Genomic DNA, 57671 nt, shown 5'->3' on the forward strand with positions numbered 1-57671 from the left:
CACATTTATAATGTCGTGACCAATTGTTTGGAAGTTGCCTGCGCCCGTAACTTAAATCATATCTCAAGTGATATTCTCGAAGAAGTCCTCGAAAGCATGCGTTAATACCTACACGTGACATCTGTTTTCAATCGCAAGGAAGCGGTAAAGCCAAGGCTTTGTAAGCGAGCGTGCGAGCGAAGCTCTAGACTACTTTCATTTGAAGAGCAAATTATAGAAGCAGGCAACCACATTGATTTAACATACGAATCATCCCTGCCTCCTTAATCGGATAAGATAAGAGACTGAAAAACAGTCAAAATTATCTCCGCATTCACCGTGGGACTATCGATGCCAAATAGTCGGGGACGCTACACTACTGCGTAAGCGTTGGCTGAGCGTAAGTCGAAGCCTTTATAATTCCCCCCTCACCCGCGCAGCTTATGCTGCACGAGGGATCCCACAAGAGGCGAGGTGGAAAAATAACACAACTTTATTTCTATCATTACTAAGTATTTTGCCCCCTAACGTGCCCTTCGACTGATGCTCAGGGTACGTGCTTTTGAGTAAATATTTAATGCAGTCAATACAGGCTACTTTTCTTCTTCTCAACTCTGTTAAGCACGTGGATGATGTTCCTTGTATAAATTCATTAATCGCACTTGTGATATATGCGTATAAATCGTTGTTGTTGATACACTGCTATGTCCCAAAAGCATTTGCACTGAACGCAAATCAGCACCATGAGTTAACAAGTGTGTTGCAAACGCATGACGCAAAGTATGCGGTGAGATCTCTTTTTTGATGCCAACAAGCTCAACATAAAACTTAATACGATGCCAGAACGTCTGGCGCGTAATCCCTTTTCGATGATGTGATACAAATAACTTATCAAGCTTCAATCCCTGCAGCCAGCCATCACGTACTTCATTAATATACTTATTTAAATACTCCAAAGCATATTCACCGGTTGGTACTAAACGTTCCTTTGAGCCTTTACCCATAACACGCACGACACCTTGGCGCAAATTAACATCATCCAAAGTTAAATTAACCAATTCACTCACGCGTAAGCCCGTGGCATAGATTAGCTCTAACAATGCCTTATCACGAATGCCAATATCCGTCGTTAAATCAGGTGCATCTAGCAACTTTTCAACATCTTCCTCGGAAAGATCTTTAGGTAAACTTTTAGGTAATTTGGGTAATATTAACTTCTGTGTTGGATTTGTTGTAATCTTTTGCTGTGCGTAACACCAACCGTAAAATTTATGCAAGGTTGAAATCATTCGTGCATTAGATCGAGCACTATAACCTTCACTTAAGCGTTTGGCTAAAAAGGCTTGTAACTCTAAAAGTTGAAGATTAACTAAATCATGCTTTTGATAGAATTTAAGCAGATGATTTAAATCCGTTTTATAAGAGGATAAAGTGTTTTGGCTTAAACCTTCACTTAGCCAGATATCATCAATAAATTGATTAATAACTTCAGAATAATTATGCATTTTTAGCCGCAATTAAATTTTCTATGCTTTCAAGCCATTCATTAAAGAGAAAACATTTTTCTCTTATGCAAGGTATGCCTATTTTCATTGCAATAGCTATCCCCGTTGTTGTCTTGGCAAACTTACCTGTTGCAGTAAATCCATCAAGTCTTTTAGAAGGCGCTGTCTCTCTAGAGTTATTAATTGCTTCAGGTGTAGAAAACGCTTCAACTATCTTAGTTATTTTATGTTCATCAATATTTAAGGATTGTGCCAGAATGCTACTGTCGCTAAATAACAACGCCTCGAATTCATGCATTACCATATAAGGGATAAATCGTGCTGTGATGTGTAACTGAGGTAAGTCTTCACATAGTGTACTAATCGTTCGCTCATTAAGGTGTTTTGAAATGTCTTGTATTGAGTAATTTTGTGATATATCTGCAATACCAGGCCATTCTTTAATCCCGTAGTAATCAATCATGGTTGTTACATAAATATCAGAACGTTGCTTTAGATATATGGCTATATCTTGCTTAACTCTTTCAAATCGAACATCACCACCTTTTTGTCCAGGTTTTGAAACTTGAGTTGCCCGTATAAATATATTCTTAGGCGCAAGATACGGCTGCACTACTTTTTCAATAAACGTCTGCTCTGTTCTACCTTCGACTATAGTCATAACCTCAATATAATTACTCATACTGAGGTCCTCCAGCAATAACATTTTTAGCCCATAACTCGCCAACTGAGTAATTTTCAAGCCATTGTGAAAAATCTTTTTCACTTAAACGCTCAAAAGTCGATGCTCCTTCTTTGCGATTAACGACAATAATATCTTCAACTGCAAATTGATCGATTAATTCCGGAGATTGTGTCGCTACAATTACTTGCGTTCTTTGAGCTGCTTGCTGAATTAGCTCTGCCAAGATAACAATAGCTGCTGGATGAAGCCCTAACTCTGGTTCATCAATAATAATTGTTGATGGTGGTTCAGATTGTAATAAGGCAGTTGCTAGACAAATAAAACGAATTGATCCGTCGGATAAATGATATGGTTGCATTGGGTAATCTGAGCCTTTTTGTAACCAATCAAGCTTTACTGTTTGCTCTTGTCCAGATACTTTAATATCTAATATAAAATCATCAAAAAATGGCATAACCAATCTAATCGCATTAAGAATTTCTATATAGGAATCATGAAAATTATTTCTTAAATTTAATAGAAATGATGCAATATTTTTTGCATCACCATAAAGCTTCTTATTATTCTCAACAATATCTGATCGACGCATCGGTGAGTTAGCACTTGTATCATGAAAGTGATATACAACCCAGTTAGATATCGAACGATGCACAAAATATCCAATGCCATTATATTTGCCATCTGCAGACCTCTCACTTTTTAACTCCGAAATTCTGCTCTCTCTACTGGGCAGTCCATAGCTACGCCATGTATCTTTTGATGGCCATGACCACCCTTCATTTTCTGTATGCAACTTTGAATCCATTTCGTCAATCTCAAATTCCAAACCCATGAAAGGGTTCTTTTGAAATGCTCTACTTTCTTCAATTAGAAAATCCTCTTCTACTGTTGGCACTAGCTCAAGAGCATAGTAATTTCTCGCTTCCATATTGTTTGTTGACTGGAACTCAAAAGAAACTTTTATTCTTTCCGTAATTTTGGGGCCATTATAAAGGAAGTTATCAGCCCTACCACGACTACTAATAAATGATGTGAAGTTACCCTCACTCATTGCCATCAGCATTCGAAAAATTTGAATAAAATTACTTTTTCCTGCACCATTGGCACCAATTAAAATATTTAAACTTCCAAGCTCTAGACTATCTAAATCAGCAATAGATTTAAACCCACTAACTTTCATTCGCGTTAAATAACCTTTCATATTATTCCTTGAGATCACTCAAAACTCTGAAGTTGTCTAAGTACATTAGGGCTATTTTAATCAATATTTCGGATAACGTTAACCAATATTTTGGATCAAAAAATCATGACAACGAACGCTTAAATGACATGAGACAAACTTACTTTAACAAAAAAATCGAATGGTTAATTTTAAGTAAGTCATAAAAACAAAAAAGGTTGGCGATGCCAACCTTGAAAATTATACTTTTTCTTTGATTCTTGCGGCCTTACCAGTCAAGCCACGCATGTAGTAAAGCTTAGCGCGACGAACTTTAGCACGTCTTTCGACAACAACGCTGTCAATAATTGGGCTATGTGTTTGAAACGTACGCTCCACACCTTCACCAGATGACATTTTACGTACAGTAAATGCTGAGTTGATACCACGATTCTTGATCGCAAGTACGAAGCCTTTAAACGCCTGAATACGCGCTTTATCACCTTCTTTTACCCATACATTAACTGTTACTGAATCACCAGGGTGAAATATTGGCAAATCAGTGCGTAGTTGTGAATTCTCAACCATTTCTAAGTATTTATTCTTCATTTCTTTCTCCTAATTGTGCATTCTCTATCACATTTATTGTTTTTCATCTTGGGCTAACTGCTCAAGATATTGCTTATCTTCATTCGATAGACATAGGCACTCAATCAATTCTTTACGTCGTAGAAAAGTACGTTTTAACTTTTGCTGATACCGCCATTGTTGAATCTTCTGATGATCTCCAGATAACAATACCGTCGGCACATCACCTGCATCAACATGTGTTGCAGGTCGCGTATAATGCGGACAATCTAACAAACCATCATAAAATGAATCTTCAACAGCTGATGCTTGATCATTTAACACACCCGGCAGTAAGCGCACGATGCTATCAATCAATGTCATCGCCGGTAGCTCGCCACCGCTTAAGACATAATCACCTATTGAAATTTCTTCATCAACATGACGCTCAATCAAACGCTCATCGATACCTTCATAACGACCACAAAGCAAGATTAAAGCATCTTCACAAGCAAATTCTTTAACTACGTTTTGAGTTAAGGGTTTTCCTTGCGGCGACAAGTATACAACTTTAGCGGGTTTGTTCAATCTTTTTTTGGCTTCAACAATGGCTTTTTGCAAAGGGTCATACATCATCACCATCCCAGGTCCACCACCAAAGGGACGATCATCAATTGTCTGATAACGATTCATTGCAAACTGGCGCGGATTAATGGTCATAAGCCTTGCTTTTTCAAGCTGAAATGCGCGTGCTGAAACACCGTATTGAGTAATCGCATCAAACATTTCAGGAAATATCGTAATCGCTGCAAAGTTAATCATTATACTTTCTCTTAATAGTCGTATTGCCAATTAACAGTTATTATCTTTTGATTCTTGTTAACGTCAATCACATAGTCGTTCACAAAAGGTATCAAATACGATTGATCTTTATGTTTGCAACAAAGCACCTCATTGGCACCTGTATCTAAAATATCATCAACCCTGCCAAATGACTGCCCTTCTTTGTTAACAACCTGCATACCGATTAAGTCTACCCAATAGTATTCATCTTCTGCTGTTTCTTTTAACACCGACCTTGGCACAGCGAGTAAGGCATTGGTATATTTCGCTGCAATTTCTTTGACATCGGCATCAGCAAACTGAATCACAAGCTTATCACCGACGCGACTGACAGATTCTCCTGTTAACACTGACCACGTGCGATCACTTGCTTTTTTGATATACCATTGACCATAAGACAGCGCTGTTTCAATCGAATCACTTAAGACATATAGCTTTAATTCACCTTTTAAACGATATGTTGCACCCACTTTGGCAATGACGATCATTTCATCATTTTGCACATTATCTTGTTGTGACATGTTAACAACCTTATTCTGCAATCAATTAAAATAAAATTAAACACATAAAACAAAAACGCCAATCAACGATATAAGCGTGATTGGCGTTTCTTAAAAACTTAAAAACTCAACATAAGCACTTAGCGTGCTTTGTGCTTTTATTTTATTTAAGCTTGCGCTGTTGCTTTACGCGCTTCTTTAACAATAGAAGTCACACGATCAGACATCTTAGCACCTGTACCTAACCAGTAGTCAACACGCTCAAGATCAACACGTACTTTTTCTTCATGTTCTTTTGCCAATGGATTAAAGAAACCCACACGTTCGATAGGACGACCATCACGCGCTTTACGGCTATCTGTTACTACGATTCTATAAAAAGGACGCTTCTTAGCGCCACCTCTAGCCATACGAATTACGACCATAATATTCTCCAAATTTTCTATATTAATTATTGTTGCTCTAGAATCTGTGCTAAACACAAAAACGGGCGCATTTTAGCGTATTTTTGACATAAGCACCAGTGGTTTTCGAGTTTAGTTTTTATTTTTATGTAAATTAATTTATGGCTTATCTGATCATTTTATTGGGCGCTTTGACAGCGAGTCTTCTCCCAGTATTTTTCCCAGTGGATCATAAACTCACAGCGACATACCATAAAGAAACAGCAAAATGAGTTTGCTTTAATTACAAAATAAGGAGAGCTTTTTATGAGTATTGCTACAGTTCATGGGGTACCTAGCAATTCGAGCGTGGATATAGAAGAAAATATTGAGGACTTTTGTTACAAACTAAATATCGTTGCTGTTTGCTATAACGACGTCGGCAAACTCGTTAAGACCACAGCAAACTTTGACCTAATAAACCTACCATTAAATGAATTTCACAACTTAGTCTCATTTGAGAGTCTATCGCGTTTAGGCACTCAGTACATAACGCATGAAACAACCAACCAAGTGATCACATTGCGCTTAAATATTATTTACCAATCTAAAAACCACTATTGGATAGGTGTTAATATTGCCGAACTTATGAAGCTGCCTCATGGATATTTGGGTCAAACGCAAATATGACGATTCATGGTCATTCCCAGACTTGATCCAAGAATCAAAAAACACCTGATCATATTTTCATAACTGCTAAAGATTGTGAGGGGATAAATGTTAAGATCTTGAGAAGGGGAATGTTTTAGATTAATAATATGATACTTTTATTCACTATCTGAGTTCATCATCGCTATACTTGGTGTGTTTTTGGCAGGTTGAACAAGGCTATGTTTATATGCTTTGTTTGAGTTTGGAACATAATCAGTCCCTGCATAAGCTGCTGCTAAATTACCTGATAAGAAAATACCGATAAACATCAGTGCAATCGCTTTAAAAAATTTGTTCTTTTTCATTTTAAGTGCTCCTTTAATAATTTTACGTTTCTATGGGGGAGTGTTATAACACCTGTTCATCATCGATAATCAAAATTAATAAAAGCTTAAGATGTCACAGCAAATAAAAAGAGTTTTAAAAAAGCAAATTCAATAGCTAAATTTCAATAATAACTTCGGTTGAAGCAGCACGAAACTTTTTTGGTAAATCCATGGCACTATAACCAAATGCACACATCACACCTGAGAAATCAAAATCATCAAAATTAATTTGTTTATATTCATCAAGGACTTTCTTAACATTTTCAGCTTCAAAACCCTCGATAGGACAACTGCTAATATCTAAAGATTGTGCGGCATTGAGTAGGTTCGTTAGCGCAATATAACACTGTCTTTTTGCCCAGGCATCCGTATCTTCAACACTGAGATAGTTTTGCACTAAACCTAAATATGTATCCTGGATTTTTGGTGGTAAATTTCGTCGTGAAACCTTTTGACGAACATAATCACTCTTACCACGGAAATTATGCGCTTTGCGGCTTAAGATGATTACAATAAAGCTTGAATCCGTAATTTGACTTTGATTCCAGCATGCAGGTTTTAATTTCTCACGCAATTTATCATCTTGGATCACGACAAACTGCCATGGTTCCAAACCAAACGATGATGGCGACAGACGCCCTGCTTCTAAAATAAATGCTTTATCTTTAGCAGAAATTTTGCGTGTCGGGTCAAATTTCTTGCAAGCAAAGCGCTGTTCTAATAGTTCAATATAATTCATCAGAATCCTCTTTATAATGCTTTGATATGCGTTGTTGTTTGTTTAACATAATCGACCAAACGTCCCATGGCATCTGTTAAAATACTGAGATCATCAGCACAGCTAAGGCGTAGATAACCTGGTGCACCAAACGCGGAACCTGGCATAACCGCTAAATGCTTGGTTTCTAACAAATGCAAACAAAAACTTAAGTCATCTTTAAAGCCTAATGCATCAATAATTGGTTGCACATAAGGGAATAAGTAAAAGGTTGTCTCTGGTAATAGACAATCTATCTCTGGCACGTTTTGTAAGGCGTCATAACAAAGATTGACACGTTCTTGATATGTTGCTAGCTGTTCAAATAGTGCTGATCTAGGTAAGTTAAGCGCTTCTATCGCCGCATATTGTGAGATAGAGCACGCGCATGACATCGATTGTGACTGATAACGCTTTAGCATATTGATCATATCCTCGGGTGCGATGATATAGCCAATACGCCACCCTGCCATCGCATAGCTTTTGGATACGCCATTAACAATGGCATAACGCGATTTTAACTCAGGTGCAATTTCAATCAATGTCAGTGGACGATCTCCCCAGTAAAGCATATCATAAATATCATCACTAATAACCCAAACATCAGGGTAATCATTTAATACGCGAGCGATCATATTCAATGTTTCTTTGTGATATATCGCACCGGTTGGATTGTGTGGAATATTAAGGACTAACGCTTTTGTTTTGGTACTAACCTTTGCTCTTAAGTCATGCTCCGTTGGTTGGAAGTCATTGTGATGCGTTGTCTCAACAACTACCGGGTTACCATGCGCAAGCTTAATCATATCAGGATAAGATGTCCAAAAGGGTGAGAAGAAAACTACTTCATCACCCGCATTTAAAATACAATTAAAGATGTTATATAGACTGTGCTTGGCGCCTGTCGTTACACATACTTCATTATTTTGGAAACTAAGCTGATAATCGCGGCTGTATCGTCTAATAATTGCCTCTTTTAATTCAACAATTCCATCAACTGGCGTGTATTGCGTGCGATTTTCATCAATCGCTTTTTTAGCCACCTCTTTAACCTCATTGGGTGAATGAAACCCTGGCTCACCAACCGCCAAAGAAATCACATCTTGATGCCCTGCTTTAATAAGACTTGCTGCACGCGCTGCCATTTCAGCGGCTTTTGAACCTTCAACATTCAGTATGCGCTGACTAAAACGTTTTTCTTGATCTAACATGTAGATTTCGCTCCTTAACATGGTTAATTCATTTTAGCAATGAATCAAAAAAATAAGTTGAGTTCTAATTACACCCCTCACCCGTGCAGCTTAAGCTATATGACCTCTCCCACAAGGAGAGAGGTACTAGATAATGCAACTTATTTATACATCATTACTTATTCTTATTTGTTTTATTGATTATATTGATGATACGCATATATTGTTTTATCACAAACCGTTATAAATTGCTCATACTTCTCTAGCACAATGGCATCAATCGTATAATTATTATGTTGTAATGCTTTTTCGAGGTTTGCCAATTTATTTTTAAGCACGGGTACTCCACAGTAACTAGCACCTCCGTGAAGCTTATGCACTAAATCTCTCAAGTGTTTGCCCTCATTATTTTCATAAGCGGTTATAATTTCTTTAATGGCATCGCTTAAAGAGCTCATAAATGCTGACAACATCTCCTTAGCAAAAGCAATATTGCCTCCAGCCAAGCTTGAAGCTAGCTCAATATCAATATATTTTTTGCTTTCACCTGCATCATTATTTTGAATTATCTCATCTGTTATTTGCTGATCTTGATTCATTTGAGCATATTGGTCATTTATAGCATTTCCAACTTGTATCGGGATATCGCTATTGCCTAAGTAATGTATCAACAGTTCAGATAAGGCAGTATCATCAATCGGCTTAATTTGTATGGCATCAAAACCCTCTTTTAATAAACTTTCACCTTGTCCTTCAACAACATCTGCTGTCACAGCGATGATGGGCACATCACGATAGCGATCAACTTGACGCAATGCATGGCATAATTCAACACCGTCCATCTCAGGCATATGTACATCGGTTAAGACCATTATAAAATTTTGCTTTTCTATTAGTGACAAGGCTTCTTTTGCACTAAAGGCATCCACTGGGGAGTAGCCTTTTGTTTCCAATAAAATATGCAAAAGCTTTAAATTAATAGGATTATCATCAACGATGAGTATCGATTTTTCTGCTTGAAGATTAGGTATGTCATCTATAGTGGCAACCTCTTTTGTTTCACTCAACTCAAGCGAACTCTCTAAAAAAGAAGCCAGTTTATTAAGCTTATATGGGTAATTTAAACAATTCTTAAGACCTAACTGGCGCGTATAATCAAATAACTCATTTAATGGCATATTAGCAATAAGAAAGATATCTGCTTGCGTAAATGACTGTAAATCGATGATTAAAGATTGTTTTAATTTCTGCATATCAGGCAAAGTATTATAAATTAACACGATATCAACGTCATCTTGCTCAACAACAGTATCAATCAATGTGGTTTCACTGTCACAATAAATAAATTCAATATCAAGTAGTGAAATGTGTGCAAGAAACATCTCTCCAGCATATTGACTCTGGCTATAAACAATAAGCTTCTTAACACTTATCGGCTTTGTTTCTTTGATGGTTGGAGCAGAGACTTTATCAAAGAACACATTAAAACTAAAACATGCGCCATGATCTAATTCACTTTTAACCTTGATCTCCCCATGCATCTTTTCAATCAGTGTTTTACTAATAGTCAGTCCCAGTCCAGTGCCTCCATATTTGCGACTGGTTGATAAATCTGCTTGAGTAAATGCATGAAAAAGTTTATCAATTTGCGCTTGAGACAAGCCAATACCTGTATCCTCAACTTTGATATATATTTCAACTTGGTGTTGATGAGTTGCTTTTAATTCAACATTGACACAGACACTTCCTTGCTCTGTAAACTTCAGTGCATTGCCGACAAGATTAGTTAAAATTTGGCAGAATCTTAACGCATCACCCATAACCATCTGTGGCAATTGCGGGTCTAGTAATACACCAAAGTCAATCTGCTGTTCAATGATTTTGGGTTTAAACAGCATCATACAATTAGTGATTTCTTCGCGTAGGTCAAAAGGTTGGTATTCAAGAATCAAGTTGCCCGATTCAATCTTTGAGAAATCTAAAATATCGTTAATAATGCTCAATAGATTATTAGAAGATAATATAATTGTTTCTAAATATTCACGTTGCAAAGGACTCAGATTACTTTTTGCTAATAAATCTAAAAAACCTAATACACCATTCATGGGTGTGCGGATCTCATGGCTCATATTTGCCAAGAATTTACTTTTTATCTCGCTAGCTTCAATCGCTTCTTTTCGCGCTTGATCTAATTGAATATTTTGGCGCTCAATTGTGTTCAGCGTGTGCCTTAACTCCCTTGTCGCTTGTTTGATATTACGCGTCATTTCTTGATGGGCATTATTAAGAGATAGTGCCATACTGTTGACACCCTCTTCAAGATTCTTAAGCTCGCCGGGTGGATTGCCGTCAAGCTTAGTATCTAACGCGCCTTCTTTAATACGTTTCACTGCATTAATAATATCAAACAGTGGATTAATCAAATCACCACTTAAGCGTAGCCCAAATAAAATACTCACTGTTAGTCCAATAAGCACAATCAATAATGTCGCAATAATCGCCTGATACTGATTCATAATGGTATTTTCACGACTTAGGGTAATAACGACCCAACCGATACGCTGGTCTTTCTCAGTATAAAGCTTATCAACACTCTTTTCTTTTGGATTAACCGTACGTGAAATAACAGGTGCCAAAAACTGAATATTTTTATGCCCTTCTTGCATAAAGATTTTTTTACTCATTAAGTCTGAGTTTTCTTTGAAAAAATCAGGGTTTACTTGTGGAATTTTACCCGTGAATGTTAATAAATCACCATTAGTATCATAAATCGCAGCCATGCGTACATCAGGATAACTTAAAATATTATCTGTAACGTTTTGTAAGATAATCTTGCTATCAAAGTACAGTCCATACTCAGAGGCAGCAACAAGTTCTGTGGTAACTGCCTCACCACGAATATATAAATTACGATCTAAATCAGAAAAGCGCATGCTGATAAAATAAAAACCAAGTAATGCTGACACCGTCAGTGTTGGTAATAAGGTTAATAGAATCATCCGACCGCGGATGCCAACATTTTTAAGCATAAGATGTGCTTTTGATTTAGCGCGTTTAATGATGAATTATATCACCCATAAATCATTTTGCAGTGGGAAACTGCCATCTTAAAAATAAAACTTAACTCATCCTTTGAAAAATTTACGAAACCAAGAAAATCGTTGCCCATAAGGTGGGTAAAGCCATAAAGCACTATTGAGTCTACCTCGCTGACAAATTGATTTGGCATTAGAAAATGTTTTAAACCCTTCAAAACCGTGATAACGCCCCATGCCTGAATTGCCAACGCCGCCAAAAGGCAAATCATGCTGAGCAATATGATTTAACACATCATTAATACACATCCCACCACTGATAATATTCCTATTAATATATTCTTGCTCAGTGCGATCATAACTCAAAATATAAGCGGCTAATGGTTGAGGCTTTTGATTAATATAACTTATCACCTCTTCAATCGATTGATAGCTTAACACAGGCAACAATGGACCAAAGATCTCATTTTGCATCACCTGTAAATCATGCTTTGGATTTAATAGCAGTGTAATGGGTATTTTTCGATTGTGGTCATTCTTTGCTTCACATTCATCTAACGCAATAACCTTAACGCCCCGCCCTTTTGCCTCCTCAATATATTCTTGTAAACGATTAAACTGCACCTCATTAATCACGCTACTGTAATCATCATTACGCATATATTGTGGATACATCTCCTTAAATGCCTCACTCATTTCAGCAACAAATGCCTCAACTTTTTGCGCATGAACAAATACATAATCCGGTGCAATACAGGTTTGTCCAGCATTTAAACCTTTGGCAAAAGTAATCATTGTAGCCGCTTTTTTTAAAGGAAAATTTTGACTGATAATTAACGGTGATTTCCCACCTAACTCAAGTGTTACAGGTGTTAAATTTTTAGCTGCAGCCTGCATTATTTTCTTACCAATAGTCGTTGATCCAGTAAAAAACAAATGATCAAAAGGTAATTCACTAAAACTTTGCGCGACCTCAACACCACCTGTGACAATCGCCACTTCATCAATATTAAAAGTGCGTTTGCAAATGTCCATCATCACGCGATTGGTTTTAGGTGTATGCTCTGAGAGTTTAATGCACACTCGATTTCCCGCAGCCAATGCATAGATAAGCGGAGATAAGCTCAACAAAATGGGATAATTCCATGGCACCATAATACCAACAACACCGACGGGCTGATAATAAACGTAGTTTTTAGCGGGTTTAAAAATCATACTGGTATGACGTTTCTCTTTAGTCATCCAACTGCGTAAAGATTTAAGGACATACTTAATGGTACTGGTAACTTGAAAAATCTCACTCAACCAAGTCTCATTCGCACTGCGATGACCAAAGTCATCACTTACTGCATCAATCAATGCTTTTTCATATTTTAATAATACAGAATATAAACGCTTAATTTTATCTTTACGCAATGCATAATCAGGATATTGATCAAGTGAAAAAGATTTTTTCTGTAATGAAAACAACTGTAACAATTGCTTTTTATCGATATTGTCCATTAATCTATCTATCCCTTTGCTTTAAGTAATAATGTATAAATAAATGAAATTACGGACTTCTCCTATTTATTATTAACGACTCTTATTCGCCAAACGATCTCTTTCGCGCTTTTGCTGTTTTTGCGCTTTACGGATTAACCCTACTTGTTTTGCCTCTTCACCGATATGAAACTCTCCTCGTTCACGCGCTAATTGGCTTTGTTTTTCACGCTCTAAGAAACGCTTTCTTTGTTCAGAGGTATGGTTACCCTTACAATGATGACAAGAGACTCCTTGCTCATACTCAGGCTTTAGCTTGTCTTCTTCAGTAATTGGACGACGACAAGCGTAACATTGATCATATTGCCCCTTGGTCAAATCATGCGTCACAGCAACACGTGAATCAAAGACAAAGCATTCGCCTTGCCATAGACTTTCCTCTTTAGGCACTTCTTCAAGATATTTTAAAATACCACCTTCTAAATGATAGACTTCATCAAAGCCTTGTTCTTTCAAAAAGGCAGTTGATTTTTCACAACGAATGCCTCCGGTGCAAAACATCGCTACTTTTTTGTGCTTTGTCTTATCTAAATGCTTTTCAACATATTCAGGAAACTCACGAAACGTCTCCGTATGCGGGTTAACCGCATTTTTAAAAGTACCAATGTCAACCTCGTAATCATTGCGTGTATCAATTAATAAAACTTCAGGGTCAGAAATTAGGGCATTCCAATCTTGTGGTTTAACATAAGTACCACAAACTTTAAGAGGATCTAGTCCTTCAACACCTAAGGTCACAATTTCTTTTTTTAGCTTCACTTTCGTGCGATTAAAAGGAATATGCTCATCAAATGATTCTTTATGTACCAAATCAGTCAAACGTATATCCGATTTTAAAAACTTAAGTACCGCTTCAATGCCTGCTGCAGTGCCTGCAATCGTACCATTGATACCTTCTTTGGCTAACAATAACGTACCACGCACCATGTTATCTTCCATTGTTTTTAACAATGGCGCTCTTATTGCTTCATAATCTTCCAATGTGACAAACTTATACAGTGCTGAAACCACGTACTTTGACATGCTATACCCTTTATACCTTTTTATTTCTACTATTTATCATTTGTATGATTCGATTTTAAACAGACAACCGCAATCAAAATATGATTGATGGTGGGTGCCGAGTGAACGCATTATACACCATTTCACCTAAAAAACCATTTTAATAAGACTCAATAGTGGTGAGTTTTGCGCATAGACATAATAACTTTGCACATTAGAGGGGTTCTCAGATATCTGCTCGTTTATATTCAGAAGCATCTCCTTTTCTTGAGCAGCTAACAGGGCTGTTGGTAAAAAGCCATAACCAATGCCTTGGGTAATTGCATGCAATATGGTCGTATAAGAGGAAAAATAAAGCGCATTTTTAATCTGTAACATATCTTTTAATTGTGTTTGCATAATACATTTTAATGTTTTTAGATCCTGCTCAATACCGTTGAAGCCTTTTGCTAAGTCACGTGAAATATAAGCATCAAACACAATATCAGTATAGAGTTTGACTTCAAACCCATGATCTTTAAGCATATTTTTTTCGCCTTCATTGAGTACAACCAAGGCTACATCTACCTGATGTTTAAGTAACAACTCAATATGCTTTGTTTTATTTTCAACAACAAGGTCATAATCAAATGATTGATCACTTTTCATGATTTGACTAATTTTGCAAAACAAACTTTGCTCAAATATTTGCGATAAGGCAATTTTAAGTGTTGGCTTTTTTTGCTTTAAAAAAGGCAACTCCAACTGATTGATGCGATCAAACTCAAGTAGCATGGGTTTAATCAGCGTGTAAAAAGCATGCCCTTTGTTATTAGCAATTAATTTATTATTGGTTCGTTCAAATAATTGAAAACCCACAATATCCTCCAAGTTTTGCAGCTGTTTAGTCAAAGCTGGAGGCGTTAAAAACATCACTTCTGCACTTTGGCGTAAGCTTTTTAACTCATAGATGGACATAAAGATGCGCAACTGTTGCAAGGTATAGTTCATTTATCTTCTCACTCAATATCGTTCATAATAAGTTAATACTATATTAAATATTATTCAATTTTAATTAACATTGAAAACTGTATACTGCTAACAAATTCAAAAACCTAAGGTAATTATGATGAATCAACACAACTTAACAATCGTTCGTAACTTCTTAAATCATCAAAAAAATGCACAAGCTGAGCAAGCTCTGGCACTTATCGCTGAAGATGCTGTGTGGCATAGTGACAGTATTGGCGCACCATGGAGTGGCGACTTTCACGGCAAAGCTGAAATTATCCGTCACTTTGCCAATATTCGTCAATCAGTGACAAGCTTTAGCAAAACACCAATGGATATCATTGCTAGTAATAACACCAGTTTTGTTTATGAATATGGCTATCTTGAATGCACCTTTAAGCATAATAATGAATTCTTCGCCACTTATATCGTGTCTATTTATGAAGTTACAGAAAATCAGATCATTTCTTATCGTGCTTTAGAAGACTCCAACACGCTATATCACACCTATCATAAAAAATCCCACATCAAGGAAACATTATGAATACACGTATAAAATCACTGATTTATTTACTTGCTTTACTGTCTATATTAACCGTAAACATCTATGTTCCAGCCATTCCAACATTACAACAAACTTTTGCTACTACCAAAGCACATATAAGTCTTACCGTAAGTTTTTATATGCTTGGCTTAGCAATTGGTATCCCTTTATATGGTGCCATCGCCGATCATATTAAAACCTCCAAGGTGCTTATCTTCGGACTTACTCTTTATATTATTGCCAATCTAATCGCGATATTTTCACCCAATATATCCACCTTTATCTTTGCGCGTTTTGTCGAGGGCTTAAGTGCCGCGAGTGCCCTTTGTTTATGGCAGGTGTTGAGCTTTACCTACTTTGAGGACAAAGCAAAACACATGATTAACTCAGGATTTATCATCATTGGCTCGATGCCAGCATTAGCACCGATGTTTGGTGGATTAATCCTATCCTTTAGCCATTGGCAAGCGCTTTTTTTTACCTTAACGATTCTGGCAATTATTCTTATTGGGCTAACTTTGAGTTTACCCGCAGCAAACGCTGCATCACAAATCAAAAAAACACAACATCAACTAGAGCAAACTCATATCGTCTTATCGATTTTAAGACAATATAAGCACTTAGTTGTTGATGCGCAATTTATGATACTTGCCTTTGCCAGTGCTACGATCTACATGTCGGTATATGTTTACTTATCACAGGTTCCTTTTTTACTGACAAAACTTCATTTTGCGACAAAAAGTTTTAGTCTGTTCTTTATACCGATTTCAGTGGCATTTATTTTGGGTGGACTTTTTTCTAAATTTTTACTGAAAAAAGGCAGTTCATTTAAACATATGTTCATGTTACCTGTGGCAGTTACAACCATTGTTTTTATCTTAGTTGTTATTGCTGAACTAGCTGGTGTTACTCTATCGGCATGGTTATTAGCCATTCCATTTTTTATCTTTACCATTGGTGCGGGTATTGGTATGCCCAATTTAGTGAGTCAAGCATTGTCTCTTCACCCACATCGCCGCGGCACTGCCGCATCCGCCATTGGGTTGGTACAAAATCTGTTTGCTTTTGCCTTTAGCAGTCTTGGTGCTTATCTTACCCGCTTTGGCTACGAGGGTCTGGTTGTTTCTTATGCGCTTATGACTGGTTTGCTGATATTATGGTTTGGCATATATCTTTTTATATCCCATCGCAAAAAATCATTCCTTGAGACTTGCCCTACCGATTAACTTAAACAATTGATTCAACTAACTGAATAATACCCTCTACTGAAATCCCTACTTCTGCCAGTAAAGCATTTTTATCCCCATGATCCTGATAATGATCAGGCAATCCGATGTTACGCACTTTGATTTTACTTAATAGATCATTAGCAATTAGATATTCATTCACGGCAGATCCAGCGCCACCCATAATCACATTTTCTTCTAATGTAATAATAACCTCATGAGAACCGGCTAGCTCTTTAATTATTTGCATATCTAAAGGTTTAACAAAACGCATATCTATTACGGTAGCATTAAGCTGCTCGGCTGCCTTAAGCGCTATGGGGAGCAATGTTCCAAAATTTAAAATTGCCACTTTTTGACCTTCGCGCACGCATTTTGATTTTCCCATTTCCAAATCAAAATCTTTGGTAATCTCGACACCTGTGCCCGTACCACGAGGGTAGCGAACCATTGCAGGTCCTTGGTGTTTAAAGCCAAGATTTAACATATGGTAACATTCATTTTCATCACTTGGCGTCATGACAACAGTATTAGGAATGCAACGCATAAAGCTTAGATCAAAAATACCTGCATGCGTTGCGCCATCCGCCCCGACGATTCCTGCACGATCCACAGCATACAGAATATCTAAATTCTGTATACTGACATCATGAATCACCTGATCATAAGCACGCTGTAAAAAAGTTGAATAAATTGCCACCACGGGCTTATAACCCTCACAGGCAAGGCCTGCGGCAAACGTCACTGCATGCTGTTCAGCAATTGCTACATCATAATAACGTTTAGGATACTCCTTTGAAAAACGAATTAAATCTGACCCTTCACGCATTGCAGGTGTGATACCCACAAGCTTGCCATCTTTGGCTGCCATATCACAAATCCACTGCCCAAAAATATTAGAATAGCTTAACTTTGCGGTAGATGAACTTATGGTGCTAGTGCTATTGTTTGAATTAAACTGAGGATTGACATGATGAAACTTAATGGGATCTGCTTCTGCTTTTTCATAGCCTTTGCCTTTTTTGGTTAATATATGCAAAAGCTTAGGTCCTTCGTGATGTTTAATGGTTTTTAAAGCTTCAACTAAAGCCTCAATATCATGTCCATTAATTGGACCCACATAGTAAAAGTTAAGTGCTTCAAATAAATTAGCCGGTACAAACATCCCCTTGGCTTGGGTTTCCAAGCGTTTTGCCAACTCAAACGCACCAGGCAGTTTTTTAAGAAACTTTTTACCGGTTTCACGAATATTGTTATAGGTTGAACCAGAAAGAATTTTGGTCAAATGACTTGTAAGAGCACCAACATTCTCAGAAATAGACATTTCATTGTCATTTAATACAACCAAAACATCCGAGTGCATGCCTCCTGCATGGTTTAACGCCTCAAATGCCATGCCTGCTGTTAGTGCGCCATCACCAATAATAGCAACGGATTTAGCAGATGATCCTTTCAATTTATCAGCTTCAGCCATACCTAAAGCCGCACCAATGGATGTACTTGAGTGCCCGACACCAAAGCTGTCATAAACACTTTCGCTGCGCTTAGGAAAGCCTGAAATGCCACCGGGCTTTTTAATCGTAATTAACTCATCCGCTCGCCCTGTTAGGATCTTATGAACATACGTTTGATGCCCGACATCCCATACTAAGTGATCACTCGGTGTGTCATAGACATAATGCAAAGCAATAGTAAGCTCTAATGCTCCCAAGCTACTAGCGAAATGCCCACCTGAGACATCTAAAGTCTCAACAAGAAACGTGCGTATTTCAGTCGCTAAATCCGTTAATTGAGAAACGGCAAGCTTGCGTACATCACAAGGCGAGTTGATCTTTGATAACAACGGGTAATTTGCACGATTTGTTTTTGACATAACAACAAGCAATGTGTCTATTTTAGTTCTGTGGCATAGTATCCTTTACTATGGCAGCTTTCTCAAGTAAAACCCTTAATATTCTTTGCTTTTAATGTTATTAATTCCATAGTCAATCGTGCCTCATGAGCCCCTAATAGATCACTTAGGCTTCGACTCACGCTCAGCCAACGCAGCACCCCTCACCCGTGCAGCGTAAGCTGCACGAGCAATCCCACAAGGGGCGAGGTAACAAATTCGTGGGCGCATTGAAGCTTATTACAACTAAGTCCCCCAAAAAGTTACTTGCCGTTCCCTGAGCGAAGTCGAAGGGAAGATAAAAACAAATGCCGTCTTGCCATTTGCTTTAAAGCACTCTAATATCACCAGCTGTTAGGTGCGTGTGTTATAAAACATACGTTAAAAGGGAAATTGGTGTAAATCCAATACTGTACCCGCAACGGTAAAACACGGTGTTTTTGAGTATTCAAAATACCGCTTGCAATCATTCACTAGGCAACTGGGAAGAAGCATTTAGGTCAAGTCCGGAAACCTGCCTAATAATAATTCGTTTACGGGGATATAAACAGCAAAGAGGGCTCCATGCAACCATACCGTTTTCGCACATTAAGTGCCATCATACTATTTGCCATCGTTGGGCAAACAATATTTGCGGATCAAATAACAAAAAATAGTGATAACAACATCAAAAATATCACCAGTGATCCTAGTCCCTCAGCAACGGAATACACTTTGCCAACGATTGTTATAAATTATGAGAATCAATTAAATCATGGCCAAAAGAAAACACGAGATAGTAGCGATGCCTCTAGAGCACCGATTAGCGTATCATTAATGCCCAATTATGCCAATCAAAGCATTGATCACACCATTGAGCAAAATGCTTGGGTTAACAGTAACAATAGTAGCGCGGCAAACCCTAGTTTTTATTTGAAGGGGCAACGTGCCAATGTGTTATTAAATGGTATTCCACTGAATCAATTTAACTCGCAAGCGCAAAATATTTCGTTAATTCCACAAGATAGTATTGAAAGTATCACCGTCGATCCTACTGCCAGTAGTGTGCTCTACGGTGGTATGGGTTTAGGTGGCACAATCAACATTGAGCAGAAATTTATGGCTCAAGATAAATATACGATTGGTTTATCTGGCGGCTACCCATTTGGCGCTGGCGTTAATGTCTTTATTAATAAGCTATTGGATAATGAAAAAACATGGAGTTTGCAACTTGCTAATAATAGTCAAAGCATTGATGGTTATCGCGATTACTCACGTAATAACAGCAATAGTGCCTATATTGCGTTAATGCATCAAACCAATACGCAAAAATTCACACTGAACTTTAGTGATAGTTACCAATATTTACATTTCCCTGGATCATTAAATCAAGATCAAAGTGACGACAATCCATGGCAAGCTAGTAACGGCAAAGAAAAATATATTAACCACACCGTTAATACACAGCTTAATTTCGACCAAAAACTTAATAAACGGTGGCAATTTAGCCTCAAATCGCAATATCAACAGCAATGGGCAAACGCTATTTTTGCTGATTCAAACTATTCCTCTAAGCAAGGCAGTAGCTTATTTTATTTGCGCCCAAGTGTGATATTTGATAATGATTTTGTGAAAAACACATTCGGTAGCGAGTTTAACTATCAGACCTTTAGACAAAGCAGTACGGTAAATAATGCAACACAAACGAATATTGCACTGTTTAATCAAAGTGACTTTATATTCAATCACTATTGGCAAAGCGGTATTGGGGGGCGTTTTGAGCATAGCTATACCAAGGGCGACTTTATCTCTAGTAATAACTCTGGCTCACAGGTGATTAATATCGGAGCAGGTGATATTTATTTGCAATATAACTGGAGCAAACACTTCAATACACGTGGCTCGATTTCATACGCCTATCAGTTACCTTTTATCGATCAATCTAATCTAACGCCAGGAGCGACACCAAGCTTTGGCTTAAATCCGCAAACAGCGTGGATTTATCAGTTTGATAATATGTATAAAAATGACAAACTGACGTTGAAAAACAGTAGCTATTGGATGCTAATTAATAATCAGATTGATTATGATCCAAGTTTCAAAAGTGATAGCACACCTTTTGGAGCAAATATTAATCTACCGCCGACGCAAACGATTGGTAATTTATTCGCGCTTGATTACGCGTGGCTGTCGAGCTTAAGACTTGGCGGTAGTTTTGCTTTTAATTTAAATACGTTTAGATCCGGTTTTTTTGAGGATAGCAATAAAATTAACGTTGATATTAGCAACAATCAAGTCCCTGGGCAACCGTCTTTTACTGCGGAGTTCCATAGCCATTGGCAACTCAATGACAGCCTCTCATTTTGGCTACAAGAGCAATATTATAGTAAGAGCTATGCTTATGGTGATTACACCAATACCCTTGCCAAGCAAAGCGGTTATTTCCTTACCAATCTTGGGGCTAAGTATCAGCTAGATTATTGGCAGTTTAATTTCAATATTTATAATCTATTTAATAAATTCTATTACAATTATGTTTCAACTTATAATTTGACGGATTTAAGTTACTATCCGGCTGACGGCATTGTCGCAATGCTTAATATTCAATATCAGTTTTAATTCCTTATGATGAAGCGTGCAACCCTACTGTCACTGACTTTACACTTAAGTGTTCTCTTAGTAATTGTCCTTTTATGCACGCTTGCCAAATATATTAACAACATACCTCAAAAGCCGATTGATATTGCACTCACTAAAGAGAGTATTCCGGCACATATTGTTTATTTAAGTAAAACCACGATAAACAGGAACATTCCAAATAGTGTTATAAGCCCTATAAAAAAATCATCTGCTAAAGAAAGTAAACAAGCAGCAACCACAGCTGACACCCAGCTAATAATGACACATGACTCAAAACTAAAAATTGAAACCAATCCGCCAAAGCAGGTAAAACCATTACAGCAAGAAGATAATAAAGTTAAAAAAATTGAGAGAAACAAAACATTACCTCAAGCTGTTAGTAAAGGGGATGATTCCATTCAACTAAACACTGCTCCAGCCTCAGCAAACTTTAGCACTGCCAGAGAAATCAATGAGGTAATGTCAGCGCTACAAACTGCCCTAAGCAACTATCTTGCTAAGCAGCCATCACCGGATAAATCCCTTAATCTTATCATTACACTGACGGTTAATTCACAAGGTATATTAGAAAAAATAAGCTTCTCGCCCTTGCCACCTGAAGCTTTACAAAATCTTTTAATTCACTTTTTGCAGTCACAAAATTATACGCATAAACTTTTATTGCCTCACAGCATTGATATTAATATTCCTTTACAGTTAATCACAAAGTAGCACACGATCAATTATAACAAATGAAAAATAAATTCAATCACCCCTCACCCGTGCCGCTTACGCCGCACGACTCCGGCAAGGGGCGAGGTGAAAATTTTGTAGGGGCGTATTGCATACGCCCACCTCCGTTAAACACCCAAAGGTCGTTTAACAATAAACCGACTTAAGCCAATCCAAAGATAAAGATAGCTAAAGAAACTTAACCAACCAGCAAAACTACCAAAGCGATATAGCCAACTGATCTGCGATAACAAATGATTAATATCAGCATTTGCTTGATGCATTAACACTTGCTGCATATAAGGAATGGCAAGACTACTAAATAAAACAACCACACTGAAAAGCACTAATAAAACAGCTGCGACAATAAGGTTTTTGCGCACATTCGGGCGCGTTAACTGAGTGATTTTCTGAGGGAAAAAATACAACAGCACAACAAACTCGCTGATATAAGAGATGAGCGTTAAAGCAAAGCGCCAACTAAGATCAGTATTAACCTCAGGTAAGCGCACAATAAACCAACTTATAACCGAAACACCAAGAAACAATGCAGCCCATTTATTCTTAAGAAAAAAACCTAGATAAATACAAAAAGCAAGATAGAAAAAGGCATAAATCATGATTGATTTATCCGCACTTAGAGTAACCGCAATTCAAGCAAGTTAAGCAATTATCCATGCGCACCATCGCTTTGGTGCTGCATTTAGTGCATAGTTGTGATTCAGGTGGGAAATTATTACTCGCATCATTACTTGGCTGTTGACGCTGATCCAGCTCTTGACGCTTTGCAGCAATATATTGCTTTTGCTCTTCATCTAATTCATCATCTGGCAGCATACCAATTTTCTTTAAATGCTTTTCAATCACATCACCAATTTCCGAAACTAATGAAGGAATATACTTTCCACCACGCTTTAGATAACCACCATTAGGATCAAAAACAGATCTTAACTCTTCAACTAAAAAGGTAATATCACCCCCTTTGCGAAAAACCGCTGAGATAATTAAGGTCAAGGCAATCGTCCATTGGAAATGCTCCATATTTTTAGAGCTTAAAAAAATCTCAAATGGGCGACGCATTTGATGCTCTGTGCCTTCATTTAAGACAATATCATTAATCGTCACATATAGCGCATGCTCTGCTTGAGGTGGCTTGATCTTATACGTTTCACCGAGCAATGACTCTGGACGCTTGATATTTTCACTCATTTGCTGATGTGATTTTTCTTTTTTTGTTGGTTTAACTGCAACATTGTTTGCCCCATCATCGGGTTTGACAATATTAAAGCCTGTGATTTTTTTCTCTATCTTAACTGCCATTTTTACTCTTTTAGCTCTTTTACTCTAAACGGTTAATAAAAAATACTTGTGATAAATCGCGCATCAAAAGTCGTCTTATTTTGCCTGAGCGTGCCGATGAAAACAATCGATAATTCGTTGAAGTTTTGCTTTACTTTTTGATCTTATTGGCTGCAGTTACTAAATTCAAGAATTAATGATCACCTGTGTCTACATCCAATTGCGTTGCAACACGTAGATTATTTATAATCTCAGGGTTTTCATGTAAATTGGCCGCTGGCAAATTAGCCAATAGCTGCCATTTAGCTTGTGACTGATCATACGTATATAACCCATTACTTGCTAATACATAAACCGTATCATTAATCGTTTTTAATCCATAAATATTGGCTTGTTTAAATGGATTAGAATCAGCACCTAGTACTTGCTCTGGTGTATTTTTATTTGCAAAATAAACCGCATGCGCATTCAATGACGATAAGTAAACATTTCCCGATTCATCAAATGAGACCGATACATTAGCGCCACCATCCTCTGGAAAGCTTGCTATTTGCTGCCATGCATTGTTTTGCAGTATATCAATGCAGATCTTTTTTTGATTGCCATCATCACATTGAATACTTTGATAAATGTTTCCATCAGCTGTTTTGCCCATGTTTAACACGTGGGTTTCACCAAGCGCTTTAGCAACCGTTTGTGTCAATGGAGAGTTGTTTTGATTGGTTAATTTATAGGTTTGACCTTGTTGAGTCGCTATGTAATATAAGTCACCTTTATCATCTAAAGTCATTGGTATTGCCTCATTAATCGTTGATGAAACAGGTGTTGCCAACTTACTCCAACCATCAAAATCATTGACTGAAGCTTGCGCTATATAGGCATGCGAATCTTCTGTCATGCCAACGTTTGACACAATAATTTGCCCTGAACTATTGATCTGAATATGTGTACTTTGACCTAAATCGCCTAATACATCACTTAGTCCCAAAAAAGTATTCTGACCGTTAATAGACAGCACTGAAGTAAAGCGCTTACCCAAAACTGGTGGGTAAACATCTGGCAAAAATGGACGCTTCAACGTCTGGTAGCCATTACTAATAAAAACGACACCTTGAGGAGAAATACCAACCCCTGAAATGAAGCTATTTAACATATACTCACCTGTGCTTTTACCAACGAACAGCATATGCCACCCTGCTTGATCATACTGATAAACATAAGGTGTTGTCTGACTATTCACACTCGCATACAAAATACCATCTGCTACAAAATTAAAGGTTTTATCTTCATCAGCATGGGCTCCAAGCTTGTCAATCTGCAATAAGGCACTTACTTTGCCACCAGCATTAACATTCTGCGCTTTGACATAAATATAACAAGTGTTATCACTTTTCGTGGAATAAGCATCAAGTGTTAATGTATTGACCTGCCCTTTTGTAAATAATTGATCACTGTTAAAGCATGATTTAGGACAAGTATTTGTACTACACCACGCTTGCGTGCCATCATAGACAGAAAACTGCTTAAGATTGTCGTTAGTTAATGACACTAAAACTGACTCATTACTAAAATTGGTATTGGTGAGTTTGATCGCTTTAACACTTGGATAAACTGTCTCATCATCTTGTGATATTTCGGCATTAACCCCGCTTTTGGTTAAATAGACATTACTATTAATTGCAACCATCATATTGGTTTGTTTTGCCAGACTTAACTGATAACCTTCAGCATCGGGTGGCGAATTTAATTGCGTATACTTAACCCCAATATAACAGGTGCTGTTTACCGCTAATGTTCCACCCGCTGCACAAGATACTTGATCATTGGTTGGCGCGACAACACTCAGATAGCCACCTTGTAGTGGTTGATTTGTTGTGTTTTGATATAACTGAAATGCATCCAAACTATTAGGCAGTTGCCAAGCAAAGGCACCATGATTCACAATCGCAACATTGATCACGCTATTATGCGAATCCATATTGATGTAATGCGATGCTTCTTTAAAGCCAATATTGGCACCTGAAATTGTTACATCCTGATCAGAGACTTGATCTTTGGTGCTATATAACATTTGATCAGAAAAATAATTAATATTGGCAAAGCGCTTATTAAAATCCTTAGCTTGATAGGCATTATCTGCAACTTGATATGACAGGACACAACTTCCACCTGCTGCTAATAAGGTGTCTTTTTGACACATATCTTGCGTATTTTTAAGTGTCACGCCTTGTGGTAACGTAAAATCAATATTTTTAATCATCATTTCCCGAGTGCTATGATTGATGAAAGTCTGTTGATACTCACCTGGCGTTTTAATATCAAGACGTGATAGGGTTGCCGGTACTGAATAGGCATTGATTCTCACTGGAATCAAATCTTGTGCATTATCTGCAATCACCTGAAAAATGGGCTTATTATGGTAGCTGTTTTGCTCCAGTGCTTGATAGCTATACTTAATTGCCGCACCGGCAAGGTTTTCATCAGGTTTAACATGTAGAGATATAGTTGTTGTTTGTTTAGGTTCTAACATTGTTGTATTAGCTGAAACCATTTTGGTTACTGCATTATAATGTCCATCGTCAATATCCTGTAAATCCAAAGCTGCAATAACTACATCTGGTGCATGACTTAAATCAATCTTTACTCCCTTTACTGTTTCCTTATTAGGGTTATGAATAACAAATTGCATAACATTGCCCGGTGTCATTGTGATTGAGGATTGCAACTGCAATACATTTGTCATTTCATTGGCGGGTTTAAACGTTGTTTTTACAGGCACTTCAATCATTTTTTCAGAAGCACCACTGAGTGTTATCTTAACATCACCCTTAATGGTAGCTGGTGTTAAGGATTCAACACTATAGTAAAGATCACAGCTTTGTCCGGCTTGCAGATTTGCACCGACATCATTTGACCAACATGAATCTTCATGATAAGGCTCAAGATGAACATATTGAGCAACTGTTGGCGATATTGATACCGAGGTAATATACACAGATCTTGATGGTGATTCTGCAGCACCAACTTGATTCATTTCAAGGGTTTGATCCATGCCTACTTTTACTTCAACTTTGACCTCTGAGCTTCTATCTATTGCCGTCTCTGACGTTAATTGCTCAGGCAAATCACTACTGACTGCCAAAGGACTCGTACTCGGTGTTGAATTGCTGCTAGTACTGCCACCACAACCGGCAATAGCTAACGCTATCATACTAGTTAAACAAAATACTGATTTCTTAATCCAAGGCATACCTATTCCTCTTTGGCTATTTTTAAATGACAGAGATAAATTTAAAATCCATAGCTACATAAACTACTTTATGATGACTATGGATCTTGTTAGACTGCAGAGTGTACTAAGTACACCTTAAGAAGATAAGTGTATAAAATACACCCCATCATTTTTGATTTTAGTGATTATTGTTTTTTAATCTGCATGCCATTGACCACATCGATATCTTGAAACTTAGGAGATGAGCCTAGCATGGGGATTGGATTTTCACTCTGCCATGGCGAGTTTTTATCATATCCCATCATATACATTTCATTGACCGAGCCATCCGTGCTAAAGTGTGTTGTCTCACGCTTGCCTAACATATAGATATATTGATCGATTAAATTTACAGGGTTATAGACAATCTGCAGATTTAACACGCCATAATATGGGTTAACTGATTGGCTTATTAGCTGATAACCCTCTGTAAGCGTGCCTGATAAGCTCGCCGGATCAATTAATACCACGTCACTTGCTTGACACTGGCCATCACCCGTAATCACCGATAAAACGCCATTTTCTTTACAGCCTAATACTGCTTGGTACACTCTTTTCATTGTTGAATTACCACCGCTTTGTGACGTGCCTGTCGGGTGTGTACCAAAAAGAATGTCATAGTGTGGCATCGGCGTTAATTGTATTCTTGGATTAACTGCTAATGTAAAGATTTGCCCGTATTGGCCAGAACCAGCTGGTGGATTGTCATCTGGGATAGATACCAAATTATTCCACTTATTGTTATTATACAATGCAACATTGCCATTATTCTTATACTCGGTGATCATCAACAAAGTCGGTGTATCAGGATTATCATTTTTAAGTGTAAATGGTAGCGAATTTAATTCACCCAAGTAGTAATAACCAGATGGCGCATCATAGTACTTCTGCCATGTTGGCGAGCTTGGAGCTCCTGGCACACCAATTTCATCAACAGGGATACGGTAGATCTCTTCATCTTGAGAAACGGTACCATATAAATACCCTTTGTTGAATTGTAGTGACGTGATACTGACATCTTTCGTTGAATTGGCAACCAACTGCATCCCTTGATTCGTTACTTGATAAAGTGCCGTATAACGCCCATCAGCATAAACATTCCCATGATCATCTGTTGCCAAATCAGCAACACTAGAACCCTCTGTTGAGGTTTGTCCTATCTCTTGCCAATTATTAACATCAAATAGAAAGCCATCTGCTTTGTCTAAAATATTATGATATAGCTTATTGTCTTTCATCAAATATAGATTTTGTAATGGTCTTAATTCATAGCTTTTCATCTGTCCTGGCAAGCCAATAGATATATGATCAGTAGTCAGTGCTGGCTCATTTGTTTTATGAACATAGACTTTACATTGACTTGGGATAATATCCTCTCCATCGATTGTTGCCGCTGGTATCATGATTTTGCCATTATCGATATCACACGACTCAGGGCAGGTAATCTCTGTACACCATGGCGAATTACTGCCTATCGCTAACACTTGATAAGTATTGTGATTTTGTGGCATGTTAATGTCTACATCTTTGGCAAGAGACGTGTAGTTTGATAAGGTGATTGCTTGGGTATTTAAACCAACTTCACCACTATCAACATGACTTTCAAAGCCTAACTCATCAACAACATGCAAGTTGAGCTTACCACCATCAATCGTCAAATGAAGATCCGGAGAAACTTGCATATTATAATCACCTGCGACAACATTACTGTGCGCCTCAATCGTTAAATTGCAATTCTCACCAGCTGCCAATGAAGTCAATGCAGTACAAGAATTTGTCGTGGCACCCACCACCGCAAAGTTTGCACTAACTAGCTGCCCTGCTTGATTATAAAAATGTATATCATTTGTTAAGCTTGTTGCAGTTGGAATTTGCCAGTTAAATGCGCCTGTATTCTCAATCGTCATATTAACCGTGCTTGTTGCACCTTGTTGTGGGCTAAGCATGTATAAATTACCATGTGTTAATTGCGCCTTGTTTTGTGTAAAGTTTATTGGCACATCATATTTAACGCCACCACTTAAGGTGATCTCAAGTTTTGGTTTCACTCCATTGCTAGTTATGTAACTATTAGGATCTGCATTTACACTAACACTCTTTAGATCGCCGTAATGCAATGTCAATGGGTAAGTTGTATGATCATCTACAAGGCTTAAACCAACACTATCTCCTTCAATCAAAGCAATATTTTCAAGCTGGGTTTGTGAGCTCCCGCTATATTCAAATTGATAAAAATGATCTCCAGGTGACTCCACATCAATACTTGAATCGGCTAAATCAAATGGTGCCTTGACATCAACCGATGGACAAACTTTATTACCATTAGATGCTGTGACATAAATCAAGCAGCTTTGTGTATTATCAAGCAAGTTATCTTTATTAGCATTTAACCAATCAGACACGCTTTGATCCATCGCAGGTGTAAAACTGAACTGATAAGACTGTGATGGTGCTAGGCTGTTAATCACTAAACTATCACTATCTCCTGCTAAGACTTCAGGGACATGCACTCTCACACCACTTAAGCTTTCATATTGTGATGGGTTGGTGATTTCAAGCATATTTACTTTCCCTGCTGTTAGGGTTAAATCACTTAATTGCGGTGATATATAATCGGCATTATCATCCCCCCCTACGGTCAGTACTTGATGCAGAAGCTGTATGTTTTGCCCATCGACTGTCGCGTGAACATTAATAAAGCCATTAACAGCTTCGGTTAATGCTGCTTCACTATTAAACATAAGCTTTTGTCGAATAATACAATGTTCACCAGATTGTAATGTCATGCCATCAACGCAACTGCTTATTTCGGCTTCACTTGCAAGATTAAGCGTGTAGAGTCCTTCTAAGCTAAAGCTTGGGATACTATCTAATGTAATAGCATGCGTTGCATGATTTATTAGTTGATAACTCACGTACACCGGATTTTCATCTACCCCTACTATCGAGGATTTGACCTTGCTTGGTACAAACCCTGCATCAACTGGATCAAATAAATAAGCATTTGTCGTTGTTGTATAAATCACATTTTTTGCATCTGCTAAATTGTTTTTAGCTGCAATCTCAAGGGCGATCTTATCAGGAGCCGTATGACTTAGATCAAATACTAATGTACAACTTTGCCCAGGCGCAATACTACCTGCACTTAAGCAGCTAGATTGCGCTGGAGCAAGGGTTACCCCTTGGGCAAGCTCGTTATTTGCTAAATCAATGATTTCATAGTCAGCACTATCATCACTGACATGCCAATCAAATTGACCATCATTGGTAATCGTTAGTGTTTTTTGTAATGTACTGCCCTCTACTAATGGCTTTTGCATCTGGCTTAAGAAGTTAGGGGTTATATTAATATCATTACTTGTTATCTGATTATTAACACTGATTTGTTTTTGCAGTGATTTGTTTTGATTGTTCAGACTATAATCGACCTGATATGTCGCACTACCCTCTGCTGAACTACTCACTTCAAGCGGGATATGTGCTGTACTATTAGCATCAATCGTTAATGGGAAATGAAGCTCAGGATCAAGCATCACACCCGTAATGCCATGTTTTAAAGTCAATGCATTAACAACCATCGGGCTTGTTGTTGGGTTATGCAAACTGATCGATTGATTCTCAGTCGCTGTTAATGTTTGATTATCTGCTTCTAGCGTATATTTAGCCACTGCAAAGCTTGGGTAAAATGCCAACATATTTGCTGCTGTTAAGCTTAAGCCATGTGTTGTTTGATTCGTTAATAATGAATCATAGTGTGCATCAATATAGCTCTCAGCAGCAACGCTTGAGTTAAAGCTCAATGTGAAGATATAAGATTGTCCTTGCTTTAACACAGGAATCATTAAGCTTGATTGGCTTTCAGTCGTTAATAAATCACGTAAATCTTGAGGTAAATGTAATGCCAAATTCACGATATCTTGATCGCTATTATTCTTCAATGCAATTTGTATGCGCTCATTATTCATGCTACTTGGTGTAACTTCACTTAAGCTAATACTTGGCAATACCGCACTGGCATTATTGCTTACTGCCGCAATCACATTAAGCGCTGCCAGGTCAAGTTGCGCAATGTTTTGATGTGCTTGTGCATTAATATCAGCATCAATGCTGATTTTCCCTTGGGCAAGAGCACCAAGATCTGCCGGATTAACAAGACCAACGCTTAATACACAGCTTGCACCACTTGCCAAGCTCATGCCATCTTGACAGGCGTTGGCACCTGCTAAGGGATCATTAACGCTTTTGTAGCCTTGAGGTAGATGCACTTTAATATTTGTCATCGCATCCTGATCATCATTGGATAATAATAAACGATATATTGCCTGACCATCTGTAGTATTAAGCACATAAGGAATCAGTTGATACTCAGATGACAATGATACCTTTTGATCAACCAAGCTTAAACTCACTGTTTTGACGCCATCTTGTGCGGCATTGACACCCAATGGAATGTTAATAGCGGCGCTATCTGGCACATTTTGAGCAATATCTTTGGTGTAACTTACATTTAATGTGCAAGAGCCACCAGGCTTAACCACTTCGCCACTTAGACAGCTTTGCCCTGTTGAAGACGTACTCACTGAAATGCCTTCACCGGCAACTTCATAGTCACTCGCCTTGGTTGAAGGATACCAATCAAATTCACCATTATTGGTAATCGTTAACGTTTTAACCAAATGATCAACATACGGTAATACATGACTATTGACACTTAATGATTGCGCTTTGATTAACGCATCAATATCTAATTGACAATCTAGCGCTTTTGTTTGATTTCCTGAATGTGTTTGATAATCAACGCGAACTTTAACAACGTGCTCGGCAACATCACTATTAAGCTTAATATAAAGTGTTTTGGTTGAGTTAGCTAAAACACTTATCTGGCTTTGATCAACGCTTATCCCTTGTTGAATAACATGACCTTGACTATCCAATAGCGCAATGCTGACATGGTTATAATTTTGATTAGTGTTGTTCTTTAATGTTATTGGATAAAGTATTTCTGTACTATTAAGCTCAGCTGTTGGTGCTGATTCAATTTCTAAACCGCTATTGATAGCAATATTTTGAATCATGGTTCTTTTCAAGTTATCCGCAACAACATAAAACTGACTTAATGCATTAGTGATCGTCTCTTTAGAAACGTCATCGGGCAATTGAAACTCTAGTGTCGCACTTTCACCTGGAGTTAATGCATCAATGTGCAAATGTGTATCCGTGCTTACACCAGATAAAACAGCAGGTAATACAAGCTTTAGATGACGCAAAGTTTGATCTGATTTATTGGTCAATACAATACTACTATCAGCACCTAACATAATCTCTAAAGGCGTTTGTTCAACCGAATACGTAAAGTTATCACTTGCCAAAAAGGTTTGACTGACGGGCGCATTAAGAGAAAAATCGGTATTACTATGCTGATACTTAATCGTCAGATGCGTATCTAAGTGTACAGGAGAGTGACATGATACGCTAAAGGCAAGCTGACATTGCTCGCCTGTTGCAAGTGTTTTGTAAGAGCCATCACTTTGCAAGCAAGTATTTGTTGTATCCGTATTAAAGGTGGCACTACATCCCTCTGGCAATGCATCAAAATATGCCTGCTGTATTATGGCACTGCTACTGACTGATGTACCAACACCGGTTATTGTATTACCACCATTATTGGCAATCGTCACGCTATCGCTACAACTGGAATCGCCGTTTTCTGCTGCTTGACATAAGTAGTTATTGCTATTACTTGCTGCAAGTACAGCAGTTACTGGCGTGTCATTTGCGCTTGAGCTGCTACCACCTCCGCCACAACCAGAAAGCACGACGGCAACGGCAATGCAACTTAATTTAATGGGTAAACCAAATTTATTAAATGGGTTAGATAAATTAGAAATAATATTGTTTTTCATATGCTCCTCTTTGAATCATTCTGATATTTAACATCACAAATACAAAACTGGTCACTGTTTGTGCCAGGGAGCATAGTTATACTTTTTTTAAATAGGACTTATTAGTGTATAAAATACACCCTGTATTTTATACTTGTGTCCTCAGATTTCTCATCTAGACTTGATACAGTCAGGTGTTAACGGATGTAGCAGCATGGATAATAAGCATACAAAAAATAATGAGATTAATAAAAATGACAATGATGGCAACAATCATGAAAATGATAAAAACACCTACTATCTTAATTCATTTAGTCATTTATCAGAAAAAGACATGACAGCCATCTATCGCGACTGCCAGTACAATGAACGCGCAGTTAAAGAGATTCTGACACTTATTTCACAAGACGGCATTATCGGCTTTGATTTTTTCCGTGTGACTAAATCCTATGACTTTAATTACATTGGCAGCACTGCACCTGATGAGCTTAAAGCTTATTTTAGACTAGGGTTTTGGCAGCTTGATGCGCTTTATGGCACACTCAACCAAGAAGCCTATCGCATTATTGATTATAGTGAGTTTCCACAGCAACAGCATGCCAAACAAAACTTTGATGAATACTTAACACTCGTCACCGAAAGACTTTATGCTGATTATAAAGATGTCTTACTTTTTAATACTACCAAAGCATCATTTAACTTATGCAGCTTCAAGAAAAAGGCGCAATACTTCCAACGTTTACGCTCGACAATGAATTTTATTTATAAACGCATTCATATCCAGCAGTTATTAACGCCCTCTGCCGAGGATATCAATCGCTTAAAAGCACAGAACACACCGCAACTTGAACAACCAAGACTTGCTTTAATTCAAGCACTTTATAATCTCACCGAAGGTGAGCTCATGCATCTTAAAACCATTGCTGCAGGCGGTTCAGCTAAAGATATTGCGCGCCAATCAGGACGCTCTTATCGCTATATTCAAAATATTATTCTTGAATTGATTGAAAAGCTCGGGCTTATTAATAAGGATGAGCTTGAAACCATTGCCCAAATTATTATGACCTATGAAGATTAGGAGTGCATAGTATTTTAAAGAATTTTGCAGATCAAGGTTGCGATCAAGCGCTTTATTGGTAAAGATATTACATATTCGACAATTAAGTACAGTTTTTAATCTTATGAAATATTTGCCTGCTAATAGTGCATCAAGCTACGCCTCTCGAGTCACTAATGTTAAGCATGAGTATTTCCATCAACTGGTTAAAAGTATTGATCTCAATCAACCTATTGAGACATTGGAAAACAACAAACGGCATTTTATCTTAATTGGCTTTTGTTGTGATGAAGGGATTAAACGTAACCAAGGTGTTATTGGTGCCAAAGAAGGTCCTGAATATTTTAGACATGCGTTTTTTAATTCAGCGGTACATCTCAATAACAACATCATGCTTTATGATGCAGGCAATGTTTATTGTGACAGTCATGATCTTGAAGCAGCACAACAGCTATTGGCAGAGTATGTTGAAAAAATCATTGGCCTAAGCGCAACACCAATTGTTATTGGTGGAGGGCATGAGACAGCTTGGGGACACTTACAAGGGATTTACAAACAAAATCTTAATCCCGCCATTGTGAATTTTGATGCGCATTTTGATTTGCGTGAAACTTTAACAGGTGAGCTTGGCAGCTCAGGCACCCCTTTTTATCAGGCATCGCGCTATTTACAAAATCATCAGTTAGATTTTAATTACTACTGCATGGGTGTACAACCACTTGCTAATACCAATAGTTTATTTAATTACGCTCATGCGACCAATACACACTATTTACTTGCTGAGCACATCAACAATAACCCGCAAGATTTGTCATTTATTGACAAAGTCATAGCAAAACATGATCGCATTTATATCACGCTGTGCCTTGATGTTTTCCAAGCTGCTATTGCACCAGGGGTTAGTGCACCACAAGCATTAGGCATTGGCAGCCCTTTTGTCATTAATGCTTTACGCAAGCTCAAACAATCCAATAAAGTCATCGCTTTGGATATCGTTGAGCTTAATCCAACAAAAGATATTGATAATAGAACCGCAAAGCTTGCCGCAGCACTTCTTGCCAATTTTCTGCAAGCTTAAACAAAACTCACAGGAGGAATTTACATTATGTCACGCACTGTTAAAGCCGCAACTGGCACCAAACTCACTGCCAAATCTTGGCTAACCGAAGCACCTTTGCGCATGCTGATGAATAACTTAGACCCTGATATCGCTGAGCATCCTCAGGATCTTGTTGTTTATGGCGGCATTGGTAAAGCAGCACGTAACTGGGAGTGCTTTGATAAGATCGTTGAGTCTCTAGAGAAGCTTGAAGATGATGAAACATTACTTGTGCAATCAGGAAAACCAGTAGGTGTTTTCAAAACACATGCCGATGCACCACGTGTGCTCATTGCTAACTCAAACCTTGTTCCACATTGGGCAGATTGGCAACACTTTAATGAGCTTGATAAAAAAGGCTTAATGATGTACGGACAAATGACCGCTGGTTCTTGGATATATATCGGCTCACAAGGTATTGTCCAAGGCACCTACGAAACATTTGTTGAGATGGGACGTCAGTATTATAACGGCGACTTATCGGGCAAGTGGATTCTAACCGCAGGATTAGGTGGTATGGGTGGCGCGCAAACACTCGCTGGCGTTTTAGCCGGTGCCTGTGTTTTAGCCATTGAGTGTGATGAAAGCCGTATTGATTTTAGGTTACGCACCAAATACGTTGATTACAAAGCCAAAACATTAGATGAGGCAATGGCTATTCTCAACAAAGCCTGCGCTGAGAAACGTGCTATTTCTGTGGGTCTGTTAGGAAATGCTGCTGAGATTTTACCTGAAATGATCAAGCGCAGCATCAAGCCTGATGCGGTAACGGATCAAACCAGCGCACATGATCCATTAAACGGCTATCTACCGATTGGTTGGAGTTTGGAAAAGGCTAAAAAAGAGCGTCAAAGCAATCCTGAATTAGTTGTAGCAGAAGCCAAAAAATCAATGAAAATTCACGTAAAGGCAATGCTTGAATTTGCCAAACAAGGCATTCCAACTTTTGACTATGGTAATAATATTCGCCAAGTTGCCTTTGATGAGGGCTTGCAAAATGCGTTTGATTTCCCAGGTTTTGTTCCGGCATTTATCCGTCCACTCTTTTGTCAAGGCATTGGACCGTTTAGATGGGTTGCTTTATCCGGTGATCCTGAGGATATCTATAAAACGGATCAGAAAGTTAAAGAACTTATGCCGCATGACAAACACCTACATAATTGGTTAGATATGGCAAAAGAGCGTATCGCCTTTCAAGGTCTGCCGGCACGCATTTGTTGGGTTGGCTTGGGCGATCGTGCGCGCCTTGGCTTGGCATTTAACGAAATGGTTAAAAATGGTGAGCTTAAAGGTCCTATTGTTATTGGTCGTGATCACTTAGATTCAGGATCTGTCGCAAGTCCTAATCGCGAAACAGAAAGCATGAAAGATGGTTCAGATGCGGTATCTGATTGGCCGCTTTTAAATGCATTACTCAATACCGCAGGTGGAGCTACGTGGGTAAGTTTACATCATGGAGGTGGCGTTGGCATGGGCTTCTCTCAACACGCCGGTGTTGTTATCGTTGCCGATGGTACTGAAGCTGCGGCAAAACGTTTGCAACGCGTGTTAACCAATGATCCAGGTACTGGGGTTATGCGTCATGCTGATGCCGGTTATGACATCGCAATTCAATGTGCTAAAGACAAAGGACTCAATTTACCCATGGTTAATGCAGATACAAAAGATACTACCTGTGCTACAGCCAAAAATGAGGCGTTAATATGAGTGAAGTCATGAATAAAACAAATACAACCAATAAAAAAGCGCATAACCCGCAAAGCTTTTGCTTAATCCCGGGTGAGCTTAGTCTTCAGGATATCGAACTATTACTTAATAGTGCATGCCCCATTCATTTGGATGATAGCGCATACGCTAAAGTGGCAACATCACGCAGCATTGTTGAGGAAGTGCTTAAAGAAGGCAAAACAGTTTATGGGATTAACACGGGCTTTGGCTTACTGGCAAATAAAAAAATCCCAACCACAGAGCTTAAAGAACTACAACGCCGCATTGTGCTTTCTCATGCTACCGGCGTGGGTAAAGCGCTAGATAATGACACTGTTAAGCTTATTATGTTGCTTAAAATCAACAGTCTTGCACAAGGCTACTCAGGTGTCACACAACAAACCCTAGATGCACTCATCGCCTTTTATAATCATGGCATTTATCCTGTAATTCCTGAGCAAGGTTCAGTTGGTGCATCGGGTGATTTAGCACCTTTAGCGCACATGAGCATGCCACTGATTGGTGAGGGTGAGGTTGATTATCAAGGTCAGCGCATCGATGCAGTCGAGGCTTTAAAGAAAGCAGGATTAAGTGCTATTGAGCTTCAAGAGAAGGAGGGCTTAGCACTACTTAATGGCACCCAAGCATCAACTGCCATTGCTTTAATGGGGTTGATTAAAGTCGAGCGCAATTTCAGTATTGCCACTATCGCTGGCGCTTTAAGTATTGAAGCAACCTTTGGCAGTATGAAGCCCTTTGATCCAGTTATTTCCAAGATCAAACGCGTTGAGGGTCAAATTATTTTTTCACAAGTCATGCGCAACTTATTGGAAAACAGTGAGATTATGCACGCGCATGATCACTGTAGCAAAGTACAAGACCCTTACTCATTACGTTGCCAACCACAGGTAATGGGAGCCGCTTGGCAAGTGATCAATGACGCTAAGCGCAATTTATTAAATGAAGCTAATGGTGTCTCTGATAATCCGCTAATCTTGCCAGAAACCAAAGAGATTATATCCGGCGGCAACTTCCACGCTGAGATGGTGGCAATGAGTGCAGATATGTTAAGCATCGCTTGCGCTGAAATTGGGGCTATTTCTGAGCGTCGTATTGCCCTTTTGATCGATAAACATTTAAGTGGCTTACCTGCATTTTTAATTGAAAATGCTGGTCTTAATTCGGGCTTCATGTTGGCACATGTGACCGCATCCTCGTTAGCCAGTGAGAATAAAACACTAGCGCATCCGGCATCTGTTGATAGTCTACCAACCTCTGCTAATCAAGAAGATCATGTCAGTATGGCAACTTTTGCCGCACGCAAATTAAATACGATTGCTCAAAATGTATTATCTATATTAAGTATTGAAGTGCTTGCTGCTTGCCAAGGTGTCTCAATACGAGCACCACTTAAAACATCAAACATATTGGATAGTAAGTATCGCCAAATTCGCGCCAAAGTGCCTTATTATGATGAGGATCGCTATTTTGCACGTGATATTGAAAATGCCACCGCTGTTATCAAACAACATGCATTTTATAGCGATGTGCATGCACAGCTTTTCCAAGTGTAAAGGAGTAAAAACATAAGTTGTATCAGCGCCTACCTCTCCCCTTGCGGGAGAGGTCGTTCAGCTTAAGCTGAACGGGTGAGGGGAATATTTAAATCTCAACTTACTTTTATTCCGGATAAAAGAATAAAAAAATAAAAACGTAATAACATAGGAATAACAAAAGGTAAAAGTATGTATGATCTTATCATCCAAAATGCGCGCCTTGTGACCTTCGATCAAGACGAGCGTATTTTGGATAATGCTACTTTAGTCATTAATGAAGGCAAGATTATTGATATCTTAGCCAAAGGTTCAGTACTGCCTAAGGCACATGAAACCATTGATTACAATGGTCAACTTATAACACCGGGACTTATTGATTGTCACACGCATCTTGTCTATGGTGGCAATCGCGCTGACGAGTTTGAAATGCGATTAAATGGCGCCTCCTATGAAGAAATTGCCAAAAAGGGTGGTGGCATTCGCTCAACCGTTATGGCAACACGTAACGCTTCTTTAGATGAGTTATATCACAGTGCCAATAAACGCCTTAAACAAATGATGCAATATGGCACAACCACCTGTGAGATTAAATCAGGCTATGGATTAGATTTCGATAGTGAAATGAAAATGCTTAAAGTTGCTCGTCAACTTAATGAATCTAAGGGTATTGATATTATCCCCACCTTCTTAGGTGCACACGCTTTGCCGCCTGAGTTTGATGATAAAGATCAATATATTGACTTTATCATTGATGAAGTTTTACCCGTGTTGAAAAAAGAAAATTTGGCACAGGTTGTCGATGGCTTTTGTGAAAATATTGGTTTTTCACATAGTCAAATGAAGCGCCTTTTTACTGCAGCAAAAAATCATGGGTTTCAATTAAAACTGCATGCCGAGCAATTATCCGATCAAAAAGGTGCGGCTCTTGCTGCTCAATTTAACGCTCTATCAGCTGATCATTTAGAGTATCTTGCGATTGAGGACATTACTAAAATGCGCGATGCTAATACCGTGGCTGTTTTACTACCTGGTGCCTATTATTTCTTACGTGAAACCAAGTTGCCACCTGTTACTGATCTGTTAAAACAAAAGGTGAAAATAGCCATTGCCACTGATGCCAATCCCGGCTCATCACCTTTTTTATCGTTGCCACTGATGATGAATATGGCATGCACCCTATTTCGCATGACACCTTATCAGGCATTTCAAGCAACAACGATCAATGCCGCTTATGCACTTGGAATACAAGCACAAAAAGGCAGTATTGAAATCGGTAAATGCGCTGATTTGATCCTATGGGATTGTAAACATTACAATCAAATCATCTATGATGCAACATTGAATTATCGTAACGCAACCATTAAGGATGGTGAGTTGATCGTTTAAGCTGCACTGCATCTTCTACCACTAGTCAAAATGCCTTTGTTTTGCATATAAAAACAATCAAATTAATGCTGCAATCCTTGTTGTTGATTCATGCCACTAGATCAAGTTTATTTTAAGGCTTTATCCCCTAGCTGTTTCATTCAATGCAACTCGCTTTGCGAAGCGCCTATGCTACCGAAGCTTACGGTTTTACATTGTGTTAATTGAGATCTGACTCTCACAAATTACCTCTTTTATGTTTAATATATTTCACCGCTGCAAGCAGCTCAAGTGACTTACCTTTTTGCGTGGTCAAAAAAAGGTAAGCGAAAAATCCCATTTTACTGACGTCAACAAAACTTGCAGGGCGAGTTTTTTGGTTACTTTTTTGCGGGAAAAAAGTAACTGCCTAAAGCAACGTTAGTTGCGGGCAAGATTTCATCACGACTGAAATTACGCATTTTTTCTATTTCAACACCTCGCCTCGCAAGTGCACCTAACTGTTTATACAACCCATCAAATGCCCCATTACTCATAATGACATAGTGAGTAAAGCAATGAGGTTGTGATTGCTTAAAATGCGCAACAATATCAGCAACCTCATCAAATACTATAAAGTTTTCTTTAGCGTAAGATGCCGCCTGCCACTGCATCGCACTGTTTTGATAAAACCAGACTTCATCAGCAATAGTAAGCGCATTAATTAATGCCTGCTCTTGCGTACCCATTTTCATCGTATTTGAGCGCGGCTCTAGAATAGCTACTACCCTTTCTTTTTCACCGGCACGTGCTTTAATTGCCTTAAGCGTTTCTGCTACCGCCGTTGGATGATGGGCAAAATCATCATAAATGGCATAGTGATCGTTTTGGATAATGCATTCAAGGCGGCGTTTGACACCTTTAAAATTTTTAAAACTCTCTGTCACTTTATCCAATGAAACACCTAGTGTTTTTAAAACTGCATAAGCTGATAACGCATTTTTGGCATTATGTTCACCCAGTAATGCCCAATTGATCTTAAGTGTTTTAGTGTGGTCTATGATCTCAAACTGACTATAGTCTTCAACAATAGGCTTGATATTAAGCCCATCCTCACCTTGAAGCGGGAAACACTCAGACCAGCACCCCATCGCTAGTAGCTTATGAATGTGGGTATCTAGCTTAGGATAAATAACCGTCGACTTTCCAGGTAACAGCCGCATAAGATGGTGAAATTGTCGATAAATATCCTCCATCGAGTTAAAAATATCCGCATGATCAAACTCAAGATTATTAATTACTAACACATCTGGATGATAATGCATAAACTTCGAGCGCTTATCAAAAAATGCCGTATCATATTCATCGGCTTCAATCACAAAGTACTCAGAATCCGTTAGGCGCGATGACACCCCAAAGTCCTGAGTAATACCACCGACCAGAAAGCTTGGATTTAATCCCGCATCATCCATCAATTTAATGACCATCGATGTGGTAGTTGTTTTACCATGTGTTCCGGCAATAGCAATGACCTTTTTACCTTTAAGAACTTCTTGATAAAGCCACTTGGGACCTGAAAAATACTCAAGATCACTATTTAATAAGTGCTCAACAATTGGCATACCACGGCGCATCGTATTACCAACAATCACCTGATCAGGTCTAAATGATTCAATATCATAATCATAACCAGATATAAGCTTAATGCCCTGAGACTCAAGGTAGTTGCTCATCGGTGGGTAAACATTTTGATCACTGCCTGTGACCTTGTAACCTTTCTCACGCGCTAATAGCGCTAAAGCACCCATAAAGGTGCCGCAAATGCTTAATATATGAATGTGTTTCATGACCTACTTTTGATTTTTTATTTTTTCAATAATCGATGTACTCGAATGACTGGGCTTTAAGGTAATGGTTTTGACCTCACCACCTGCAGCTAACACTTCTTTAGCGCCCGCAATTTGTGAAACTTCATAATCGGCACCCTTAACCAGAATATCCGGTAATAGTTCACTAATAATTCGCTGTGGCGTATCTTCTTCAAATGCCACTACCCAGTCAACACAGCCTAATGCCGCAAGCACTTCCATCCGTGATTGCAAGTTAACATATGGTCGAGATGTCCCTTTTAAGCGCTTAACTGACTCATCGGTATTAACAGCGACAATCAAGCGATCACCCAAAGCGCGCGCTTTTTGTAAATACTCAACATGTCCGGCATGCAAAATATCAAAGCAGCCATTGGTCATCACGACTTTTTCACCTTGAAGATGAACCTCACTCATTGCTTTTTTGAGCTCAGTTTGACTTAAAACACCTTTGTGTACTCTGGCTTGTGCATGGAGTGAATCATGCAACTCTTGAGCATTCAGTGTTGCCGTGCCAACTTTACCAACAACAACACCTGCTGCGGCATTAGCAAGACGCATCGCTGAGGTGTAATCATAGCCACACGAAACTGCCATTGCCATGACGGCAATGACGGTGTCACCTGCACCAGTCACATCAAAGACCTCTTTGGCAACGGTAGGAATCGTTGTCACTTCACCGTTTTTTAACACCAATGTCATACCTTCCTCACTTCGAGTAATTAGCAGTCCACCTAAATGACAATTGGCTATTAATTGATGCGCTTTAGTAATTAACTCATCTTCAGTATGGCACTTGCCAACAACTGCTTCAAATTCCTTGCGATTGGGGGTAATTAAAGTTGCACCTTGATAGATACTAAAGTCATTACCTTTAGGGTCAACGAGTGTTGCAATATTTTGTTTATTTGCCAATTCAATCAATTTTTGCACATCGTGTAATGTCCCCTTACCATAGTCCGATAATACCATGACATTATAGTTTTGAAGTGCTGCCTCAACATTGCTGAAAAGCACACCTTCATCAACTTGCACAAAACCTTCTTCAAAATCAAGACGCAACAACTGTTGTTTTTGGGATAACACACGCAACTTCGTAATCGTTGGCAAATGTGTTTCAATCAAATGACTATGAATTGATTGTTCAGCTAAAAAGTTTTTTAGAATGTGTGCTGGCTCATCCTGACCAATCATCGCACAAATTCCCGCCTTTCCTGTGAGTGAGGTAATATTTAAAGCGACATTGCCAGCACCACCTGCACGATCTTGAATATTCTTAACATGCACCACAGGAACCGGTGCTTCAGGTGAGATACGCTCTGTCGAACCGTAGTAATAGCGATCTAACATCACGTCACCTACGACTAAAACACGTGCTTTTTGTAAGTTACTTTGCATTATTTATTTAGACACTAATAGCAGTAGGCGTAATACTACACTAAAGCCTAATAAAATTACAGTTTGTCGTTGATGCTATTTGCTAAGATTTAGAGAGAGTATAAATTAATGGGAACGCGCCAAATCGCTTAAACTTCTAAAAGCAATATTGACTGATTCAAAGTTTGGTTCATCCGTACGCATATCTTCAATAAGTCCATTCCAACGTGCTAAATAACTGCTGTTGATACTCAACCAATACTCAACTTTGTCATTAACATCATCGATATCTTTGGTAAACTCAATAACACGTCTGACCAAGCGGTATTGCAATTTATCCAAATCATCACGCAAAGCAGACGTTGATAACGTACCCCAGTAAGATTGTTTACCGCCTAAGTGATTAATGCAACTTCTAAACCAAGATAACCATAGCTTTTGATTAAGCAATATAGCAATCTTTTCAAATGACTCACTTTCTTTGGAGATCTCTATACTATGGGCTAAGTCCATCACTGAAGTTGCCATCTTAAATGATAACACCTCATCAACAATCGTTTTTGGCACCCCGGCATTAATTAAAGCCGTCGCTTTATCCTCAATTTTTTGTTTTTCTGATGGAATCAAAAGCCTTGGAAATACCTTTAATGCACTAGGTGCTGTATGTCGATACTTAGCAATCACCTCAGCAATTGGGAAGCCTTTAGGCTCATTGCGTAAAATCCAACGACAATTGCGACGCACAAATCTAAATAAGATCTGTAAACACTTTTGAATGCTTTCAGCGCTTACTTTCCCACTTAACTTCTCTGACTTTTGCCATAGTTTATCCAAAGAGAAAATCTCAACCACAGCAATAAACGCTTTGATAATATCAGCAACTGACGCCCCTGTTTCATCATATAGACGTTGAATAAAAGTGACCCCCATGTGTAAAGTAACCGCATTAGTAATCTGTGTTGCGATAATTTCACGCTTTAACTTATGTCCTTGCATTAAATCAGCGTATTTCTCACGTAGTACCGTTGGAAATTCCCACAATAAGAAAAAGTTAAAGTGAGGATCGTCTGGTAAGTCAGATTTTAAAATCTGCTGCTTAATCATCGTTTTGGTATATGCCATAATCACAGAGAACTCCGGCGCTGTTAAGCTTTTCCCTGATAATGCACGTGATTGTAGCATCTTGTCTGTTGGTAAATACTCAACTTCACGATCAAGCTGCATCTTACGCTCAAGCTCACGCATCAAACGTGCATATGACTCGACAAAATAGCGCTCTTGTGATTGCAATTCATTAGCGATTGTGCGGTTTTGACCATAGTTATTCTGTAGCACCAAATGTGCGACATCACCAGACATCTCAGCCAATAATTTGTTACGACCACTTTCCGATAACTCGCCATTTTCAATCGCCATATTCAGTAAGATTTTGATGTTTACTTCATGATCTGAACAGTCAACACCCGCAGCATTATCAATCGCATCAGTATTGATTGAACCACCCTTTAAGGCATATTCAATACGCCCTAACTGTGTGCAACCTAAGTTACCACCCTCGCCAACAACTAAGCAGTTTAAATCACGCCCATTAATGCGCACTGGATCATTGGCGCGATCGCCAACGGCTTCATTAGTTTCAGTGTGTGCTTTGACATAAGTCCCAATACCACCATTCCATAGTAATTCATAATCCGCTTTCAATAATAACTGAATTAACTTGTTTGGTTCCAATTCATTAGCATCAGTTTTTAATAGTGCTTTCATTTCTGGACTTAATTGAATACTCTTCAATTGACGGCTAAATATACCACCACCCTGTGAGATAAGCTTTTGGTTGTAATCTTCCCAGCTTGAACGCGGCAAATCAAACATGCGCTTTCTTTCTTTATAGCTTGAAGCTGCATCTGGATTAGGGTCAATAAAGATATGCATATGGTTAAACGCACCCACTAAGCGAATATGCTTGGATAATAGCATACCATTACCAAATACATCACCTGCCATATCCCCTATACCAACGACCGTAAATTCTTCAGTTTGGGTGTCTTTACCTCTTTCTCTAAAGTGACGTTTCACCGACTCCCAAGCACCGCGCGCGGTAATACCCATCTTCTTGTGATCATAACCATTCGAACCACCTGAAGCAAAAGCATCTCCTAACCAGAAATCATATTCCATCGCCACACTATTAGCGATATCAGAGAAGGTGGCCGTACCTTTATCCGCCGCAACCACTAAATACGGATCATCTTCATCATAGCAAACGACATTCTGCGGCTTAATGATTTCATTATTTTTAATGTTATCGGTAATATCTAGCAACGAGCTAATGAACATGCGATAGCAGCTAATCGCTTCTTCCATCACCGCTTCACGCCCTTCTAGAATTGGTAATCTTTTTGGTAAAAATCCACCTTTGGCACCCAATGGCACAATGACCGCATTTTTAACTTGTTGTGCCTTAACCAAGCCTAATACTTCGGTGCGATAATCTTCTTTTCTATCTGACCATCTTAATCCACCACGCGCAACTTTAGCACCACGCAAGTGAACCCCTTCAACACGTGGAGAGTACATAAAAATTTCAAACATTGGCACAGGTTTTGGCATTTCAGAAATTTTTGATGGAATCAATTTAAATGATATATATTCCTTATGCTGATTATGTGTGTCTTTTTGGTAGAAGTTCGTTCTTTGTGTTGCTTCAATTACCTCTTGTAAACGACGCAATAATTTATCTTGATCAAGACTTGCCACATTAATAAGTTTTGCTTTAAGCTTTTCACGAATGTCGCTTACTTTAGTCTCACGATTTTTTTGTTCACAGACTGGATTAAAGCGTGCATCAAATAATGATACCATCAGGCGAACGATCTCGGCATACTCAATATAAGTATCTTCGATATACTGCTGACTCAAACGCACGCCAATTTGTGTCATATAACGCGTATAAGCACGCACAATCGCTACTTCACGCCAATCAAGACCCGCATAAACAATCAATGAATTAAATCGATCATTCTCAGCAACCCCTGCCCAAGTAACCGCAAAAGCTTCTTTTAATTTATCGGTTACTTCAGCAATTTCAACTGGCTTACTGGTTAATAAGGCAAAATCCGACAACCAGACAAAACCACCTGATTTAGGTTTGACCTTATAAGGACGCTCTTCAGCAACGGATAAACCGAAGTTTTCTAAAATAGGCATAATCTGACTTAGCTGCACCACCTGATCTTTTAGGAACAATTTAAAGTGTAAACGGTCACCAGATTCTTCAAGCACTTGATATAAACTCATCGATAAACGATTTTTGCGCGCCTGTTCAAAGTGCACGATATCAGACACTGCCTTGCGTGGAATATAATCATCTTTATAAGCTAAAGAAAAGGCATGTGCATATTCTTGGGCATAAGATCGACCTTTGTTCTCGCCAAACTCTTCAATTAGATCATCAAATAGATAATCGCTCCACTGACGCTCAACGCTCTTGATTTTATCTTCCAATAATTCTAAATCAACTTGCTCCACTGGTTCGTTACCATCAAGATAAACAGTAAAGTCAATTCGGCATAATACACTTTCTAAGAAGTTTGTTTTAAAAGTTGTACGTTGACCATTCAATGTTTTTAACAAAATGCGCTCAACACGTTCTCTGACTTCTGAGTTATAACGATCTCTGGGCATGTACAACATACAGAAATAGTAACGGCTAAACTGATCCTTGCGTACAAACAACTTCATGACTTGACGTTCACGGATATGGTAAATACCTAATGCGGTATTAAACAACTCCTCATCTGAGCTTAAAAATAGCTCATCACGCGGATAGGTATCAATAATATTACTCAACGCCTTATAAGCATGCCCAAATTTTCTGAAGCCTGACTGTTTTAACACCATTTCTTTACGCAAACGCAAAAAAGGAATGTGTTGTGGCGATGAGTGGTATGCCGTTGATGTATATAGACCTAATAAGCGTTTATAACCAGTAATTTCACCTTTTTTGTTATAAATTGCGACTGAGATAATATCCATATACGCAGGACGGTGAATCGGAGAAACCTCATCAGATTTAGCAACCGTTAAAATGGCATCAACATTTTTATTGATATTTAGATTTTTTTCATAGATATCACTTAAGGCAGTAATATAATCATCATTCACTGAGAACAAACCTAATGCTGAGGATTTCTCAGCCACAAATGCCTTCTCGCCTTTAAGCATTTTCGCATCAAAAGCGCAATAGCCTAAAAAGATAAAATGATCTTTCTTTAAGAACTCTAAAAAATCAATCGCTTCTTCATAGTAGTTTTGTGCCACTTTATCTTTAGGTTGGTGCACCTCTTTGATCATTGTTTGCAACTCTGCCTTCATCGGCTCAAAATCGCGAACAATTGCTTGGAGTTTTTTATAATTTTCAGTAATTTTTTGCTCAATCGCCTTAAGTGCAACTTTATCATCTGTTTGACGATCCACTTCCATGATCACCAAACAGGTTTTATCGTTATTGACCGCACCCTTCTCATCTGCCACATTATCCGTCAATGCAATCAAATTGCCTTTGGCATCACGCTTTAAATCAATGCCGCCAATATTCATCATAAAATGAATACCAAGTCCCATTGATGACATCAACATCATTAAGGTATCTACTATAAATGGAGAATCCTGACAGCTTAGCTCAATAACCGTATGACGTGATACCCAGCCATTTTGCTCATATACCGGATTATATACGCGAATCAGCGCCTTTCCTTCAGGGTTTTTGTAGATAAATTTCCAAAAAGAAATAATTGAACCATATAAATCCAATAGCTCACGCTGATGAAGCTCATCTTCTGATATTACGCGTATATAAGCTTTTAATAGGGATTCGAGTATTGAAGCATCCTGTGACGAAAATTTCTCCTTGAACATGCTTGTTAACTTCTGAATAACCGCTTGCGTTCTCTCGTTGTAGTGCATTTTTAACCTACTGTTTTGTTTTGACAAAAGACGCATGCATGATAAGCCAGTTTTGCCTGTCCCTCAACAGTAAGTTCTGCCTAAAATAGAGTTTTTTTACCTATCTGTTGTATATTTTAAATTTATTTGACTGTCAGGGAAAATTCAGGACAAAGATAAGCCGAACACAAATTAACTATAATATTTCTCCAAATCATCGGCACCCCCAATATGTTGCCCATCAATATAGATTTGCGGCACGGTTTGGCGATTTGTTAATGCTTTAACGGTTCGCATTGACGCTCCATGACCTAGCACAACTTCTTCATAGCCTTGGTTATGATCATTAAGTAACTTTTTGGCGCGTTTACAATGTGGGCATCCAGGCTTAGTGAAAATTGTCACTTCTTTTGGCAACTGCGCATTAGGTGCAACAAACTCAAGCATCGTATCCGCATCAGAGACTTCAAATGGGTCACCTGCTTTATTTGGCTCAATAAACATCTTGGCAATCACACCATCTTTTACAAGCATTGAATAACGCCATGAGCGCTTACCAAAACCTAAAGCCTCTTTATCAACCAAAAGCCCCATTTTTTCGGTAAACTCACCATTACCATCGGGGATAAACTCGATATTTTCAGCTTTTTGTTCTTTTTTCCAAGCATTCATCACAAAGGTATCATTGACTGACATGCAAACAATGCGATCAATACCATGCTTTTTAAACACTGGAAACAACTCATTAAAACGCGGCACATGTGCAGATGAACATGTTGGCGTGAAAGCACCCGGTAATGAAAAAACAATGACATTTTTACCTTTAAAAATATCATTGCTTGTCACATCTTGCCACTGACCATCTTGCATGGTTCTAAACGTGACATTTGGAACGTGTTGGTTTTCTAAATTTGGGAACATCTATTGACTCCTGTTTTATTGATTGTTTCGTTATTCATTAATATTAATTGACGCATTTAAACTATGCATTTGTGTCTTGTGCACTTGTTTCGCCATGGTTGATGTTGCATAAAAATCTGTGCCTGCTAAAGCAAGATTGCTACCTAACAACATAACACTGATTGTGATATTTATAATCTTTTTCATGCTCTTTATTCCTTTTTGCTGTTTCGATGTCAACACTATAGCAAACGTTCAAGCATGTGATAAATATATTATATTTTAATTATTGATCAATTTTATTTATTGTAAATTAAGCCTACAACAACCTAAATCAGCAAGCGCTTTATTACATTCATAAAAATATCCACACCATGATTACTTGTGATACTCTCTGGGTGAAACTGTACTCCGCTTACCTGAAAATGCTTATGTTTGATTGCCATAATACAATCATCGTCCAATGATCTTGCCAAAATATCTAGATTTTCATGAGGAAAAGATGAATCTTCAGCTGCTAATGAGTGGTAGCGTGTCACCTCAAAAACAGAGGGCATACCAGCAAAATATGCGTCTGAATTATGTTTAATTTTACTGACTTTTCCATGCCTAACGTTTTTTGATCTTACCACCTTACCATCAAATACTTCAACCATAGCCTGCATACCTAAACAAACGCCAAATAAAGGGATTTTTCCACTAAACTCCTTTATTAGAGGGATATATCCACTATCTTTTGGGCTACCAGGACCTGGACCAAATATAATTAAATCATATTGGGCTTGCCTTATACTGTCAGCCGTAACACGATCATTTCTGATAACGTCTGCACTCACTCCTTCTAGTGAGACACAATATTGATAAATGATATGCACGAAACTATCATAGGCATCAATTAATAAAAGCTTCATTTCTTAACTCCTTTGCTGTAATTGCATAATACGTTGAGCTTAACTTACTAATAGTTTCATTCCACTCTCCTTCCGGAGTTGAGTCATAAACAATACCGCCTGATGCTCTAATCGTATATGTTCCAGACTGGTAAGTGGCAGTGCGGATACAAAGCGCTGTTTCAACCACACCAGAAAAATCTATAAAACCAATACAACCAGCATAAAGACCTCTTCGCGAATTTTCCGTTTCCTCAATAATTTCCATTGCTCTAACTTTAGGAGCCCCAGTCATTGTCCCTGCGGGAAATGTTGCTGCTATCACATCATACTTATCATAACTTGCTTCTTTTTGTCCAATGACATTGGAAACTATGTGTGATACATGAGAGTATTTCTCAACGACCATCAATTCATCTGTTTTTAAAGTTCTCTTAGCACAGACTCGACCTATATCATTACGACATAAATCCACCAACATAATGTGCTCTGCTCTTTCCTTTTCATCATTCAACATAGCTTGCTGCAAAATTCTATCTTCTTCTGCATTTTTTCCAGCCCTAATAGTTCCTGCGATTGGTCTCATCGTTAGCTTATTATTCTTATCAATTCTTAAAAATAGTTCAGGACTAGCTCCGATGATATGCATGCCCCCCAACTGCGTATAGTACATATAGGGAGAAGGATTAATTTTACGTAACCTTTTATATACAGAGTAGGGTTTTATCTCACTATCTATAGTTATTTCATGTCCTAACTGAATCTGATAAATATTGCCTTGCACAATATGATCTAAAGCCTTATAAACCCAATTAAAATATGTCATTTTATCAACAGAATCCTTGATCTTCTTAGGGATTAAAACTTTACTATCTGAGCAAAAATCTAACTGCTGTTCATCATAAATTTCTTCACTAACAATATTCATAACAGCTTTCTTAACAGAGCTTTTAGGAGTATTTTCAAGTTCATTAGTAATTAAAAAATTCTGACCATTTTTTAAATCCATATTAATTAATGTACTATAAATACTCAGATCAATAATGTATGTCTGGTCTTTTTGATGTATACAATATGGCAAGCTTTCTATTATTCGGACACTGTCATAGCCAAAGTAACCAAAAAAACCAAAAGCTAGTGAAGTACTATCACCAACATAATCTAAAGAAAAAATCGACTCTATTTTTCTTAATATCTCCCATACTTTATTTAAATTTTTAATTTCATACTCACATTCTTTAACTTTGCTTAACTCATCAAAAGAATCTAAAGCAGCATTCACTGAAGCTAAAACTACACTTATTCCAGATGTTTTTATCATTGTTAAGCTAACCTTTATATTAAACAAAGGCTCTATACCAATTAAAGCTTGGTTCATATCTTTATTTGGTCCGGACAAGGATTCAAGTAAAAATAACTGATCATCCATATACACTTTTCTTAAGCTATTGAAAAGACTAAAACTATCAGCATTAGTTGGTAAACTTTCACAATAGCTTCTAACTTTTAACATATTCATTTTTATACCTTCATTTTTGAATTATTTTCAACCGCTACTCGTTCATTCTGAATCAAACATAACTCATCTGTTCTTTGAAGATTCATAGAAATAGCCAACGAATATAATCGTTCCATTAATTGATTGATTGCCGACACACCTTCTTCATCATCCCAAATACCCCCTGACTCTCCACCATGTACCAAGGCTGGATAACCAGAACCAGGAACAATCATTCTATTTAATAAAAAATTATTTAATAACTGATCATGTACATTTCCTAAATTATACCTTCTCCCTACAACAACACAGCCTCCAAGCTTATCAGCTAAAGGTCTGTTAAACCTCAAATAACCAACACCAGCTCTTTCCAAAAAAATTTGCATTTTATGCGCCATTCCAAAAGCATGCACAGGCGCCACATAAATTATAATGTTAGAATCAACTAAATAATCAACAATAGAGGTGACATCATCATCTAAACTGCAAGGAGAAGAACGATAATTACAATCTCCACAACTACCACAAGGCAATATTTCCTTCTCAGATAAGAAAATACTATGTACCAAACAACCAACATTTTGAAAGTAACCATCTAAATAACTTACTACAGAATCACTATTACCTCCTCGCCTTTCTGAGCCAGATATAATTGTAACAACTATTTTTTTCATTTATTTAAATCTCCTAAAACTATATATCCCAAAAATCACCAATAAAATCCCAATTAATTCCATATAGCTAATACTATCATCTAATATAACTACTGATATCACAAGTGTAATAATTGGCCCTAAATTATTCATTAGCGCACTTGGAACTACCCCTATTCGTTTCATGCCTAACACCATAAAAATTGATGGAATAACAGTAGAAAAAACAGCCATGAATAATGCTAATATATAAACCTGCCAAGTCTGCTCTAACAATAAGCCTACTTGATTATAACTAGAAAAATATTGCATTAATGCGTAAAATCCAGCAAAGAGCATTGACCATGAGTTAAAAAGTATAGGATTTGTCTTTTTTAGTGACTTTTCACATACGATAAAATAAACGGCATAAAAGATAGCACTCCCAAAAATTAATAAAACTCCCACCAAATCATTACTCATCCCATCGCCAACTCCAGAGTTTGCAAAAAAATATATTGCTAAACCACTGTAGCTAATAGCAAATGGAGTAATAACCATTTTTGAATATGTTTTTTTAAAAAACATAATTGAGAAGAACACGACAAAGCATGGAAAAGTAAATAAAATCATCCTTTCTACCATAACCGATACATAAAACAGTCCATACATATCAGTTAAAGTAGTTAAATAATAACAAAGAGAGGCAATAATTATTAGCTTTAGGCTAACTAATTTCGTTTCACCAAGCTTAATTTTGCTATAAAACCCAATAAATAATATTACCAACATAAATAAAGGTATAGATAGACACATTCTCAAGGTTAAAAGTGTTACTGGTTGAACATTGTAACTATATGCTAGTTTAATGAATATAGATTTAATAGAAAAGCCAACAACACTGATAAGAACATAAAAATATCCGGGCAAGTATTCATTTTTAAGTAATTTAATCATGTCAGATAAGAACATTAACAAATAAGATTTATATTTTTGTAACGATACACGAATACAAATAGACTGTCTATATATTTTAAACTAATAAAAACAAATGACTTATGCAAAATCAATGATACTCACACCTTGAACCCATGATGATCTGTCTATGACCTTTTAGAAAGTAAGCATTAACACAAATTAGAGTTACAAATCTTCAGTTTTAAACTCACTATAACCTTCATAGTAGTAGCTAATATCGATACCTTTGATAAATAAAGCCCTATCGTTTATTTGCTTGGTTAATGCTTCTTTAAGTAATACTTTGATTTCTATGTCTTTAACCACACTGCGCTCCATTGCTGATAAATACTCATCCTTATCGACTTGATTCCAATCAATTACATGCTGAATTTCTTTTTTTAGGATCAAATCCAACCAAATGCGTGTTGCACGCCCATTGCCCTCTCTAAATGGGTGAGCAACATTCATTTCAACATATTTTTCAATAATCTCATCAAAACTGGTTTGTGGCATGCCATCGATATATTTTAATGATTGCTCAAGATACATCAAAGGAGCAAAACGAAAATTACCTTTGGCTATATTCACATCACGAATTTTTCCGGCGAAATCATAAATATCTGCAAAAAGATAAGCATGGATATATGACAATCCTGAAAACTTGCCGACTTCAACCTCATCGATATCACCGCTGATAAATAGCTGTTTTGCCTTTTGCTTACTGATTTTCTCTTGCGCTTTAGCCAGTTCTAATTGATTGGTAATATTTAGTTTGTTTGCCAAAATCATTTTTGAGTTTCTCCAAGTTAATCACGTCAGTCCAAGCATCCAGTTAAACTACTTTTCCTATAAGATAACTTAAATCCTTACCATTAAGAATACTTGCGACAGCTAGCATCTTTTTGCCGGGGAATTGCAACGAACCAATATTGATCAAACCATCTTGCACCTGAACTTTAAGTCCTTTTTTATCGACACCAATAATGGTGCCTACCGCGGAACTAGTCATTTCATGAATAATTTCAATATCAGCGAACTTGACTGCTTCACCATCAAGCATCATATAAGCACTTGGCCAAGGGCTAAAGGCACGGATTTTGCAATCAATTACCTTGCAAGGGTTATTAAAGTCAATCAACCCTTCTTCTTTAGTCAGCTTATGTGCATAGGTCGCACCTTCAGATTGTACTTGAGGATTTAATCTATTCTCTGCCATCTCTTTCAAAACAGTACATACGGCAGGCACTGATAACTCTGCCAAGCGATTATGTAAACTTAAACTGGTGTCATTATCTAAAATAGGGGTTTCAAGCACATGTAAGATGTCACCAGTATCTAGGCCTTCATCCATCTGCATAATGGTAATACCCGTCTTTTGATCTCCCGCTTCAATCGCGCGTTGTATGGGAGCTGCTCCTCGCCATTTTGGTAAAAGGGATACGTGAATATTAATACAGCCCTGTTTAGGGGTTTCTAGCACCATTTTTGGCAGTAATAAGCCATAAGCAATAACTACCATTACATCGGCATTTAAATCTGCTAATTGCTTGACTGCCTCAGGTTCTTTTTTGAAAGATAGCGGCTGAAACACTGGAATATTATGCGCCAAAGCACAAGTTTTAACTGGTGAGCATTCCAATTTTTTACCGCGCCCTTTGGCACGATCTGGTTGTGTAAAAACACCAAGAATGTTGTAATTTTCTTCAAGCAAGGCGCTTAGCACATGCGCTGAGATATCTGGCGTACCAGCAAAAACGATACGTAACGATTTAGGATTATTTGACATATAGGTACCTAAACAATAGTTTATTGATAATCATAGATATTTGGATTAAATCCAAATATGACGGTTCGCTGTCATTCTTGGACTTGATCCGAAAATCCAGAAAACACCTATTGACATTTGCATAGCCACTTATAGCTACTTATTTTAAAAAGATTCAATAGATTAACGATATGCGTAAGCGTAAAGATTGGCACCATCCAACGGTCCAGTATTGCCCGAAGCCACGCAATTGCCAATGACTTTGGTCGCACCATATTGTGCTGCCACTTCTTTGGCTTTTTGTACATTTTGCTCGCATGCCGCTTGGATTTCTTTTTTGCTCGTATAATGCGTATCAACACGGATAATACCAATAGGTGATTCATTAAACCCGTTAACCACAGGCACGGCTTTTCTTAAATTCATATCTTCTGATGCATAAAACTGTACACTCTGAAGCTTCACCGGCGAGTAGACTTCTTTGGTCTGCGGCAAATATACGGCATGTGGTTCATATTTTGTTTTAGGGACGATCGCCCAAAAAAAACCAATCACGGCAATTAAAATTCCTGCATAAATAATATTTTGTTGAAAACGACTCATAGCAATCAATAAATCAATACTCTGGTTTTGGTTAGCGCGTATCATAGCATAGTCGGCTTACGATAAGCTATACCACTTACCGCGCTATTTTCCTGCCAGTGCACGAATCACTAAAAATATTAAAAATGGTGCGCCTATTAATGAGGTGATAATGCCCACTGGAATAATCATTGGATAAAGTAATGTTTGCGATAAAAACTGGCTGATTAGCATTAAAATCGCACCACATAAAAAGCTGCTTATCAGCAAATACTTCATTTTATTTGTACCAATACACATTCTTGCGATATGAGGTGCAACGAGCCCTAAAAAGGCAATGGGGCCAGTAATCGAGACAATGGCGGCAATCAAGAATGCCAATAACACAACCAACTGAATCAGTAATCTTTTAACATCAAGCCCCATCATCATTGCTTCAGATTCACCAAGACTCAATAAATCAAATGCCTGATGTTTACGATAGGCAAAACTGCAAAAAATCAAGGTGATAACGGTTAATAATATCACCTGTTGCCAAGTGACATTGACAAAGCCGCCAAACTGCCACAAGGTGATTTGCTGCAAGGTTTGTGCTTGACTAAAACTCATAATCAATGCCGTTAATGCGCTAAAAATAGCTGAAACACCGACACCAAGTAAAATCACCACAGCGATATTAGCAAGGCGATCCTGCAAACTAATCACTAGTAAAAACACAATAAGCACAACAAATGCGCCAAACACACACGCAAGGAAAAAGAGTAAATACGAATGATGCGTCAGTGTTATAAAATAAGCAGGCAAGATAAATAACAACATCAATCCAACAAACTGACTTCCCGAGGAGACACCTAAAATACTAGCATCGGCTAATGGATTACGCAATACCAACTGCAAAATAGCGCCACTAACACCCAAGCCACCACCGACAAGCGTTGCTGCAACCCAGATGATTAACTGATATTGCCAAAACAACTGACTCGCCAACGAGCTATTTAAATGCGCATTGTGAGTATACGACAATGAACTCACGATGATAAACAGTATGAGCCACAATAAGCCCAACATCATATTGAAGCCAACAACTCCAGTTGTTTTTTTTGCTTTTTTTATTTTTTTTACTTTTCTGACTTTATTTATCTGTGTTTGCAACTTTTTCGCCCTTTCACCATAATTTATCACCTAAAGGCATAATTAGCCTTGCCAATTATCATGATATTCGTTATAAAATCGATATATTTTAACGATACAATGCAATAGTGCATTTTCGCTACCATTATTGGTAAAGTGCGACAAAATAACAAGGGAAACAAAATGCCGGCAGCTTTTCAAATCAAGGGAAGTCTCTTCACGTTAAGCGTATTACAAGTATTGAGTACCGATCTTGATGACATTGAAAAACAAATCACAACCAAAATAAAACAAGCGCCGCAATTCTTTAATAACACCCCGATGGTCATTGAATTAACCGCCATAAAGAGCGGATTAACGATTGAGTTTGTCGAAAGCTTAACTGAAATGTTAAGAAAACACACATTACTTACTGTGGGCTTTAGATTACCCGATCAAACGCTGACCGATGCCTTACAAACCAAAGGTTTTCCAATATTCAAGGAAGGCAAAAATATTCCCGCACCGACGGTTTCGGTGAATAAAGTCTCAACGTCACAACACAAAATTATCAGCTCGCGCGTGCGCTCGGGGCAACAAGTAATCTCACAAAATGGTGATTTGATTATATTATCCTCCGTCAGCTCAGGCGCTGAGCTGTTAGCCAGTGGCAATATTCACGTATATGGCACATTGCGTGGACGTGCAGTTGCCGGATTGGATGGTGACACCAATGCGCGAATTTTTTGTCACAAATTAGAAGCAGATCTTGTATCAATTGCTGGCCAGTATAAAATTTTTGAAGAGCCTGTTGAGGCACTTGGAAATGACAATAATGGCTATCAAATACAGCTAAAAGACGGTACAATCATGATCAGCCAAATTTAGGCTCTCCCATTTTTTAAGAAAATAACAATTGAATCAAGGATTAAATACTGTGAGCACAGATTCCAAACAAACCAAAAAGAATGCCAAGCCGCGCGCCACGACCGTGGTCATCACCTCAGGTAAAGGTGGTGTTGGCAAAACCACAACAAGTGCCGCGATATCATTAGCATTGGCCATGAAAGGCTTTAAAACCGTTGTTATTGATTTTGATGTTGGTCTTAGAAACCTCGATCTTGTCATGGGGTGCGAACGCCGCGTTGTCTATGATCTAATTAGCTTGATCAATAAAGAAGCGAACATCAATCAAACATTAATTAAAGATAAGCGCTCTGAGAATCTTTATATTCTCCCTGCTTCACAAACGCGCGATAAAGATGCGTTAACCGAAGCCGGCTTAGAAGGCATTATGCAAGAACTAAAAGAAAGTTTTGACTACATTATTTGTGACTCGCCTGCAGGTATTGAAAAAGGCGCATTAATGGCAATGCTCCATGCTGATAAAGCGATTGTTGTGACGAATCCTGAGGTTTCCTCTGTGCGTGATTCCGATCGCATTATTGGTGTGCTTTCCAGTAAAACACGTAAAGCCAAAGAACATGATGAAGGCGTTGATGCAAAGCTTCTAATTACACGCTACGACCCGACACGCGTTGTACAAGGTGAAATGCTATCGCTTGATGATGTCAAAGATGTATTATCTATCCCGCTATTAGGTGTTATTCCAGAATCAAAAATGGTGTTACAGGCATCAAACTCAGGCGTCCCAGTAACTGCTTATCAAGACAGTGAAGCCGGTCAAGCCTATATTGATGCCGTCGAACGCTTCTTAGGTCATGATAAACCATTACGCTTTATCACTGCAGAAAAACCTAGTCTT

44 protein-coding genes and 1 riboswitch (1 of these 45 running past the window's edge) are annotated in these 57671 nt (G+C 38.1%); of the genes, 12 read left to right on the forward strand and 32 right to left on the reverse strand.

What is annotated here, in order from left to right:
• Positions 1-596: 596 nt before the first annotated feature.
• From xerD to rpsP, 7 genes are all read right to left on the reverse strand, one after another.
• Positions 597-1484 carry a site-specific tyrosine recombinase XerD gene (xerD, locus tag ACTS4L_RS02420; RefSeq protein WP_440617103.1) on the reverse strand — a complete coding sequence of 296 codons (888 nt, stop codon included), beginning with the start codon at positions 1482-1484 and terminating at the stop codon, positions 597-599.
• On the reverse strand, positions 1477-2166 hold the full coding sequence (locus ACTS4L_RS02425; RefSeq protein WP_440617104.1) for a DUF4276 family protein: 690 nt from the start codon (positions 2164-2166) through the stop codon (positions 1477-1479). The genes xerD and ACTS4L_RS02425 overlap by 8 nt, the downstream gene beginning before the upstream one ends.
• On the reverse strand, positions 2159-3370 hold the full coding sequence (locus tag ACTS4L_RS02430; protein WP_440617105.1) for an AAA family ATPase: 1212 nt from the start codon (positions 3368-3370) through the stop codon (positions 2159-2161). The genes ACTS4L_RS02425 and ACTS4L_RS02430 overlap by 8 nt, the downstream gene beginning before the upstream one ends.
• Positions 3371-3589: 219 nt before the next feature.
• A complete protein-coding gene (rplS, locus tag ACTS4L_RS02435) occupies positions 3590-3937 on the reverse strand; it encodes a 50S ribosomal protein L19 (protein ID WP_440617107.1) in 348 nt (115 codons plus the stop codon).
• A 33-nt stretch (positions 3938-3970) separates the two neighbouring features.
• Positions 3971-4714 (reverse strand): tRNA (guanosine(37)-N1)-methyltransferase TrmD, encoded by a 744-nt coding sequence (gene trmD, locus ACTS4L_RS02440; protein WP_440617143.1) that lies wholly within the window; start codon positions 4712-4714, stop codon positions 3971-3973.
• Between the two features lie 14 nt (positions 4715-4728).
• Positions 4729-5259 (reverse strand): ribosome maturation factor RimM, encoded by a 531-nt coding sequence (rimM, locus tag ACTS4L_RS02445; protein WP_440617109.1) that lies wholly within the window; start codon positions 5257-5259, stop codon positions 4729-4731.
• A gap of 146 nt (positions 5260-5405) precedes the next feature.
• The gene (gene rpsP / locus ACTS4L_RS02450; RefSeq protein ID WP_440617110.1) at positions 5406-5663 is read right to left on the reverse strand and encodes a 30S ribosomal protein S16; all 258 of its coding nucleotides are present in this window, start codon (positions 5661-5663) and stop codon (positions 5406-5408) included.
• A gap of 285 nt (positions 5664-5948) precedes the next feature.
• Between rpsP and ACTS4L_RS02455 the strand changes: the two genes are divergently transcribed.
• Positions 5949-6311, forward strand: a complete 363-nt coding sequence (locus ACTS4L_RS02455; RefSeq protein WP_440617111.1) for a hypothetical protein — start codon at positions 5949-5951, stop codon at positions 6309-6311.
• 137 nt (positions 6312-6448) lie between these two features.
• Here ACTS4L_RS02455 and ACTS4L_RS02460 read toward each other — a convergent pair whose 3' ends face one another.
• From ACTS4L_RS02460 to ACTS4L_RS02490, 7 genes are all read right to left on the reverse strand, one after another.
• Positions 6449-6637, reverse strand: a complete 189-nt coding sequence (locus tag ACTS4L_RS02460; protein WP_440651666.1) for a hypothetical protein — start codon at positions 6635-6637, stop codon at positions 6449-6451.
• Between the two features lie 136 nt (positions 6638-6773).
• Positions 6774-7397 carry an NAD(P)H-dependent oxidoreductase gene (locus ACTS4L_RS02465; protein WP_440617114.1) on the reverse strand — a complete coding sequence of 208 codons (624 nt, stop codon included), beginning with the start codon at positions 7395-7397 and terminating at the stop codon, positions 6774-6776.
• Between the two features lie 11 nt (positions 7398-7408).
• Positions 7409-8626, reverse strand: a complete 1218-nt coding sequence (locus ACTS4L_RS02470; protein WP_440617116.1) for a pyridoxal phosphate-dependent aminotransferase — start codon at positions 8624-8626, stop codon at positions 7409-7411.
• A gap of 173 nt (positions 8627-8799) precedes the next feature.
• On the reverse strand, positions 8800-11634 hold the full coding sequence (locus ACTS4L_RS02475) for an ATP-binding protein (protein ID WP_440651668.1): 2835 nt from the start codon (positions 11632-11634) through the stop codon (positions 8800-8802).
• 96 nt (positions 11635-11730) lie between these two features.
• Entirely contained in the window at positions 11731-13143 is a 1413-nt protein-coding gene (locus tag ACTS4L_RS02480) for a coniferyl aldehyde dehydrogenase (protein WP_440617118.1), read from the reverse strand.
• A 72-nt stretch (positions 13144-13215) separates the two neighbouring features.
• A complete protein-coding gene (trhO, locus tag ACTS4L_RS02485; RefSeq protein WP_440617119.1) occupies positions 13216-14205 on the reverse strand; it encodes an oxygen-dependent tRNA uridine(34) hydroxylase TrhO in 990 nt (329 codons plus the stop codon).
• Between the two features lie 126 nt (positions 14206-14331).
• Positions 14332-15174, reverse strand: coding sequence for a LysR family transcriptional regulator (locus tag ACTS4L_RS02490; RefSeq protein WP_440617120.1), 843 nt, complete (start codon positions 15172-15174; stop codon positions 14332-14334).
• A 115-nt stretch (positions 15175-15289) separates the two neighbouring features.
• Here ACTS4L_RS02490 and ACTS4L_RS02495 point away from each other — a divergent pair, with 115 nt between their 5' ends.
• Both ACTS4L_RS02495 and ACTS4L_RS02500 read left to right on the forward strand, forming a co-directional pair.
• Positions 15290-15718 carry a nuclear transport factor 2 family protein gene (locus ACTS4L_RS02495; RefSeq protein WP_440651670.1) on the forward strand — a complete coding sequence of 143 codons (429 nt, stop codon included), beginning with the start codon at positions 15290-15292 and terminating at the stop codon, positions 15716-15718.
• A complete protein-coding gene (locus ACTS4L_RS02500) occupies positions 15715-16944 on the forward strand; it encodes an MFS transporter (protein WP_440617122.1) in 1230 nt (409 codons plus the stop codon). Before ACTS4L_RS02495 ends, ACTS4L_RS02500 begins: the two co-directional genes overlap by 4 nt.
• A gap of 1 nt (position 16945) precedes the next feature.
• Here the strand turns inward: ACTS4L_RS02500 and dxs are convergent, their stop codons facing one another.
• Positions 16946-18817, reverse strand: a complete 1872-nt coding sequence (dxs, locus tag ACTS4L_RS02505) for a 1-deoxy-D-xylulose-5-phosphate synthase (RefSeq protein ID WP_440617124.1) — start codon at positions 18815-18817, stop codon at positions 16946-16948.
• A 357-nt stretch (positions 18818-19174) separates the two neighbouring features.
• Positions 19175-19371: riboswitch (cobalamin riboswitch) on the forward strand.
• Between the two features lie 28 nt (positions 19372-19399).
• On the opposite strand from dxs, the gene ACTS4L_RS02510 reads away from it, so the two are divergent.
• Both ACTS4L_RS02510 and ACTS4L_RS02515 read left to right on the forward strand, forming a co-directional pair.
• Positions 19400-21433: a TonB-dependent receptor gene (locus ACTS4L_RS02510; RefSeq protein WP_440651672.1), complete on the forward strand. Its 2034-nt coding sequence runs from the start codon at positions 19400-19402 to the stop codon at positions 21431-21433.
• Between the two features lie 6 nt (positions 21434-21439).
• Entirely contained in the window at positions 21440-22165 is a 726-nt protein-coding gene (locus ACTS4L_RS02515; protein WP_440617127.1) for a hypothetical protein, read from the forward strand.
• Positions 22166-22293: 128 nt separating this feature from the next.
• Here the strand turns inward: ACTS4L_RS02515 and ACTS4L_RS02520 are convergent, their stop codons facing one another.
• The 4 genes from ACTS4L_RS02520 to ACTS4L_RS02535 form a co-directional block, all read right to left on the reverse strand.
• The gene (locus tag ACTS4L_RS02520; RefSeq protein ID WP_440617129.1) at positions 22294-22785 is read right to left on the reverse strand and encodes a hypothetical protein; all 492 of its coding nucleotides are present in this window, start codon (positions 22783-22785) and stop codon (positions 22294-22296) included.
• A gap of 7 nt (positions 22786-22792) precedes the next feature.
• Entirely contained in the window at positions 22793-23485 is a 693-nt protein-coding gene (locus tag ACTS4L_RS02525; protein WP_440617131.1) for a TSCPD domain-containing protein, read from the reverse strand.
• Between the two features lie 172 nt (positions 23486-23657).
• Positions 23658-26714, reverse strand: a complete 3057-nt coding sequence (locus ACTS4L_RS02530) for a hypothetical protein (RefSeq protein WP_440617132.1) — start codon at positions 26712-26714, stop codon at positions 23658-23660.
• Positions 26715-26881: 167 nt separating this feature from the next.
• Complete coding sequence (locus tag ACTS4L_RS02535) at positions 26882-32638, reverse strand: hypothetical protein (protein WP_440651674.1); 5757 nt, start codon at positions 32636-32638, stop codon at positions 26882-26884.
• Between the two features lie 193 nt (positions 32639-32831).
• On the opposite strand from ACTS4L_RS02535, the gene ACTS4L_RS02540 reads away from it, so the two are divergent.
• The 5 genes from ACTS4L_RS02540 to hutI all read left to right on the forward strand — a co-directional run bounded on the left by ACTS4L_RS02540 (position 32832) and on the right by hutI (position 39422).
• Entirely contained in the window at positions 32832-33695 is an 864-nt protein-coding gene (locus ACTS4L_RS02540; RefSeq protein ID WP_440617137.1) for a helix-turn-helix transcriptional regulator, read from the forward strand.
• A 55-nt stretch (positions 33696-33750) separates the two neighbouring features.
• Positions 33751-34752 (forward strand): formimidoylglutamase, encoded by a 1002-nt coding sequence (gene hutG / locus ACTS4L_RS02545; RefSeq protein ID WP_440617138.1) that lies wholly within the window; start codon positions 33751-33753, stop codon positions 34750-34752.
• Between the two features lie 27 nt (positions 34753-34779).
• Positions 34780-36480, forward strand: coding sequence for a urocanate hydratase (gene hutU, locus ACTS4L_RS02550; RefSeq protein WP_440617140.1), 1701 nt, complete (start codon positions 34780-34782; stop codon positions 36478-36480).
• The gene (hutH, locus tag ACTS4L_RS02555) at positions 36477-38054 is read left to right on the forward strand and encodes a histidine ammonia-lyase (protein ID WP_440651676.1); all 1578 of its coding nucleotides are present in this window, start codon (positions 36477-36479) and stop codon (positions 38052-38054) included. The genes hutU and hutH overlap by 4 nt, the downstream gene beginning before the upstream one ends.
• Before the next feature lie 171 nt (positions 38055-38225).
• Positions 38226-39422: an imidazolonepropionase gene (hutI, locus tag ACTS4L_RS02560; protein WP_440616035.1), complete on the forward strand. Its 1197-nt coding sequence runs from the start codon at positions 38226-38228 to the stop codon at positions 39420-39422.
• 359 nt (positions 39423-39781) lie between these two features.
• On the opposite strand, the gene mpl is transcribed toward hutI, so the two are convergent.
• The 13 genes from mpl to ACTS4L_RS02625 form a co-directional block, all read right to left on the reverse strand.
• Positions 39782-41227, reverse strand: coding sequence for a UDP-N-acetylmuramate:L-alanyl-gamma-D-glutamyl-meso-diaminopimelate ligase (gene mpl / locus ACTS4L_RS02565; RefSeq protein WP_440616037.1), 1446 nt, complete (start codon positions 41225-41227; stop codon positions 39782-39784).
• A 3-nt stretch (positions 41228-41230) separates the two neighbouring features.
• On the reverse strand, positions 41231-42646 hold the full coding sequence (hldE, locus tag ACTS4L_RS02570; RefSeq protein ID WP_440616038.1) for a bifunctional D-glycero-beta-D-manno-heptose-7-phosphate kinase/D-glycero-beta-D-manno-heptose 1-phosphate adenylyltransferase HldE: 1416 nt from the start codon (positions 42644-42646) through the stop codon (positions 41231-41233).
• Positions 42647-42751: 105 nt separating this feature from the next.
• Positions 42752-47590, reverse strand: a complete 4839-nt coding sequence (locus ACTS4L_RS02575) for an NAD-glutamate dehydrogenase (protein ID WP_440651678.1) — start codon at positions 47588-47590, stop codon at positions 42752-42754.
• A 171-nt stretch (positions 47591-47761) separates the two neighbouring features.
• The gene (locus ACTS4L_RS02580) at positions 47762-48490 is read right to left on the reverse strand and encodes a glutathione peroxidase (protein WP_440616041.1); all 729 of its coding nucleotides are present in this window, start codon (positions 48488-48490) and stop codon (positions 47762-47764) included.
• Positions 48491-48520: 30 nt separating this feature from the next.
• The gene (locus ACTS4L_RS02585) at positions 48521-48676 is read right to left on the reverse strand and encodes a hypothetical protein (protein WP_440616042.1); all 156 of its coding nucleotides are present in this window, start codon (positions 48674-48676) and stop codon (positions 48521-48523) included.
• Positions 48677-48798: 122 nt separating this feature from the next.
• Entirely contained in the window at positions 48799-49380 is a 582-nt protein-coding gene (locus ACTS4L_RS02590) for an anthranilate synthase component II (RefSeq protein ID WP_440616044.1), read from the reverse strand.
• A complete protein-coding gene (locus ACTS4L_RS02595) occupies positions 49361-50878 on the reverse strand; it encodes an anthranilate synthase component I family protein (RefSeq protein WP_440616046.1) in 1518 nt (505 codons plus the stop codon). The genes ACTS4L_RS02590 and ACTS4L_RS02595 overlap by 20 nt, the downstream gene beginning before the upstream one ends.
• A gap of 2 nt (positions 50879-50880) precedes the next feature.
• On the reverse strand, positions 50881-51531 hold the full coding sequence (locus tag ACTS4L_RS02600; RefSeq protein WP_440616047.1) for a flavodoxin family protein: 651 nt from the start codon (positions 51529-51531) through the stop codon (positions 50881-50883).
• A complete protein-coding gene (locus ACTS4L_RS02605) occupies positions 51532-52446 on the reverse strand; it encodes a DMT family transporter (RefSeq protein ID WP_440616048.1) in 915 nt (304 codons plus the stop codon).
• A 186-nt stretch (positions 52447-52632) separates the two neighbouring features.
• Positions 52633-53238, reverse strand: a complete 606-nt coding sequence (gene fic / locus ACTS4L_RS02610) for a protein adenylyltransferase Fic (protein ID WP_440616050.1) — start codon at positions 53236-53238, stop codon at positions 52633-52635.
• A gap of 43 nt (positions 53239-53281) precedes the next feature.
• Positions 53282-54235: a methionyl-tRNA formyltransferase gene (gene fmt / locus ACTS4L_RS02615; protein WP_440616051.1), complete on the reverse strand. Its 954-nt coding sequence runs from the start codon at positions 54233-54235 to the stop codon at positions 53282-53284.
• A 162-nt stretch (positions 54236-54397) separates the two neighbouring features.
• Entirely contained in the window at positions 54398-54862 is a 465-nt protein-coding gene (gene fvfA, locus ACTS4L_RS02620; RefSeq protein ID WP_440616053.1) for a Francisella virulence factor A, read from the reverse strand.
• Between the two features lie 39 nt (positions 54863-54901).
• Positions 54902-55948, reverse strand: coding sequence for a FecCD family ABC transporter permease (locus tag ACTS4L_RS02625; protein ID WP_440651680.1), 1047 nt, complete (start codon positions 55946-55948; stop codon positions 54902-54904).
• A 162-nt stretch (positions 55949-56110) separates the two neighbouring features.
• Here ACTS4L_RS02625 and minC point away from each other — a divergent pair, with 162 nt between their 5' ends.
• Together minC and minD are read left to right on the forward strand one after the other, a co-directional pair.
• On the forward strand, positions 56111-56794 hold the full coding sequence (gene minC / locus ACTS4L_RS02630) for a septum site-determining protein MinC (protein WP_440616056.1): 684 nt from the start codon (positions 56111-56113) through the stop codon (positions 56792-56794).
• 49 nt (positions 56795-56843) lie between these two features.
• A protein-coding gene (gene minD, locus ACTS4L_RS02635) for a septum site-determining protein MinD (RefSeq protein ID WP_440616057.1) crosses the window boundary here: on the forward strand, positions 56844-57671 show its 5' portion. The gene runs 27 nt beyond the window's last position; only the first 828 of its 855 coding nucleotides appear in the window; it begins with the start codon at positions 56844-56846; its stop codon lies off the right edge, out of view.

It is taken from the genome of Cysteiniphilum sp. 19S12-1, assembly GCF_052030685.1.
Lineage (GTDB): Bacteria > Pseudomonadota > Gammaproteobacteria > Francisellales > Francisellaceae > Caedibacter.

Coding starts and splice junctions, on each gene's coding strand:
- ACTS4L_RS02460 (WP_440651666.1), bottom strand. CDS start 6,637: ATGAAAAAGAACAAATTTTTTAAAGCGATTGCACTGATGTTTATCGGT.
- rplS (WP_440617107.1), bottom strand. CDS start 3,937: ATGAAGAATAAATACTTAGAAATGGTTGAGAATTCACAACTACGCACT.
- hutU (WP_440617140.1), top strand. CDS start 34,780: ATGTCACGCACTGTTAAAGCCGCAACTGGCACCAAACTCACTGCCAAA.
- xerD (WP_440617103.1), bottom strand. CDS start 1,484: ATGCATAATTATTCTGAAGTTATTAATCAATTTATTGATGATATCTGG.
- ACTS4L_RS02605 (WP_440616048.1), bottom strand. CDS start 52,446: ATGATTAAATTACTTAAAAATGAATACTTGCCCGGATATTTTTATGTT.
- dxs (WP_440617124.1), bottom strand. CDS start 18,817: ATGTCAAAAACAAATCGTGCAAATTACCCGTTGTTATCAAAGATCAAC.
- ACTS4L_RS02585 (WP_440616042.1), bottom strand. CDS start 48,676: ATGAAAAAGATTATAAATATCACAATCAGTGTTATGTTGTTAGGTAGC.
- minC (WP_440616056.1), top strand. CDS start 56,111: ATGCCGGCAGCTTTTCAAATCAAGGGAAGTCTCTTCACGTTAAGCGTA.
- rimM (WP_440617109.1), bottom strand. CDS start 5,259: ATGTCACAACAAGATAATGTGCAAAATGATGAAATGATCGTCATTGCC.
- hutH (WP_440651676.1), top strand. CDS start 36,477: ATGAGTGAAGTCATGAATAAAACAAATACAACCAATAAAAAAGCGCAT.
- ACTS4L_RS02535 (WP_440651674.1), bottom strand. CDS start 32,638: ATGAAAAACAATATTATTTCTAATTTATCTAACCCATTTAATAAATTT.
- ACTS4L_RS02595 (WP_440616046.1), bottom strand. CDS start 50,878: ATGAATATGTTAAAAGTTAGAAGCTATTGTGAAAGTTTACCAACTAAT.
- ACTS4L_RS02590 (WP_440616044.1), bottom strand. CDS start 49,380: ATGAAGCTTTTATTAATTGATGCCTATGATAGTTTCGTGCATATCATT.
- ACTS4L_RS02455 (WP_440617111.1), top strand. CDS start 5,949: ATGAGTATTGCTACAGTTCATGGGGTACCTAGCAATTCGAGCGTGGAT.
- ACTS4L_RS02425 (WP_440617104.1), bottom strand. CDS start 2,166: ATGAGTAATTATATTGAGGTTATGACTATAGTCGAAGGTAGAACAGAG.
- ACTS4L_RS02475 (WP_440651668.1), bottom strand. CDS start 11,634: ATGCTTAAAAATGTTGGCATCCGCGGTCGGATGATTCTATTAACCTTA.
- trhO (WP_440617119.1), bottom strand. CDS start 14,205: ATGTCAAAGTACGTGGTTTCAGCACTGTATAAGTTTGTCACATTGGAA.
- ACTS4L_RS02480 (WP_440617118.1), bottom strand. CDS start 13,143: ATGGACAATATCGATAAAAAGCAATTGTTACAGTTGTTTTCATTACAG.
- fvfA (WP_440616053.1), bottom strand. CDS start 54,862: ATGATACGCGCTAACCAAAACCAGAGTATTGATTTATTGATTGCTATG.
- ACTS4L_RS02465 (WP_440617114.1), bottom strand. CDS start 7,397: ATGAATTATATTGAACTATTAGAACAGCGCTTTGCTTGCAAGAAATTT.
- hldE (WP_440616038.1), bottom strand. CDS start 42,646: ATGCAAAGTAACTTACAAAAAGCACGTGTTTTAGTCGTAGGTGACGTG.
- ACTS4L_RS02495 (WP_440651670.1), top strand. CDS start 15,290: ATGATGAATCAACACAACTTAACAATCGTTCGTAACTTCTTAAATCAT.
- mpl (WP_440616037.1), bottom strand. CDS start 41,227: ATGAAACACATTCATATATTAAGCATTTGCGGCACCTTTATGGGTGCT.
- ACTS4L_RS02515 (WP_440617127.1), top strand. CDS start 21,440: ATGATGAAGCGTGCAACCCTACTGTCACTGACTTTACACTTAAGTGTT.
- ACTS4L_RS02510 (WP_440651672.1), top strand. CDS start 19,400: ATGCAACCATACCGTTTTCGCACATTAAGTGCCATCATACTATTTGCC.
- rpsP (WP_440617110.1), bottom strand. CDS start 5,663: ATGGTCGTAATTCGTATGGCTAGAGGTGGCGCTAAGAAGCGTCCTTTT.
- ACTS4L_RS02525 (WP_440617131.1), bottom strand. CDS start 23,485: ATGGCAGTTAAGATAGAGAAAAAAATCACAGGCTTTAATATTGTCAAA.
- ACTS4L_RS02430 (WP_440617105.1), bottom strand. CDS start 3,370: ATGAAAGGTTATTTAACGCGAATGAAAGTTAGTGGGTTTAAATCTATT.
- ACTS4L_RS02575 (WP_440651678.1), bottom strand. CDS start 47,590: ATGCACTACAACGAGAGAACGCAAGCGGTTATTCAGAAGTTAACAAGC.
- hutI (WP_440616035.1), top strand. CDS start 38,226: ATGTATGATCTTATCATCCAAAATGCGCGCCTTGTGACCTTCGATCAA.
- fic (WP_440616050.1), bottom strand. CDS start 53,238: ATGATTTTGGCAAACAAACTAAATATTACCAATCAATTAGAACTGGCT.
- ACTS4L_RS02490 (WP_440617120.1), bottom strand. CDS start 15,174: ATGAACTATACCTTGCAACAGTTGCGCATCTTTATGTCCATCTATGAG.
- ACTS4L_RS02530 (WP_440617132.1), bottom strand. CDS start 26,714: ATGCCTTGGATTAAGAAATCAGTATTTTGTTTAACTAGTATGATAGCG.
- fmt (WP_440616051.1), bottom strand. CDS start 54,235: ATGTCAAATAATCCTAAATCGTTACGTATCGTTTTTGCTGGTACGCCA.
- ACTS4L_RS02520 (WP_440617129.1), bottom strand. CDS start 22,785: ATGATTTATGCCTTTTTCTATCTTGCTTTTTGTATTTATCTAGGTTTT.
- ACTS4L_RS02470 (WP_440617116.1), bottom strand. CDS start 8,626: ATGTTAGATCAAGAAAAACGTTTTAGTCAGCGCATACTGAATGTTGAA.
- ACTS4L_RS02580 (WP_440616041.1), bottom strand. CDS start 48,490: ATGTTCCCAAATTTAGAAAACCAACACGTTCCAAATGTCACGTTTAGA.
- ACTS4L_RS02540 (WP_440617137.1), top strand. CDS start 32,832: ATGGATAATAAGCATACAAAAAATAATGAGATTAATAAAAATGACAAT.
- ACTS4L_RS02600 (WP_440616047.1), bottom strand. CDS start 51,531: ATGAAAAAAATAGTTGTTACAATTATATCTGGCTCAGAAAGGCGAGGA.
- ACTS4L_RS02500 (WP_440617122.1), top strand. CDS start 15,715: ATGAATACACGTATAAAATCACTGATTTATTTACTTGCTTTACTGTCT.